36 protein-coding genes and 1 pseudogene are annotated in these 47,240 nt (G+C 70.2%); 23 read left to right on the plus strand and 14 right to left on the minus strand.

What is annotated here, in order from left to right:
* Positions 1-151 precede the first annotated feature (151 nt).
* Positions 152-1,603 (minus strand): murein hydrolase activator EnvC family protein, encoded by a 1,452-nt coding sequence (locus tag ACWGI6_RS23210; protein ID WP_453269285.1) that lies wholly within the window; start codon positions 1,601-1,603, stop codon positions 152-154.
* A 340-nt stretch (positions 1,604-1,943) separates the two neighbouring features.
* Between ACWGI6_RS23210 and rpsB the strand changes: the two genes are divergently transcribed.
* The 6 genes from rpsB (at position 1,944) to ACWGI6_RS23240 (ending at position 8,263) form a co-directional block, all read left to right on the plus strand.
* The gene (gene rpsB / locus ACWGI6_RS23215; protein WP_453269286.1) at positions 1,944-2,870 is read left to right on the plus strand and encodes a 30S ribosomal protein S2; all 927 of its coding nucleotides are present in this window, start codon (positions 1,944-1,946) and stop codon (positions 2,868-2,870) included.
* A gap of 100 nt (positions 2,871-2,970) precedes the next feature.
* Positions 2,971-3,807, plus strand: a complete 837-nt coding sequence (tsf, locus tag ACWGI6_RS23220) for a translation elongation factor Ts (RefSeq protein ID WP_453269287.1) — start codon at positions 2,971-2,973, stop codon at positions 3,805-3,807.
* A 162-nt stretch (positions 3,808-3,969) separates the two neighbouring features.
* On the plus strand, positions 3,970-4,740 hold the full coding sequence (gene pyrH, locus ACWGI6_RS23225; RefSeq protein ID WP_393907249.1) for a UMP kinase: 771 nt from the start codon (positions 3,970-3,972) through the stop codon (positions 4,738-4,740).
* A 174-nt stretch (positions 4,741-4,914) separates the two neighbouring features.
* Positions 4,915-5,472, plus strand: a complete 558-nt coding sequence (gene frr, locus ACWGI6_RS23230; protein ID WP_030087489.1) for a ribosome recycling factor — start codon at positions 4,915-4,917, stop codon at positions 5,470-5,472.
* Complete coding sequence (locus tag ACWGI6_RS23235) at positions 5,472-6,641, plus strand: phosphatidate cytidylyltransferase (protein ID WP_453269288.1); 1,170 nt, start codon at positions 5,472-5,474, stop codon at positions 6,639-6,641. Before frr ends, ACWGI6_RS23235 begins: the two co-directional genes overlap by 1 nt.
* A gap of 917 nt (positions 6,642-7,558) precedes the next feature.
* The gene (locus ACWGI6_RS23240; RefSeq protein WP_453269289.1) at positions 7,559-8,263 is read left to right on the plus strand and encodes a hypothetical protein; all 705 of its coding nucleotides are present in this window, start codon (positions 7,559-7,561) and stop codon (positions 8,261-8,263) included.
* A gap of 511 nt (positions 8,264-8,774) precedes the next feature.
* Here ACWGI6_RS23240 and ACWGI6_RS23245 read toward each other — a convergent pair.
* Positions 8,775-8,946, minus strand: a pseudogene (locus ACWGI6_RS23245) (FtsK/SpoIIIE domain-containing protein); the annotation flags it as partial.
* Between the two features lie 540 nt (positions 8,947-9,486).
* On the opposite strand from ACWGI6_RS23245, the gene ACWGI6_RS23250 reads away from it, so the two are divergent.
* Together ACWGI6_RS23250 and ACWGI6_RS23255 are read left to right on the plus strand one after the other, a co-directional pair.
* Positions 9,487-10,785, plus strand: a complete 1,299-nt coding sequence (locus ACWGI6_RS23250) for a PP2C family protein-serine/threonine phosphatase (protein WP_453269290.1) — start codon at positions 9,487-9,489, stop codon at positions 10,783-10,785.
* A 342-nt stretch (positions 10,786-11,127) separates the two neighbouring features.
* On the plus strand, positions 11,128-12,186 hold the full coding sequence (locus ACWGI6_RS23255; protein WP_453269291.1) for a zinc-dependent alcohol dehydrogenase family protein: 1,059 nt from the start codon (positions 11,128-11,130) through the stop codon (positions 12,184-12,186).
* Between the two features lie 278 nt (positions 12,187-12,464).
* Here the strand turns inward: ACWGI6_RS23255 and ACWGI6_RS23260 are convergent, their stop codons facing one another.
* Positions 12,465-12,686 (minus strand): hypothetical protein, encoded by a 222-nt coding sequence (locus ACWGI6_RS23260; RefSeq protein WP_393909551.1) that lies wholly within the window; start codon positions 12,684-12,686, stop codon positions 12,465-12,467.
* Between the two features lie 388 nt (positions 12,687-13,074).
* Between ACWGI6_RS23260 and rlmN the strand changes: the two genes are divergently transcribed.
* The 4 genes from rlmN to ACWGI6_RS23280 all read left to right on the plus strand — a co-directional run bounded on the left by rlmN (position 13,075) and on the right by ACWGI6_RS23280 (position 18,290).
* Positions 13,075-14,181: a 23S rRNA (adenine(2503)-C(2))-methyltransferase RlmN gene (rlmN, locus tag ACWGI6_RS23265; RefSeq protein ID WP_393909552.1), complete on the plus strand. Its 1,107-nt coding sequence runs from the start codon at positions 13,075-13,077 to the stop codon at positions 14,179-14,181.
* A 255-nt stretch (positions 14,182-14,436) separates the two neighbouring features.
* On the plus strand, positions 14,437-15,510 hold the full coding sequence (locus ACWGI6_RS23270) for a thiamine ABC transporter substrate-binding protein (RefSeq protein WP_453269292.1): 1,074 nt from the start codon (positions 14,437-14,439) through the stop codon (positions 15,508-15,510).
* 53 nt (positions 15,511-15,563) lie between these two features.
* Positions 15,564-17,216 carry an ABC transporter permease gene (locus tag ACWGI6_RS23275; protein ID WP_453269317.1) on the plus strand — a complete coding sequence of 551 codons (1,653 nt, stop codon included), beginning with the start codon at positions 15,564-15,566 and terminating at the stop codon, positions 17,214-17,216.
* Positions 17,217-18,290 (plus strand): ABC transporter ATP-binding protein, encoded by a 1,074-nt coding sequence (locus tag ACWGI6_RS23280; protein WP_453269293.1) that lies wholly within the window; start codon positions 17,217-17,219, stop codon positions 18,288-18,290. It begins immediately after the preceding gene.
* 130 nt (positions 18,291-18,420) lie between these two features.
* Here ACWGI6_RS23280 and ACWGI6_RS23285 read toward each other — a convergent pair whose 3' ends face one another.
* From ACWGI6_RS23285 to ACWGI6_RS23315, 7 genes are all read right to left on the minus strand, one after another.
* Positions 18,421-19,347 (minus strand): hypothetical protein, encoded by a 927-nt coding sequence (locus ACWGI6_RS23285; protein WP_453269294.1) that lies wholly within the window; start codon positions 19,345-19,347, stop codon positions 18,421-18,423.
* A 167-nt stretch (positions 19,348-19,514) separates the two neighbouring features.
* A complete protein-coding gene (locus ACWGI6_RS23290; RefSeq protein ID WP_453269295.1) occupies positions 19,515-20,678 on the minus strand; it encodes an LOG family protein in 1,164 nt (387 codons plus the stop codon).
* A 1-nt stretch (position 20,679) separates the two neighbouring features.
* The gene (locus tag ACWGI6_RS23295; protein WP_393909619.1) at positions 20,680-21,087 is read right to left on the minus strand and encodes a MarR family winged helix-turn-helix transcriptional regulator; all 408 of its coding nucleotides are present in this window, start codon (positions 21,085-21,087) and stop codon (positions 20,680-20,682) included.
* A 291-nt stretch (positions 21,088-21,378) separates the two neighbouring features.
* Positions 21,379-22,545, minus strand: a complete 1,167-nt coding sequence (locus ACWGI6_RS23300; protein WP_453269296.1) for a hypothetical protein — start codon at positions 22,543-22,545, stop codon at positions 21,379-21,381.
* Positions 22,527-23,267, minus strand: a complete 741-nt coding sequence (locus tag ACWGI6_RS23305) for an ABC transporter ATP-binding protein (RefSeq protein WP_393909558.1) — start codon at positions 23,265-23,267, stop codon at positions 22,527-22,529. Before ACWGI6_RS23305 ends, ACWGI6_RS23300 begins: the two co-directional genes overlap by 19 nt.
* A 214-nt stretch (positions 23,268-23,481) precedes the next feature.
* Positions 23,482-24,843, minus strand: a complete 1,362-nt coding sequence (locus ACWGI6_RS23310) for an aspartate aminotransferase family protein (protein WP_453269297.1) — start codon at positions 24,841-24,843, stop codon at positions 23,482-23,484.
* Positions 24,844-24,845: 2 nt separating this feature from the next.
* On the minus strand, positions 24,846-25,319 hold the full coding sequence (locus ACWGI6_RS23315; RefSeq protein WP_052860613.1) for an Lrp/AsnC family transcriptional regulator: 474 nt from the start codon (positions 25,317-25,319) through the stop codon (positions 24,846-24,848).
* Positions 25,320-25,500: 181 nt separating this feature from the next.
* Here ACWGI6_RS23315 and ACWGI6_RS23320 point away from each other — a divergent pair, with 181 nt between their 5' ends.
* Positions 25,501-26,955: a gamma-aminobutyraldehyde dehydrogenase gene (locus ACWGI6_RS23320; RefSeq protein ID WP_453269298.1), complete on the plus strand. Its 1,455-nt coding sequence runs from the start codon at positions 25,501-25,503 to the stop codon at positions 26,953-26,955.
* A 142-nt stretch (positions 26,956-27,097) separates the two neighbouring features.
* Positions 27,098-28,279, plus strand: a complete 1,182-nt coding sequence (locus ACWGI6_RS23325; protein ID WP_453269299.1) for an ABC transporter substrate-binding protein — start codon at positions 27,098-27,100, stop codon at positions 28,277-28,279.
* A gap of 117 nt (positions 28,280-28,396) precedes the next feature.
* Here the strand turns inward: ACWGI6_RS23325 and ACWGI6_RS23330 are convergent, their stop codons facing one another.
* Both ACWGI6_RS23330 and ACWGI6_RS23335 read right to left on the minus strand, forming a co-directional pair.
* Positions 28,397-29,422 (minus strand): adenosine deaminase, encoded by a 1,026-nt coding sequence (locus tag ACWGI6_RS23330; RefSeq protein WP_453269300.1) that lies wholly within the window; start codon positions 29,420-29,422, stop codon positions 28,397-28,399.
* 114 nt (positions 29,423-29,536) lie between these two features.
* Entirely contained in the window at positions 29,537-30,148 is a 612-nt protein-coding gene (locus tag ACWGI6_RS23335) for an NADAR family protein (RefSeq protein WP_453269301.1), read from the minus strand.
* A 201-nt stretch (positions 30,149-30,349) separates the two neighbouring features.
* Here ACWGI6_RS23335 and ACWGI6_RS23340 point away from each other — a divergent pair, with 201 nt between their 5' ends.
* The 6 genes from ACWGI6_RS23340 (at position 30,350) to ACWGI6_RS23365 (ending at position 37,651) form a co-directional block, all read left to right on the plus strand.
* A complete protein-coding gene (locus ACWGI6_RS23340; protein WP_453269302.1) occupies positions 30,350-31,867 on the plus strand; it encodes a gamma-aminobutyraldehyde dehydrogenase in 1,518 nt (505 codons plus the stop codon).
* 106 nt (positions 31,868-31,973) lie between these two features.
* The gene (locus ACWGI6_RS23345) at positions 31,974-33,221 is read left to right on the plus strand and encodes an ABC transporter substrate-binding protein (RefSeq protein ID WP_453269303.1); all 1,248 of its coding nucleotides are present in this window, start codon (positions 31,974-31,976) and stop codon (positions 33,219-33,221) included.
* Between the two features lie 59 nt (positions 33,222-33,280).
* Positions 33,281-34,444, plus strand: a complete 1,164-nt coding sequence (locus ACWGI6_RS23350) for an ABC transporter ATP-binding protein (RefSeq protein WP_453269304.1) — start codon at positions 33,281-33,283, stop codon at positions 34,442-34,444.
* A gap of 2 nt (positions 34,445-34,446) precedes the next feature.
* Complete coding sequence (locus ACWGI6_RS23355; RefSeq protein ID WP_453269318.1) at positions 34,447-35,379, plus strand: ABC transporter permease; 933 nt, start codon at positions 34,447-34,449, stop codon at positions 35,377-35,379.
* Entirely contained in the window at positions 35,379-36,227 is an 849-nt protein-coding gene (locus tag ACWGI6_RS23360) for an ABC transporter permease (protein ID WP_453269305.1), read from the plus strand. Before ACWGI6_RS23355 ends, ACWGI6_RS23360 begins: the two co-directional genes overlap by 1 nt.
* Positions 36,228-36,232: 5 nt before the next feature.
* Positions 36,233-37,651, plus strand: coding sequence for an NAD(P)/FAD-dependent oxidoreductase (locus ACWGI6_RS23365; RefSeq protein WP_453269306.1), 1,419 nt, complete (start codon positions 36,233-36,235; stop codon positions 37,649-37,651).
* Between the two features lie 71 nt (positions 37,652-37,722).
* On the opposite strand, the gene ACWGI6_RS23370 is transcribed toward ACWGI6_RS23365, so the two are convergent.
* Both ACWGI6_RS23370 and gabT read right to left on the minus strand, forming a co-directional pair.
* Positions 37,723-38,475 carry a phosphatase PAP2 family protein gene (locus ACWGI6_RS23370; protein ID WP_453269307.1) on the minus strand — a complete coding sequence of 251 codons (753 nt, stop codon included), beginning with the start codon at positions 38,473-38,475 and terminating at the stop codon, positions 37,723-37,725.
* A gap of 734 nt (positions 38,476-39,209) precedes the next feature.
* On the minus strand, positions 39,210-40,559 hold the full coding sequence (gene gabT / locus ACWGI6_RS23375) for a 4-aminobutyrate--2-oxoglutarate transaminase (RefSeq protein WP_453269308.1): 1,350 nt from the start codon (positions 40,557-40,559) through the stop codon (positions 39,210-39,212).
* A gap of 278 nt (positions 40,560-40,837) precedes the next feature.
* Between gabT and ACWGI6_RS23380 the strand changes: the two genes are divergently transcribed.
* The 3 genes from ACWGI6_RS23380 (at position 40,838) to ACWGI6_RS23390 (ending at position 47,107) form a co-directional block, all read left to right on the plus strand.
* Positions 40,838-43,330 carry an ATP/GTP-binding protein gene (locus ACWGI6_RS23380; protein ID WP_453269309.1) on the plus strand — a complete coding sequence of 831 codons (2,493 nt, stop codon included), beginning with the start codon at positions 40,838-40,840 and terminating at the stop codon, positions 43,328-43,330.
* A gap of 252 nt (positions 43,331-43,582) precedes the next feature.
* The gene (locus tag ACWGI6_RS23385) at positions 43,583-45,229 is read left to right on the plus strand and encodes a PucR family transcriptional regulator (protein WP_453269310.1); all 1,647 of its coding nucleotides are present in this window, start codon (positions 43,583-43,585) and stop codon (positions 45,227-45,229) included.
* 417 nt (positions 45,230-45,646) lie between these two features.
* Complete coding sequence (locus ACWGI6_RS23390; RefSeq protein ID WP_453269311.1) at positions 45,647-47,107, plus strand: aldehyde dehydrogenase family protein; 1,461 nt, start codon at positions 45,647-45,649, stop codon at positions 47,105-47,107.
* Positions 47,108-47,240 lie beyond the last annotated feature (133 nt).

The raw sequence follows: 47,240 nt of genomic DNA on the forward strand, positions 1-47,240 counted from the left end.
CCGCAGGTCAGCCGTCGGCTCGTGGCGCAGTGACGTCGAGCCTCGCCGTGCAGGGCTGCCTGCCTCCGCGGTGGGCCGATGCCCGTGCGCGGCGCCCCCGCCCCCTTGCCTTGGCCCGTCTCACGCCCCGGCGGTCACGGCTGCCGGGTGATCACCCGCCACCCCGCCGCAGTCCGTGCCAGTGTCCATCCCGCCGCCGTTGCGCGTCCTCCTCGGTCCCAGGCGGCCGTGCCCGGTGGAGCCGGCCGAGTGCCCAGAGCGCCGCGGCCGCGAGCCCGGCTGCTGCCAAGAGGGCAGTTCCTGTTGGCGCCGACCTTCCCACCTGGCCTGCTGGTTTTGTCGATACCGCTGAATTCGATGGTTCTGATGATCCCGAATGCGGGGGAACCGTGTGGCCGCCCGCCGGCACGGGAACGCCGAAGATCGGCAGAAGTCGCGAGGGTCCGCCGCGGAGCATGCTGCGGGGCAGCAAGGACAACGGATCCTGGTAGCTCTTGCCGCGGCGCAGGCCCCAGTGGAGGCATGGCGCCCGGCAGTGGAACGGGCCGCGCTGCAGGACGGCGACCGGCTGGCCTGCGGTGACGCGCTGGCCTTTACGGGCGGTAGGGCGCACGGGCTCGTAGGTGGTGCGTAAGGGGGGTCGGCCCGAGCGGAACACCTCGATCGTCAGGACGCCACGGCCGGCGACGGTCCCGGCGTACACAACCCGGCCAGGTGCAGCTGCCCGTACCAGCGCACCGGTGGGCGCGGCCAGGTCCACGCCTCGGTGCCCGGCCGCCCAGGGCGACGGAGGCGGCTTCCAGCCGCGTACCACCGTGGGCCCTATGCCTGCGGGACCCGCCACCGGCCACGCCCTGTCCACACCCGGTGGGTCGGCCCGTGCCGCAACCTCGGCCCGTGCCGCAACCTCGGAACTCGCCCCGACCCCGGGACGCGCGCCGACCCCGGGACGTGCCGTGACCCCGCCACGTGCCGTGACCCCACGGTGTGCCGCGCCCCCGGGACGCGTCGCGAGTCTGAGGCGTGTCACCGCCTCGCCACGTGTCACCCCCTGGGCAGGTGTCCTGCCCTCCGGGTGTCCCAGCCCCTCGGCACGTGCCGCACCCGCAGGCCGGTCGGCCGCCCGTGCCACCCCGCGCTCCGCCGTCGCGGCCGAGGGCGGAGCGGCGGCAGCGCTCGCGGGCGCGGGGGACAGAAGGGTGAGCACCGCAGTTACGGCGGGGGCCAGCACTACACCCACTGCGCGGGCCGGGAAGAAGCAGCTGTGCCCATACCTGGTCAGCCCTCCGTGTGGTGCCGGCGGTAAGGACGCCGACGGCCGGAAGCGTGACCGGGGAGGGAGGGCCGGGGGAGGGAGAGGACGGCGATAGGGAGAGGGACGGGGAGAGGGACCGGGAACGAGATGCGGCGGTCGCCGCCGCGGCTGGCTGCGGGGCGTCCCGAGTTGCCCGCTGTCGGCCGGTTTCCGGAAGCGTCCGCGGAAGCCGCTGACGGTATCGAGGATCCTGGGCGAGCCGGAGTGTCGTCGAGGGCTTCGCCGGGCGGCCCGTCGCGGGCTCTGGCGCGGGGGTCGTTGTGGGTTCGGTTGCGTGTTCCGTCGCATGTCCCGACGGTGGCGCAGTCCGCCGCGGCGTGGGGATCTTGGTCCGAAGCTGTGGATCGGAGGGCGGTTGTGGACAACGGTGTCACCCGCCCGGGGCTCGAAATGGTGTGTGTCGCCCGGTGCATCGCCAGTCCCGTACACTTCTGATGGCGATCCGGGTCACCGGGTCGACTTCGCACGCCCCGCCGTCAGCGCACCAGTCCCTTTCGGGCAGCACGACGGCCGCGCTCCTCGGTCCTCGGACGGCTCCGCAAGGTGCCTTCCCCGGCAGGCGCGTCGGGGCGTCAGGCACCGCGGCCGACCGGCCGCAGTGGAACCGAGAAAAACAAGGAGTACGGCCATGGCCGTCGTCACGATGCGGGAGCTGCTGGAGAGCGGCGTCCACTTCGGGCACCAGACCCGTCGCTGGAACCCGAAGATGAAGCGCTTCATCTTCACCGAGCGCAACGGCATCTACATCATTGACCTGCTCCAGTCGCTGTCGTACATCGACCGCGCCTACGAGTTCGTCAAGGAGACCGTCGCCCACGGCGGCTCCGTCATGTTCGTCGGCACGAAGAAGCAGGCCCAGGAGGCCATTGCCGAGCAGGCGACCCGCGTGGGCATGCCCTACGTGAACCAGCGCTGGCTCGGCGGCATGCTGACCAACTTCTCGACCGTCTACAAGCGCCTGCAGCGCCTGAAGGAGCTCGAGCAGATCGACTTCGAGGATGTGGCCGCCTCCGGCCTCACCAAGAAGGAGCTCCTGGTTCTCTCCCGCGAGAAGGCCAAGCTGGAGAAGACCCTCGGCGGTATCCGCGAGATGCAGAAGGTGCCCAGCGCCGTCTGGATCGTGGACACCAAGAAGGAGCACATTGCCGTCGGTGAGGCGCGCAAGCTCAACATCCCGGTCGTCGCGATCCTCGACACCAACTGCGACCCGGACGAGGTCGACTACAAGATCCCGGGCAACGACGACGCCATCCGCTCCGTCACCCTGCTCACCCGCGTGATCGCCGACGCCGTCGCCGAGGGCCTCATCGCCCGCTCCGGTGCCGCCACCGGCGACCAGAAGCCCGGCGAGAAGGCTGCTGCCGCCGAGCCGCTGGCCGAGTGGGAGCGCGACCTGCTCGAGGGCGAGAAGAAGGCGGACTCCGACGAGGCTGCCGAGAAGCCCGCCGAGGCCCCGGCCGCCGAGGCCGAGAAGCCGGCTGAGGCCGCTGCCGAGACCCCCGTCGCCGAGGCCCCCGAGGCCGAGAAGCCGGCCGCGGACGCCGAGCAGGCCTGACCCGCAGTATCCGGCTGATGACGGCGGGGGAGGGCGCCACAAGCGCCGCCCCCGCCGTCCACCCGTAGATCTTTCGACTTCGAGAAGAGATTCACAGACCATGGCGAACTACACCGCCGCTGACGTCAAGAAGCTCCGCGAGCTCACCGGCGCCGGCATGATGGACTGCAAGAAGGCCCTGGACGAGGCCGACGGCAACGTCGACAAGGCCGTGGAGATCCTGCGCGTCAAGGGTCAGAAGGGCGTCGCCAAGCGCGAGAGCCGTTCGGCCGAGAACGGTGCCGTCGTCTCCCTCATCGCCGACGACAAGTCCGCGGGCGTGCTGCTCGAGCTGAAGTGCGAGACGGACTTCGTCGCCAAGGGTGACAAGTTCCAGGCCGTCGCCAACACGCTCGCCGCCCACGTCGCCGCCACCAAGCCGGCCGACCTGGAGTCCCTGCTCGGCTCCGAGATCGAGGCCGGCAAGACCGTCCAGGCGTACGTGGACGAGGCCAACGCCACCCTCGGCGAGAAGATCGTCCTGGACCGCTTCGCGCAGTTCACCGACGGCTTCGTGGCCGCGTACATGCACCGCACCATGCCCGACCTCCCGCCGCAGGTCGGCGTCCTGGTCGAGCTGGACAAGGAGAACGCCGAGGTCGCCAAGGACGTCGCGCAGCACATTGCCGCGTTCGCGCCGAAGTTCCTCTCCAAGGACGACATCCCGGCCGACGTCGTCGAGAACGAGCGTCGTGTCGCCGAGGCCACCGCGAAGGAGGAGGGCAAGCCCGAGGCTGCTCTTCCGAAGATCGTCGAGGGTCGCGTCAACGGTTTCTTCAAGGAGAACACGCTGCTCGCGCAGCCGTTCGCCAAGGACAACAAGAAGACCGTCCAGAAGGTTCTGGACGAGGCCGGTGTCACGCTGAAGCGCTTCGCGCGCATCCGCGTCGGCGCCTGAGCCTGTCGCGAAGGCAGCGAATGACCTGCGACCCCGCTAGGGTCGTACGCAGTCGGCCGCTCAACGGCCGGCCGCAGATGTGACGAGGAGGCCATTGCCGCACAGGGATCTGAACCAGACCCACGGCAATGGCCTTCTTCGTATGTGCACGAGGAGAGCTCAATGATTCACGGTGCCGACGGCGCGCACACAGAACATGCCGGTCACGGCGGCAGGCGACGCTTCCTGCTGAAGCTGTCGGGCGAAGCGTTCGCCGGCGGCGGCGGACTGGGCGTCGACCCCGACGTCGTGCACGCGATGGCCCGCGAGATCGCCGCAGTGGTGCGCGAAGGCTACGAGATCGCCATCGTGATCGGCGGCGGAAACTTCTTCCGCGGCGCCGAACTCCAGCAGCGCGGCATGGACCGGGCACGCTCCGACTACATGGGCATGCTCGGCACGGTCATGAACTGTCTGGCCCTCCAGGACTTCCTGGAGAAGGAGGGCATCGACTCCCGCGTCCAGACGGCCATCACCATGGGACAGGTTGCGGAGCCGTACATTCCGCTGCGCGCGGTGCGCCACCTGGAGAAGGGCCGGGTCGTCATCTTCGGCGCCGGCATGGGCATGCCGTACTTCTCCACCGACACCACCGCCGCGCAGCGCGCCCTGGAGATCGATGCCGAGGCCATGCTGATGGGCAAGAACGGGGTGGACGGGGTCTACGACTCCGACCCCAAGAAGAACCCCGACGCGGTGAAGTTCGACGCCCTCGAATACGGCGAGGTCATCACCCGGGACCTGAAGATCGCCGATGCCACCGCCATCACGCTGTGCCGGGACAACAAGCTCCCGATCCTCGTGTTCGAGCTGCTCGCCGAGGGCAACATCGCGCGCGCGGTGAAGGGTGAGAAGATCGGCACGCTCGTCAGCGATCAGGGCACCCGGGCCTGACGGCCCCAACTGCCGTGATCCCGTGCGGGCATCGGCCTGTACGGGCGGCAGCCTCCGGCCGGGGCAAGACCCGGTACGGGGATGGACAACGGCCTGCCGGTCGGACACCGTGCAGGTGAAGACGCGCGGCAGGGGCGAGGCTCTGCTTCTTACCGAACAGACCAGGAGCAAGTGGTGATCGAAGAGATCCTCCTCGAGGCCGAGGAGAAGATGGAGAAGGCCGTCGTGGTCGCCAAGGAGGACTTCGCCGCGATTCGCACCGGACGTGCGCATCCGGCGATGTTCAACAAGATCGTGGCGGACTACTACGGTGCGATGACGCCGATCAACCAGCTGGCGTCGTTCTCGGTTCCCGAACCGCGGATGGCCGTGGTGACCCCGTTCGACAAGAGCGCACTGCGCAACATCGAGCAGGCCATCCGCGACTCCGACCTTGGCGTCAACCCGAGCAACGACGGCAACATCATCCGGGTGACGTTCCCCGAGCTGACCGAGGAGCGCCGCAAGGAGTTCATCAAGGTCGCCAAGAACAAGGGCGAGGACGCGAAGATCTCGATCCGCAGCGTGCGCCGCAAGGCCAAGGAGACCCTCGACAAGCTCGTCAAGGACAAGGAAACCGGCGAGGACGAGGTGCGCCGCGCCGAGAAGGAGCTCGACGACACCACCGCGAAGTACGTCGCGCAGGTGGACGAGCTGCTCAAGCACAAGGAATCCGAGCTCCTCGAGGTCTGATGAACGAGTCTTCCTGGGGGGCCGCCCCGCCCGGCGCCGGTCAATGGGGTCCGCCCGACCACGGACCGGCCTCCTCGCTTCGCGGGGTGGCGCCCCCCGCCCCGGCGGGTCCCGTGCACGACTGGGGCGACGCGGCGCAGACTCGGCCCATGCCGTTCGTGCCCGGGCCAGGCGGACACCAGGACGATGACCGGGAACAACGGGACATCCGGGATAGCCGGGACCACCCGGACGACCGGGGGGCGGCTCGACTGAGCGGCCCCCTGTTCCGCGACGAAAAGCCGCAGGAGCCCATGCCCACCTCTCTTTCCGGGTCCGACAGCTCGCCGGACTCAGAGAAGCCGAAGAAGAAGAGCGCGGGCCGCAACCTGCGCGCCGCGATAGGGGTCGGCATCGGCCTCGGCGTGATCATCGTTGCGTCGCTCTTCGTCTACAAGCCTGTCTTCATCGGCGTGATAGCGATCGCCGTCGTGGTGGGCCTGTGGGAGCTGACCTCGCGGCTGGCGGAGCGCAAGGACATCAAGGTGCCGCTGGTGCCGCTCGCGGTCGGTGGCACCGCCATGGTGGCCGCCGGGTATATCCGCGGTGCCGAGGGCGCCTGGGTGGCGATGGCGCTCACCGCGCTGGCCATCCTCGTCTGGCGGATGACCGAGGCGCCCGAGAACTATCTGCGGGATGTCACCGCCGGTGTCTTCGCGGCCTTCTACGTGCCCTTCCTCGCGACGTTCGTGGCGCTGATGCTCGCGGCCGAGCCCGACGGGCCGGAGCGGGTGCTGACCTTCCTGCTGCTGACGGTCGTCAGCGACACCGGCGCGTACGCGGTCGGCTGGCGGTTCGGCAGGCACAAGCTCGCACCGCGCATCAGCCCCGGCAAGACCCGCGAGGGACTCGTCGGCGCGGTGCTCTTCGCGATGGTGGCCGGCGCGCTGTGCATGGAATTCCTGATCCAGCACGGCGCCTGGTGGCAGGGCCTGCTGCTCGGCCTCGCGGTCGCGGCGAGCGCCACCCTTGGCGACCTCGGCGAATCCATGATCAAGCGCGATCTCGGCATCAAGGACATGGGCACCCTGCTCCCCGGTCACGGCGGCATCATGGACCGCCTCGACTCCCTGCTGCCGACCGCCCCGGTCGTCTGGCTGCTGTTCGTGATCTTTGTGGGGTCCGGCTGATCCCAGGGTTTTGGTTGTCGCAGGGAGGAGCGGGGGACCGGATTTCGTCCCGCTGACCGGCTCCTCACCTACGACGGGTCTCCCGATGTCCGAAGAGGGGCCTGCCGCACCATGCGGCAGGCCCCTCTTCGCGCGTCTGCGGCGCAGCGATGGCCCAGGCTGAACTTGATCGGCCAGCTCACCTCCGCCGGTCTCCGCCCCGCACCCGAGGCGCCTTCTGATGACGATTCCCGTCGGGCTCGCCGCAGGCGCGTACGAGCGGAGCTACTGGCGTAGCCCATTGGTGCCGACAAGGTTGCGCCATCCACATCGGTGGCAACGGCACCTGCCAGTGATCCATCAGTCCTGACGGATGCCATCGTGGAGCCTGGTCCGGCGAACCGGTTGCCGCGGGTTCGCCTTCGAAGGCGCCCACGACAGAGCCGCGACGGGGCATGCCCTGGAACCGGTCGTTCAACTCGCCCAGGAACGCTGTCAGTCCGGCGCTCCGCTCATGATCTCCGCTTTGGTGGACTACTTGGGGGCGTTCATGACGCGGGTCCGAGGTCTACGACCTTGCCTATCGGTGCCGGCGGTGGGCCGTAGTGGTTTCACCCGCGGAGATTTTTGGTTCCTTGTGGATCCGTGGGCGCTCGCCGGCGACGGCCACTCCGTTGGGGAGCGTCTCGTTCAGGGCGCCAACGTCGACGTCAACGATGCAGGTCATCGTGCCTCTCGGGCCGGGCGCAATGAGGGCCGACGACGGGAAGAGGCAGGGCACGGACGGGCTTCTCGTGGATGGTTCGTGGCCCCCCCGTGCTGGGCCCGCGCGGTCCGGCGCAGGCCCAGGCAGCAGCTCCCTCGTCTGCTGGTCTCGACGTCATTTGCCGTCTCACATGCCGCCGGCTCCCGTAGCTCCGCCGCCTGTGCCGCCACCCGTGGTGGTGGGCGGTGCGGTGGTGGTGGGAGGCGCAGTGGTGGTGGGCGGTGCGGTGGTGGTCGGCGGAGCGGTTGTGGTGGGCGGTGCGGTAGTGGTCGGCGGTGCTGTTGTGGTGGGCGGTGCAGTGGTCGTGGGAGGTGCGGTGGTAGTGGGCGGAGCGGTTGTGGTGGGAGGTGCGGTGGTCGTGGGCGGAGCGGTGGTCGTGGGGGGTGCGGTGCCGCCGCCCGGAGTGGTGCCGCCGGAGGTGGTGCTGGCGCCGGTGGTGTTGGCGCCGGTGGTGGTGCTGGCGCCGGTCGTGGTCGTGGTGGCGCCCGTGGTCGTGGATCCGGTGGTACTGCTGGCGCCGGTGGTGGTCGTGGTGGCGCCCGTGGTGGTGGCACCGGTCGTGACCCCGCCGGTCGAGCCGCCCCCGCCGCCGCCCCCGCCCCCGCCACCGCCGAAGCTGCAGAGCCGCGGGTTTGTGACGAGCCTGCCGGTCCTGACGTTCACCAGGACGAACCTGCCGTTGTTGTCGCGGACGAACTTGCAGAGCAAGTTTGGTCGCGCGCTCGACGAGGCTGACGCGGTCTTCGCCGTCTGCGGTGCCGCCTCCACGGTCATCACGCCCGCCGATCCGGCAAGTGCCACGGCCATGCAGGACGCGCCGATCAGACGGGGAAGGTGCAAGTGCTTTCGGATGCGCGACGCCATGATGCCTCCTTGAGGGATGGGCTAGGTACCTCCTCAGCCTGGGAAACCAGCCATGACCGCGGCGTTGATCCGGCGTGACCCCGGCGTGATGCGCCTCAGGGCCGGCCGCGGGAGCCGAGATCGTCGGCGTACGCCCGTGTGCTCCAGCCCGAATCAGCTCGCGCTTCACTTCGGGGAGGCGGGGCCACGGTGCCTGGAGCTCTGGGGGCCGAGCAACGACGCCGAGGGGGAGACGAAATGGCGGAGTGTGGCGGGCCGAAAAGACAGGCGGTCGGTATCAGGGGAAGGTAGAGGGAGGTACCTCTCGGCGCTCGATCCGTCAGTGCCCTGGTCGGCGTACGGGGAGGGCCGGCGCAAGGAGAAGGAAGCCAAGGCGAGGAAGCCAAGGGGTAAGGAAGCGGGGGCGAGAAAAGCGGAGAGAAGAAGCCAAGGAGAAGGCAGCCGGGGCGAGGAAACCGGGGAGAAGAAGCGCAAGGCCCGCGAGGGGAGCTGGGGCAAGCGGACACCCCCAGGGGGCGTCAGCGGCGCCTCGGGGGTACCGGACGGATCTCCCGACGCGTGGTCGCTCGTACGGCCAGGGCCCCGCAGCCGGGACGGCTCGACGATCCGCCCGCAGGCGTCCATGGTCGAGCCGTACGAGGCCATCAGGCGGACAACTGACAGAGGCAGACCTCCGGTTGACCAGTAGGCCGTCAGTCACCCCGCTCTCGGGGACAGCCACCGCGATCAGCGACGACTCTCCCTCATCGATGTAGACCAGGCTGATCTTCATCAGCGCTTCGCCGCTTACGGCATCCTTCGCGATCTCGCCCGTCTGACGGTCCTTGACCCCGGACCCCGGACCCCGGGGCCTCGGTCATCAGCATCGTGGCGGACGAGGCCTCGACACGGATTACTCGCACAGGTTTCCCCTTGGGTGAGAGCCCCCCGATGGGTCTGACAGGTTGACTTAGCAAGTTCGAAGTCAGGGAAGTCAGGGAGGTCGGGGAAGTCAGGGAAGTCAGGTTGACCTGGCAAGTGATTCAAGCTGGCGCTTTTCGGTGGTCGTGGTCGGACTGCGCTGATCGGCTTCAGGTGGCCCGCATGCGGCGGCGATACGCCTTCGCATCGCGAGGCGGATAATCGTCCTGTATAGGAATAAATGCATGCAATCAGTATTGGATGAGGTCGTCCCGAGCGGTCCTGGCCGGGAGGCCGGTCGACTGGTCGGTTGATGTCGCCGAGGAGATGCGCCGCGTGACTGATGAACGGGCATGGTTGGGCGAGTTGCTGGCATCGGTGGAGTCGGCACCCCCGGAGGTGGCCGTCGCCGTCCTGGCCCAGCTGCTGGCGAGGAGGCTTGCCGCGACCGAGGTGTCCTTTCTGATCACCGACCTCGGCGGCAAGGCCGTCGTACGGCTGACCGGGACCGCGACGGAGGGCGGTCCGGAGCAGCCGCGGCGGATCGAGTTGCGCGGCTCGGTCTACGAGCGGGTGGTCCGTTCCCAGCAAGCGCACGTGGCGAGTGGCGAGCGGGCGGGCGAGGACGGACCGGGCCCGGCCCAGGTCATTGCGCCGGTGTCCGACCGCGGGGATGCGATCGGTCTGCTGGAGCTGACCGTGCCCGTCCTCCCTGACCGTCAGGCGATGCAACTCATCGTCGAGGCCGCCCATGCGCTGGCCTACGTGGTGATCGTCAACCGGCGCTTCACCGATCTCTACGAATGGGGCCGGCGCACCACACGGCTCTCGCTGGCCGCCGAGATCCAGCACCGCCTACTCCCTGACTCCTTCACCTGTGACACCGGCCGGTTCATCGTCGCGGGAGCACTGGAGCCGGCTGCCGACATCGGCGGGGACACCTTCGACTACACGCTCGACCGTCACGCCCTGTACCTGTCCCTCACCGACGCCATGGGGCACGACGTACAGGCAGCGCTGCTGGCGACCATGGTCGTCGGAGCCCTGCGCAACGCCCGCCGGGCGGGCGGCACCCTCCTCGATCAGGCCCAGGACGCCCACCAGGCCGTCGCGGACTACGCAGACCGAGCACATCAGGCGTTCGCCGACCCATTGGACCAGGTGCGTCAGGCCGTCATCCGGCACGGTGGCCAGGTCATGGCCACCGGCCAACTGCTGCATGTCAGTCTCGACACCGGCCAGGCCACCTTCGTCAACGCCGGCCACGTCTGGCCGTTGCGTCTGCGCGACGGGCAGGTCGAGGAGGTCACTCCCCTGGTCGACCTGCCTTTCGGTGTTACCCCGAACCCGGGTTACCGCGTCCAGAGCCTCGACCTGCGTGAGGGTGACCGGCTGGTTCTGCTCACCGATGGAATGCTGGAGCCCCACGGGAACGAAGCGGGCCTGCGCGACCTGATCCGGGAGACCGGCGAGTGGCACCCACGCGACGCCGTACGTGTCTTCACCGAAGTCGTCCTGGAGCTCTCGGACCACGACCCACGCGACGACGCCACCGTTCTGTGCCTGGACTGGCCCGCGCCCAACGCCGTCTACACCGGACCTAGGACCAGCGACAAGCGGACCATGCCATCCTGAAGGCCGCTCCGGCGGCGACCAGTCGGCCCACAGCCGAAGTCAGCCCAGGCAGCCGGCCCACCCAGAACCTCGACCCGGAAGCCGTACTCCACCAGCTCGACGACTTCGAAGCCGATGCCCGGGGTCGTGAACCACCCACACCACGTTCCGCCGGTGCACCGAAGCTTTCGGGTTCAGCGGCCACCAGCTCCTGAGGCGCAGCGGGCATGCGCGCCACGCTGCATCGTCCGCCGCCGGGAATCTTTCCGGGGCCGGGCGTAGCGTGAAATGGCGGTCTTTGTCCAAAACACCCGCCGAGTTCGCCGGGCGCTGAGAGACGAAAGGTCACTCATGCCTCAACCCATGCGCGCGCTCGTAGCCGGAAAGGTCGGCGAGCCTACCGATGTCCTGCGGCTGGAATCCCGGCCCGTTCCCACGCCGGAAGCCGGTCAGGCGTTGATCCGTGTGAAGGCGACTCCGATCCACGCCAGTGATCTGCACGTGCTGCGCGGCCGCTACGGCTTCACCCCCGAGTTTCCCGCTGTCGGGGGTCACATGGAATGCGTGGGCCGTATTGAGGCCCTGGGTCCGGATACCGAGGAACTCAAGGTCGGCGAGCGTGTGGTGGTCGCTGCCGTACCGGCGGTACCCGGGCCCCATGTGGCCGGAACGTGGCAGGAATACCTTGTTGCCGATACACGAAGGCTCCTGCCGGTCCCCGACCATCTGAGCGACTCCAGCGCCTGTCAACTCGTCGTCAACCCGTTGGCCGCGCTGCTCCTCGTGACTCGCGAACTCGACGTACAGCCGGGTGAATGGTTGTTGCAGACGGCCGCGGGCTCCACCGTCGGCCGGCTCGTCATCCAGCTGTCCAGGCATCTGGGTATTCGCACGATCAATGTCGTGCGGCGACGTGGAGCCGTTGAGGAGATCAAGGCGCTCGGTGGTGACGAGGTCATCTGCACCGAGGACGAGGACCTGTTGCAGCGCGTGGCTGAGACGGCAGGACCGGCCGGCGTGCGCAAGGCCATCGACTGTGTCGCGGGACCCGTAGGTGCCCAGGTATCCCAGGCATTGGCTCCGGGGGGCGAGGTCGTGGTCTACGGCGCGCTCTCCACCCATCGGCAGACTGATCCGGCAGCGCTGACGATCCCGCTGCAGGCACGCTCGGTAATCTACGAAACCAAAGTGGTCCGTGGCTTCTGGCTGAACCGCTGGTTCGGCACTGCCTCACCTGAGGATGCGCTGCACGCGCTGTCCCAGGTCCGCAGTCTCGTCGCTGATGAAGTGCTGAGCATCCCCCAGGGCCGGCCGTTCCCGCTCGAACGCTTCACTGAAGCCATCGCGCTCGCCGAAACACCCGCACGTGACGCCAAGCCACTCTTCGTCTTCGAAGACGACCGGGACAAGGACGACAGGTAGGAAGCGGCCCCGCCGGCGCCGGCAGCGGTCCGGCTGCGGCGGGGCAAGGCCGCCAACGCCCGAAGGGCCGGCGGTGCCGGGCCGGCGTTCCGTCGCCGTCACGGAGGCAGCAGCGTGAGCGGACCGAACGCTCCGGAGAGGGCGAGCGGGAGCGGCTGCTGCCACGATGTGGCTCGGCGCAGCCGTGGGCGCTCCGCCAGCGGCGCAGCCGTGGGCGCTCCGCCAGGCACCCCGCCATCGTGGCTGAGCATGCGGCTGCCCCGAACGTCACGAGGGTCTCAGAGCTTGGCCAATTTGCTGTACGGACTCATGATCCGTGCTTGCAGCGAACCGAAGTCGACAAGTACCGCGATCTCATCCTCGACACAGATCACCCGGCCGAGGCCGTACTCATCGTGTGTGACCCGATCGCCTATCGCGAACTCCTTGGGAGGACGCGTGACCGGGGGCTTGAAGGGGCTGGACGGCAGATGGCGCCGGGCTACGGCAGGCTTTCTCATTAACAGCAGTATGCGCCTGGTGAGCGAGCTGCCCCTAAACACGCCGACTAACGCAACCAAGCCGAGATCTCCGTCGGCGGCCACTGCTCACCCAGTTCCCCTCCACGGGCCCCGCGAAGTGCGGACGCATCACCAGCTCGGCGGGCTCGGGTCGCTTCACCCGCCGCTCCGGGAGCCTCCGTCCCTGGAGCACCGCAGGCTCCGTCCGCCACTGTCCGGTCTCACGGAGCGGTCACAGTTGACCGCCAAGGCCGAGGTCAAGCCGATGGCCCGGCCGTCCCTGGGCCGTGCGAGGTGGACCGCCAATGACAGAAGGCCACAGCGGGTGACTGCCCTCTCATCGCTCCGACCTGGGCCCCCATAAACGATCTGCCACACTGGACGGACCATGCCTGCACCCGGAGAACTCACTTTCGTCGCGCCGCGCGGGGCCAAGAAGCCCCCGCGGCACCTTGCCGATCTCAGCCCCGTCGAGCGTCGCGAAGCGGTGGCCGCGATCGGGGAGAAGCCGTTTCGCGCCAAGCAGCTGTCGCAGCACTACTTCGCCCGCTATGCGCACGACCCGGCGCAGTGGACCGACATCCCGGCGGCGGCGCGCGAGAAGCTGGCGACCGAGCTGCTGCCGGATCTGATGAAGGTCGTCCGGCACATCTCGTGCGACGAGGACACCACGCGAAAGACCCTGTGGAAGCTGCACGACGGCACGCTCGTCGAGTCCGTGCTGATGCGCTACCCGGACCGGGTCACGATGTGCATCTCCTCGCAGGCCGGGTGCGGTATGAACTGCCCGTTCTGCGCCACCGGCCAGGCAGGCCTGGACCGTAACCTCTCGACCGCCGAGATCGTGCACCAGATCGTCGACGGGATGCGTGCGCTGCGCGACGGCGAGGTGCCGGGCGGGCCGGCGCGGCTGTCCAACATCGTCTTCATGGGGATGGGCGAGCCGCTGGCCAACTACAAGCGGGTGGTCGGCGCGGTCCGGCGGCTGACGGACCCCGAGCCGGACGGGCTGGGCCTGTCCCAGCGGGGCATCACCGTCTCCACGGTCGGCCTGGTGCCGGCGATGCTGCGGTTCGCCGACGAAGGCTTCAAGTGCCGGCTGGCCGTGTCGCTGCATGCGCCCGATGACGAGCTGCGCGACACCCTGGTGCCCGTCAACACGCGCTGGAAGGTGCGCGAGGTGCTGGACGCGGCGTGGGAGTACGCCGAGAAGTCCGGCCGCCGGATCTCCATCGAGTACGCCCTGATCCGGGACATCAACGACCAGGCGTGGCGCGGCGACCTGCTGGGGCGGCTGCTGAAGGGCAAGCGGGTCCATGTGAATCTGATCCCGCTGAATCCGACGCCCGGCTCGAAGTGGACCGCCTCGCGTCCCGAGGACGAGCGGGCGTTCGTCCAGGCCATCGAGGCGCACGGCGTACCCGTGACCGTCCGCGACACCCGCGGCCAGGAGATCGACGGCGCCTGCGGCCAGCTCGCGGCCTCGGAACGCTGACCGCCCGCTGGTACCGTGTGATCGAACAAATGCACATTCCGACAGGGGAGCGCCACAGCGCTGAGAGTGCGGAAGCGTCGTCACCACGGTGCCCGCAGACCCTTGAACCTCGCCCGGGTCATTCCGGGTAGGAAGTTCGGTCGTCACTCATGCTGTTGCGCCCCGCCCCGAGTCCCCTCCGTACGTCACCGGACGTCGAGAGCCGCGGACACCGGGCGGGGCCGCGTCTCTTCCTGGCCAGCCAGGAGGAAATCAGTGAGCACCACCAGCAGGATCACCGCCGCGGCGGTCGCCGCCGCGGTCGGCGTGTCCGCTCTTGCCGCATGCGGTACCTCGGGCGGGAGCGCGGATGCCAAGACCGTCACCCTCGTCAGCCATGACTCGTTCAACGTCTCCAAGTCCGTCCTGGCCGCCTTCGAGAAGGAGAGCGGCTACAAGGTCAAGATCCTCAAGGGCGGGGACGCCGGCAAGGCCGTCAACCAGGCGATCCTGTCCAAGGGCAACCCCCAGGGCGATGTGTTCTTCGGCATCGACAACACCCTGCTCTCGCGCGGTCTGCACGAGGGCCTCTTCAGCCCGTACCGGGCCAAGGGGCTGGCGGACGTTCCGGCCGGGCTGCAGCTCGACAAGGGCGAGCACCGGGTCACCCCGCTCGACTACGGCGACATCTGCGTCAACTACGACCGCGGCTACTTCGCCCGGCACAAGATCGCGCCGCCGAAGAGCTTCGACGATCTGATCAAGCCCCGGTACAAGGGGCTGCTCGTCACGGAGAACTCCGCCACCTCCTCCCCGGGGCTCGCCTTCCAGCTCGGCACCATCGCGAAGTACGGGGAGGCCGGCTGGCAGGGCTACTGGAAGAAGCTCAAGGCCAACGGCGCCGAGGTCGTCGACGGTTGGGAACAGGCCTACTACGAGCGGTTCTCGGGCTCCGCGGCCGGCAAGGGCAAGGGCGACAAGCCGCTGGTGGTCTCCTACGCCTCCAGCCCGCCGGCCGAGGTGCTGGGCAAGAAGCCCGCGCCCGAGGAGGCACCGACCGGCGTCGCGACGGGCACCTGCTTCCGCCAGATCGAATTCGGCGGCCTGCTCAAGGGCGCGAAGAACGAGAAGGGCGGTAAGGCGCTGCTGGACTTCCTGCTGAGCAAGGAGTTCCAACAGGACGTACCGCTGCAGATGTTCGTCAACCCGGCGCGCGAGGACGCCAAGGTGCCGGAGCTGTTCACCAAGTACGGCACGACGATCGACAAGCCCACGACGCTGCCTCCCGAGACGATCACCAAGAACCGCGAACAGTGGATCAAGCAGTGGTCCTCGCTCGTTCTGAAGTAACCCGCGAGCGGCGCCCCGGGCCCGCGCGGGGAACGGCGGTGCGGCTCGGCCTGATGGCGGTGCCGCTCGCCTTCTTCGCGCTGTTCTTCGCCTATCCGGTCGTGGCGATCGTCGGACGGGGCCTGAAGGACGGCGGACAGTGGCAGTTGGGCCGGTTCGGTGCCGTGCTGAGCGACCCGGACGTCGTCCATGTGCTGTGGTTCACCGTCTGGCAGGCGGCGGCCTCCACGGGGCTGACCCTGCTGGTCGCGCTGCCCGGCGCCTATGTCTTCGCGCGCTTCGACTTCCCCGGCAAACAGCTGCTGCGGGCGGTGGTGGCGGTGCCTTTCGTGCTGCCGACCGTCGTCGTCGGCTCGGCCTTCCTGGCGCTGGCCGGGCGGGGCGGGCTGCTGGACGAGCTGTGGGGCCTGCGCCTGGACACCTCGGTGTGGGCGATCCTGCTCGCCCATGTCTTCTTCAACTACGCCGTGGTCGTACGGACCGTCGGCGGGCTCTGGGCTCAGCTCGACCCGCGTCAGGAAGAGGCGGCGCGGATGCTGGGGGCCGGACGGTTCGCGGCCTGGCGGCGGGTGACGCTGCCGGCCCTGGGGCCCGCCGTCGCGGCCGCCGCGCTGATGGTCTTCCTCTTCACCTTCACCTCCTTCGGGGTGGTGCAGATTCTGGGCGGGCCCACCTTCGCGACGCTGGAGGTGGAGATCTACCGGCAGACCGCGGAGTTCCTGGATCTGCCGGCGGCCGCCGTCCTCACCATGATCCAATTCGCGGCGGTACTGGGCGTGCTGGCACTGCATGCCTGGACCGTGCGCCGCCGGGAGACCGCCCTGCGGCTCGTACCGGCCTCGCAGACCGCCCACCGGCCGCGCGGCCGCGGCCAGTGGGCGCTGCTGTGGGGGACGCTCGCCGTCATCGCCGTCCTGCTCATCGTGCCGCTCGCCGTGCTCGTGGAGCGGTCGTTCGCCGGGCCGGACGGCTACGGAGCGGTGTTCTACACCTCGCTGCGGTCCGCCGCGAACGCCGACAGCACCTTCGCCGTCGCGCCCCTCGACGCCCTGTGGAACTCCCTCGCCTACGGGGCGGCGGCCACCGCGATCGCGCTGGTGGTGGGCGGGCTGGCGGCCGCCGCGCTGACCCTCCCCCGGCTCCGCCGGGGCACGTCCGGACGCACGGCCCTGATCAGCCGGTTCGTCCGCGGCTTCGACGCACTGCTGATGCTGCCCCTCGGGGTGTCCGCGGTGACCGTCGGCTTCGGGTTTCTGATCAGTCTCGACACACCCCCGCTCGATCTGCGCGCCTCGTGGTGGCTGGTGCCGCTCGCCCAGGCGCTGGTGGGGGTGCCGTTCGTGGTCCGGACGATGCTGCCGGTCCTGCGGGCGGTCGACGGACGGCTGCGGGAGGCGGCCGCCGTGCTCGGCGCCTCGCCGTGGCGGGTGTGGCGCGAGGTCGACCTGCCCCTGGTGCGGCGCGCCCTGCTGATCGCCGCGGGCTTCGCCTTCGCCGTCTCGCTCGGCGAGTTCGGCGCGACGGTCTTCATCGCGCGGCCGGACCAGCCGACGCTGCCGGTCGCCGTGGCACGCCTGCTGGGACGTGCGGGAGAGCTCAACTACGGGCAGGCGATGGCCTTGTCGACCATCTTGATGGTGGTGTGCGCCGGCGCCTTGCTGATACTGGAGCGCCTGCGCCCCGTCGACCACTCCGGGGAGTTCTAGATGACGGCACGGGCCGGGACCACTGCGCAGGAGCTGCTGCGGCTGGGCGGGGTGACCGTCCGCTTCGGCAGTGCGGGGCACCCCGCACTGGACGCGGTGGATCTGGACGTCGCCGCGCACGAGATCGTGTGCGTCCTGGGACCGAGCGGCAGCGGCAAGTCCACCCTGCTGAGAGTGGTCGCCGGACTCCAACAGGCCGACGCGGGGCGGGTGTTGCTGGAGGGACGGAATCAGTCCGGGGTGCCCACACACCGGCGCGGCGTCGGCCTGATGTTCCAGGACCACCAGCTCTTCCCGCAGCGCGATGTCGAAGGGAATGTCGCCTTCGGGCTGCGGATGCGGCGTACCTCACGCGGCGACCGGGAGCGTACGGTCGCCGAACTGCTGGACCTCGTAGGGCTGCCGGGCGCCCAGCGCCGCGCCGTGGCCTCCCTGTCCGGCGGCGAACAGCAGCGGGTCGCGCTGGCCCGCGCGCTGGCCCCCCGCCCTCGCCTGCTGATGCTGGACGAGCCCCTCGGCCAGCTCGACCGCGGGCTGCGCGAACGGCTGGTCGTCGAACTCCGCCGCCTCTTCCGCGAATTGGGCACCACCGTGCTGGCGGTCACCCACGACCAGGGCGAGGCCTTTGCGCTCGCCGACCGGGTCGTGGTGATGCAGGACGGCCGGATCGCGCAGACCGGCACCCCGCTGGAGGTCTGGCAGCGGCCCGCCACCGAATTCGTCGCCCGCTTCCTCGGCTTCGACAATGTGGTCGGGGCGACGGTGCAGGGCGAGGCCGCCGCCACCCCCTGGGGCAAGGTGCCGGTCCCGGACGGTACGGCGGACGGGCCGTGCCGCCTGCTCGTACGCCCGGCCGGGGTACGGCTGACCGCCGCCCCGGAGGGCCTGCCCTGTACGGTCGCGTCCCGTACCTTCCGTGGCACCCATGTCGCGCTGCTGCTCCAGCCGGCCGCCGGACCGCAGGTGGAGGCCGCCTGCGCACTGCGGGACGCGCCGGAGGTGGGGGAGCGGGTGGGCATCGCCTTCGCGGCCCAGGACGTGGTGGTGCTGGACGCGCCGGATACGGCGGGCTGAGCCCGCGAAGAGGCCGGTCACCGCGGGGGCGCCGGCGCGGTCAGCGGTTTTTGGCCGCGGACCGGTCGGCCTCCCGGCGTTCCGGCCGGTCCGTCCCGGGGTCCTGCGGCCCGACGGGAGCGGGGCGCGCTCAGCGAGTGGCCACTTCCGTCTCCTGACCGGCCGTCGGCGCGTCGGACTCCGTCCCCGGCTCCGGTTCGCCGAACCAGGCGACCGCGACGGCGCCCGCCACGGCCACCACGAACCCGAGGACGGCGACCCAGGCGAAGCCCGGACGCGAGGAGTCGCCCAGCCACAGCACCCCGAGAATGCCGGGGACCACCGTCTCGCCCACCACCAGCGCCGCCGTGGCGCCGTTCACCGAGCCGATCTGCAGGGCGACGGTGTGCAGATACATCCCGCCGATTCCGGCCACGAGAATCGCGTACAGGGCGGGGTCGCCGAGGAGGGACGGCAGGTCGAAGGGCGCCACCCCGTTCAGCACGCGTACGCCGACACCGAGCGCGCCGAAGCCCAGGCCGGAGAGCAGGCCCGCGAGGATCGCGGCCCGGCCACCGAGCAGGCGCACGATCAGGGTGCCGCCGCCGATGAGCACGAGGGAGGCGGCGAGCAGCCACCAATGTGCGGCGATCGGTGTGTGGCCGCTGCCTTCCGGCCCGGCGGCCGTGGCCAGCAGCACCAACGCCGCGCACACCACCGCGATGGACGTCCATTCGGCCCGGGTGAGCCGGATGCCGAGGAGCTTGATGCTCAGTACGGCAGTGATCACGAGGTTGGCGCTGATCACGGTCTGGGAAAGGAACAGCGGCAGCAGCCGGGCGGCCAGCGCGCCGAGCCCGAACCCGATGAAGTCCAGGACGCTGCCCACCATGAACTCCCAGGTCACGGCAGCTTTCGCGGTGGACGACAGGCTGGGGCCGCCATGCTGGGTGACACCGGTGGTGGACGCCTCGGCCGCCTCCCGGCGGGCGGACTTGCGCGAGCCCACCGCCTGCAGGACCGATCCCGTGCCGTAGCAGGCCGATGCCGCTACGGCCGTCAGAAGACCGATGATCACCAAGAGCTCCGTTCGCCCGCTGTCTGTATTACCTGTTGGTTGCCCGGCCTGGCAGACGTGCATTTCCGGACGGGAGTTGCCTCAGGTGGGCAAACACACCGTGTGGCCGGCGGACGGGTGGCGGGGGCGGAGCCTTCGACGGACGTGCGGAGCGTGCCGCGACCGGGTCAGGAAGGCGTTCCGTCCTTGAGCCGGGCCAGCGCCTCCGGGGCTTCGTCGACCGAGTCGACCAGGGCGATCCGGGCCGCCATGGGACGGTCCGCCGCCAGCGCCTGGAGCAGCGGCCAGGCGGGGAGCCGCTCGGTCCAGTGCGCGCGGTCCACCAGCACCATCGGGGTCGGCTCGCCCCGCGACCCGTAGTAGTTCGGGGTCGCGTTGTCGAATATCTCCTGTACGGTCCCGGCCGCGCCCGGAAGAAAGACGACGCCGGCATTGGAGCGCGCCAGCAGGCCGTCCTCGCGCACCGCGTTGACGAAGTACTTGGCTACGTGGGACGCAAAGGCGTTCGGCGGCTCATGTCCGTAGAACCATGTGGGGATGCCGACCGAGGCGCCGCCGTCGGGCCGGCTCCGCCGTACGTCGAAGGCGGCCCGCGCCCACTCGGTGATCGAGGGGTCGAAGTGCGGTGCCTTGGCGAGGATTTCCAGCGCCGAATCGAGCATGCCGTCCTCGAAGGGCGCCGCATACGCCCCGAGGTTCGCCGCTTCCATCGCGCCCGGGCCGCCGCCCGTCGCGACGGTCAGGCCGCTGCGGGCGAGCCGGCGGCCGAGCCGGGCCGCGCCCGCGTAGGCCGCGGAGCCGCGCTCCAGGGCATGGCCGCCCATGATGCCCACCACCCGCGCACCGGCGAGGTGTTCGTCCAGGGCATCGGAGACGGCGTCGTCGTGGATGCTGCGCAGCATCGAGGCGAAGATGTCGCCGTCCTTGGTCGCCTCGAACCAGCGGTACGAGCGGGCGTCCGGGGTGGCGTCATAACCGGTTTCGGTCAGCCCCTCGAAGAGCTCGTCCGGGCCGTAGAGACTGCCCCGGTAGGGATCGAAGGGCAGGCCGGGTATCGGCGGGAAAACCAAGGCGCCCCCGGCACGGACCTTGGCGGCGGCGTCCGGTTCCATGGCGCAGCCGAGAAACAGGGACTCCGTGGTGTCCGCGCCGAGCAGCGCGAACGTACGGTCCGTCAGGTCGACCGACTGGACGCGATGTCCGGCGAGCGTGCCGACGGCGATGACCCGGTCGAACTCCTCCAGGGATTCGATCTCGTAGTCGTGGTTGTCGTCGTGGGCGCGGGGGCGGCGGGACGCTGAGGGCTGTGAATTCGACTGCACGTCCGTCATGTTAGGACCGCAGTGACTGGACCAGGGGGCCGAGGTGTCCGTCCGCGGCCGCCGCATCGAGTGCGGCGCTCAGGGCGCCGTCGTAGGTCGGGCGGGCCTGCTTCTGAACGTCCCGGCCTTCGTCCGTGATCACGGAGTACACGCCGCGCCGGTCGTCGGGGCACAGGTCACGGCGGGTCAGGCCGGTCGACTCCAGGCGCGCGGCCAGCCGGCTCACGGAACTCTGGTTGAGGCCGATGAGGTCGGCGAGCTCCTGCATGCGCAGCTCACCGTCGTCCGCCTCGGCGAGCCTGGCCAGCGCGCGGTACTCGGACAGTCCGATGCCGTGACGCCGCTGCAGGGCTCGTGCCAGCTCTTGTTCGACGCGGGTGTGCAGTGCTCCGAGCCGGTCCCAGTGCTCCGCGTCCATCGTCATCCGCTTTCTTCTGCCTTTTATCGCCGGGCTCTTGACGGCAGCGTACATGCGGAAGAAACTTATGTATGCGCATGCAAGTGATGCTTATGCAGGGGCCGGGACCGGGTCCGTGCAGGGACCGAGGGGGAGTGGTGTCGATGACGATGCCGGGGCTGCGCCGCGAAAACCGGGCGTGGGCGCAGCAGTTGTTGCCGAGGCGGTCTGCAGGGGGGCGCCCGTGGGTGGCGGAGCGCCGGAGCTTCGGGAGTCTCCGCGCTCCGCCCCGGGCGGCCCTGCACCGCTACTTCAGTGGACCAGCGGAAGCGTGGCCATCTCCGCGACCGTCCAGGTCAGGGGTGTCAGGACGATCACCAGCGCCAGGGCGCGCAGGGCTGCGGCGCGGTGGAGGACGGAGGCGGAGGCCCCCAGGCGACGGAGGGCGGCCGTGGTGTGGGCGCGGGCCGAGCGGGATTCCAGCGCGGCAGTGAGCGCGCTGGCGGTGACACAGGCGAGGACGACCGCAGCGCCGACCGCGGTGAGCGGTCCGAAGGGACGGGAGGGCGAGGCTTCGTACACCTTCATGGCGGCGTACGCGGCGGAGGCGACGGCACACAGGACACCGAGCGGGCGGCCGAGACGGTGCGACTCCTCCTGGAGTACCCGCCCGGACAGCAGACGCAGTGCGCCGGGCCGGCCGGCGCAGAGGAGGCGGCCGCACAGATGCACCAGACCGGGGCCGGCCAGCACGAGGCCGAAGGCCGACAGTGCCCAGCCGGCCAGCACGCCGGGAGGGCTGCCGATCAGCCGGCCGGGGAGCGGCAGCAGTCCGCCGTGGGCGCCGCCGGTGCCGGGGCTGGTGTACGCCTCGATCGCCAGGCCGGCCGCGGCCAGGGCGATACCCCACGGAAGACCGGAGGGCGGGGCGGTCCTGGGAAGGGTGTCGGTCTCGGGGGCGCCGGCCTCGTGGCGGGGGCGCAGGGCGACGGCGGTCGCAGCGGCGGCGGTCAGCGGCACGGTCGCCAGCAGGATGAGGGCGCCGACGAGCGGCACGGGGTGGCCGGCGCCGAGCAGGTCGGCGTCGAAGGGGACGGCGGACGGGCCGCCGAGGTCGCCGCGGAGACGGAGGAAGACCAGCAGCGAGAAGAGGACGCCGAGGACACAGGTCAGCGTGGTGGAGACCGTGGCGAGCAGGGTGAGACGGAGCGGGCCCAGACCGGCGGCGGTCATGCCGCGCTGGAGGCGGGCGGCGGGATCCGTTCGGGCCGTGGACACCGCGAACTGGGCCGTGGCGGCGAGCGGGGCGGTGCACCACAGCAGGCGTACCAGTGAGTCGTCGGCCGCGGACGGGTGGCCGGCGGCGTGGCCGACGGTGGAGAGCAGCAGGAAGCCGGTGCCGGCCGCTGCGACGGCGACGGAGAGGCGGCGCAGCAGGACGAGGGGGTGAGAGCCGCGGGCTAGACGGAGAGCGAGCACGCTGCCCTGCTTTCCTCATCGGAGGAACCGGTGGCTGCGGGCGCGGCGCTCGACTGGCGGCCGTCGAGGAGCGCGAGGGACCGGTCGGCGAGCGTGGCGACCTCGGGGTCGTGGGTCGCCAGCACGACGGTGATCTGGTGCGAGCGGGCCGCGGTGGTGAGGGTGCGCAGCACCTGGGTGCCGTCGGAGTGGTGCAGCGGCGCGGTCGGTTCGTCGGCGAACAGCACCTGGGGGCTGGTGGCGAGCGCGCGGGCGATGGCGATGCGCTGGCGCTGGGACTGGTCGAGCCGCGCGGGACGGCGGTTCACGCACATGCCGACGTCGAGGCGGTCCAGCCATTCGACGGCGGTGTGCTTGGCGGAGCGGGTGCCGGTGCCGCGGAGGAGGAGGGGGAGGGCGGCGTTCTCCCAGGCGGTGAGTTCGGGAACGAGATGCGGTTCGGTGTCGATCCAGCCGAACCGGTCCAGACGCAGCCGTTCGCGGCTGGGGGAGGAGAGCGTGTGCACCGGGGCGCTGTTGAACCAGATCTCGCCCTCGGAGGGGACGAGTTGACCGGAGAGACATTTCAGGAGGGTGGTCTTGCCGCTGCCGCGCGGGCCGGTGACGGCGAGGATCTCGCCTTCGCGGACGCCGACGGAGACTCCGGCGAGGGCCGTGGTGCCGCCGTGTGTGTGGTGCAGGCCGCGGGCCCAGAGAACGTCGTTGTCAGGCGGGGCCACCATCTGCGCACCTCTTGCTGTAGGCGTCGAGTCGTTCCCCCGGCCGGGTGAACGACCATGGAGGGTATCGGTCACTAGCACGGTAAAGACTGGTGACCCCCGGTATTCGTCGCTTGGCAGCACAACGGCCCAGATTCACTCGTATGGCTTGAAGTGAGTGAATCTGAGCCGTTGGATGTTCAGTTGTGCACGAGTGCACCCGGAGGTGACGCGAGGGTCAGAGCTTGGTCCAGGCCTCGGTGAGGACGGAGCGCAGGATCTGCTCGATCTCGTCGAAGACCGGCTGGTCGGCGATCAGCGGCGGGGCGAGCTGGATGACCGGGTCGCCACGGTCGTCGGCGCGGCAGTAGAGGCCGTTGTCGTACAGCGCCTTGGAGAGGAAGCCGTACAGGACGCGCTCGGTCTCCTCGTCGTTGAAGGACTCCTTGGTGGCCTTGTCCTTGACGAGCTCGATGCCGTAGAAGAAGCCGTTGCCGCGGACGTCGCCGACGATCGGCAGGTCGTGCAGCTTCTGCAGGGTGCTCAGGAAGTTGCCCTCGTTTTCGAGGACATGCTTGTTGAGGCCCTCACGCTCGAAGATGTCGAGGTTGGTGATACCGACGGCCGCGGAGACCGGGTGGCCGCCGAAGGTGTAGCCGTGCAGGAAGGTGTTGTCGCCCTTGTAGAACGGCTCGGACAGGCGGTCGGAGATGATGCAGGCGCCGATCGGGGAGTAGCCCGAGGTCATGCCCTTGGCGCAGGTGATCATGTCCGGGATGTAGCCGAACTTCTCGCAGCCGAACATCGTGCCGAGGCGGCCGAAGGCGCAGATGACCTCGTCGGAGACGAGCAGCACGTCGTACTGGTCGCAGATCTCGCGGACCCGCTGGAAGTAGCCGGGGGGCGGCGGGAAGCAGCCGCCGGCGTTCTGCACCGGCTCCAGGAAGACCGCGGCGACGGTCTCGGGGCCCTCGAAGAGGATCTGCTGCTCGATCTGGTCGGCGGCCCAGCGGCCGAAGGCCTCGGGGTCGTCGCCGTGGATCGGGGCGCGGTAGATGTTGGTGTTCGGGACCTTGTGCGCGCCGGGGACCAGCGGCTCGAAGGGAGCCTTCAGGCCGGGCAGGCCGGTGATGGACAGGGCGCCCTGCGGGGTGCCGTGGTAGGCCACCGCGCGGGATATCACCTTGTGCTTCATCGGCTTGCCGACGAGCTTGAAGTACTGCTTGGCCAGCTTCCAGGCGGTCTCGACGGCCTCGCCGCCACCGGTGGTGAAGAAGACCTTGTTGAGGTCGCCCGGGGCGTGGTGGGCCAGGCGCTCGGCAAGCTCCACCGCCTTGGGGTGGGCGTAGGACCACACGGGGAAGAAGGCCAGCTCCTGCGCCTGCTTGTAGGCGGTCTCGGCGAGCTCGACCCGGCCGTGGCCGGCGTTGACCACGAAGAGGCCGGCGAGGCCGTCGATGTAGCGCTTGCCCTTGTCGTCGTAGATGTTGGTGCCCTCGCCGCGCACGATCGTGGGCACGGGGGCATTCTCGTACGACGACATGCGGGTGAAGTGCATCCACAGGTGGTCGTATGCCGTCTTGGAGAGGTCGCCGCTCATTGCTATCTCGTTCCCCAGGTGTAGGTCTGCTTCCGGAGCTTGAGGTACACGAAGCTCTCGGTGGTCCGGACGCCGGGAAGCGTGCGGATCCGCTTGTTGATCATTTCCAGAAGGTGGTCGTCGTCCTCGCAGACGATCTCGATGAGGAGATCGAAGGAGCCTGCCGTCATGACGACGTACTCGACCTCTTCCATGGTCGTCAGGGCGTCGGCCACGGGGTCGAGGTCACCTTCGACGTTGATGCCGACCATTGCCTGCCGACGGAAACCGACCGTGAGGGGGTCGGTGACCGCGACGATCTGCATCACGCCTTGGTCGAGCAGTTTCTGTACGCGCTGGCGTACCGCCGCCTCGGACAGGCCGACGGCCTTGCCGATCGCGGCGTACGGACGGCGCCCGTCCTCCTGGAGCTGCTCGATGATCGCCAGGGAGACGGAGTCGATCGACGGGGTGCCGTTTCTGTCACGAGTGGCCACGCCGTTCACTGTGCACGAGCCTCGTCTGTCTTGCAACCCCGAATCGATGAAATTCGTCGTGACGGGATCGAAATTTAACTGATTCCGTTGTTCCCGGGTGGCGGGTGTGTTGAAAACGTGGGATCCATGGCTAGGGTGGATGTCCAAACCACCAGACTTCTGACTGAAGGGGGCGCACACAGTGACCACCGCACTGCGTCGTCTGCGCAACTACATCGACGGGGAGTTCCGGGACGCCGCCGACGGGCGGACCACGGAGGTGGTCAATCCCGCCACGGGTGAGGCGTACGCCACCGCTCCGCTCTCGGCCGCCACCGACGTGGACGCGGCGATGGCGGCCGCCGAAGCCGCCTTCCCCGCCTGGCGAGACCTGATCCCGGCCGAGCGCCAGAAGGTCCTGCTGAAGATCGCCGACCGCTTCGAGGAGCGGGCGGAGGAGCTGATCGCCGCCGAGTCCGAGAACTGCGGCAAGCCGATCGCGCTCGTACGGTCCGAGGAAATCCCGCCGATGGTGGACCAGATCCGCTTCTTCGCGGGTGCCGCCCGGATGCTCGAAGGCCGTGCGTCCGGCGAGTACATGGAGGGCTTCACCTCCATCATCCGCCGCGAGCCGGTCGGCGTCTGCGCCCAGGTCGCGCCGTGGAACTACCCGATGATGATGGCCGTGTGGAAGTTCGCCCCGGCGCTGGCCGCGGGCAACACCGTCGTCATCAAGCCGTCCGACACCACCCCGGCCTCCACGGTCCTGATCGCCGACATCATCGGCAGCGTGCTGGACGAACTGGGCCACTCCCGCGGCGTGTTCAACGTCATCTGCGGTGACCGCGAGACCGGCCGGCTGATGGTCGAGCACAAGGTTCCCGCGATGGCCTCGATCACCGGCTCGGTACGTGCCGGTATGCAGGTCGCTGAGTCCGCGTCCAAGGACCTCAAGCGGGTCCACCTGGAGCTGGGCGGCAAGGCGCCGGTCGTCGTCTTCGAGGACACCGACATCGCCAAGGCCGTCGAGGACATCTCGGTCGCCGGCTACTTCAACGCCGGCCAGGACTGTACGGCCGCCACCCGCGTGCTCGTCCACGAGTCCATCCACGACGAGTTCGTCGCCGCGCTGGCCAAGGCCGCCGCGGAGACCAAGACCGGCGCGGCCGACGACGAGGACGTGCTCTACGGCCCGCTCAACAACGCCAACCAGCTCAAGCAGGTCAAGGGCTTCATCGAGCGGCTGCCCGCGCACGCCAAGATCGAGGCGGGCGGCGAGCAGGTCGGCGACAAGGGCTACTTCTTCGCCCCGACCGTCGTCTCGGGCCTCAAGCAGGACGACGAGATCGTCCAGCAGGAGGTGTTCGGCCCGGTCATCACCGTCCAGCCCTTCTCCGACGAGAAGCAGGCCGTGGAGTGGGCCAACGGCGTCGAGTACGCGCTGGCGTCCTCGGTGTGGACCAAGGACCACGCCCGCGCCATGCGGATGTCCAAGACCCTGGACTTCGGCTGTGTGTGGATCAACACCCACATCCCGCTCGTCGCCGAGATGCCGCACGGCGGATTCAAGAAGTCCGGCTACGGCAAGGACCTTTCGGCCTACGGCTTCGACGACTACACCCGCATCAAGCACGTGATGACCTCGCTGGACGGCTGAGCCGACCGGCCGGCCTGACCGGCCGGCCGGGGGAATCACCGTCGAGCGCACGGAACGCTCGACACACCGTCGCGGGCGGAGGCCCGGCAATGGACGCTCTGTCTCTTGCCGCCTCCGCCCGCGGCACGTGAGAGTGCTCGCCATGGCTGATCTTTCGCGGCGTGCGGTGCTCCGGGGTATGGGCGGAATCGGTGTGACGGGGGCGCTGGCCGCCATGACCGGCTGCGGGGTGCCACCCGCGTACGTCAAGGAGGCGGACCGCGGGAGTGCGGACCGGTCGGCGCAGGACCGGAAGATCGTCTTCGCGAACTGGCCGCTCTACATCGACGTCGACGACCACCACAAGCAGCGCCGGCCCACCCTTGACGCCTTCACACGGCGCACCGGAATCTCCGTCACGTACACCGAGGAGATCAACGACAACGACGAGTTCTTCGGCAAGATCAGCCCCGCGCTGATGAACCACCAGAGCACCGGCCGGGATCTGATCGTCATCAGCGACTGGATGTGCGCCCGGTTCGTACGGCTGGGATGGGTCCAGGAGATGGACCGGGCCGCCCAGCCGCATGTCGCCGAGAACCTCGATCCGCTGCTGCGCACCCCGCACTTCGACCCGGGCCGACAGCACTCCGTGCCCTGGCAGTCCGGGATCACCGGCATCGCCTACAACCGCAAGAAACTCGGCCGGGAGATCAAGCACACCTCCGACCTGTGGAAGGACGATCTGCGCGGCCGGGTCACCCTGCTCTCCGGGCTCGACGAATCGTTCGCGCTGCTGATGCAGGGCGACGGCGTGGACATCACCCGCTGGACGGCCGATGACTTCCACCGGATGACCGACCGGGTACGCCGGCTCGTGAGCAAGGGCCACATCAGGCGGTTCACCGGCAACGACTACATCAAGGACCTGGACTCCGGGGATGTGCTCGCCGCGCAGGCCTACTCGGGCGATGTGATCCAACTCCAGGCGGACAACCCGGACATCGAGTTCGTGGTGCCGCAGGAGGGCGCCGAGCTCTGGGCGGAGAGCCTGCTGATCCCCAACCTCGCGGAGCACAAGCGCAGCGCAGAGCGGCTGATCGACTACTACTACCGGCCGGAGGTCGCCGCGGAGCTGGCCGCCTGGGTCAACTACGTCTGCCCCGTACCGGCCGCGCGCGAGGTGCTGGCCTCTTCCAAGGACAAGGAACGCGCCGCACTCGCCGAGGATCCGCTGATCTTCCCCGACGGGGCGATGCGCAAGCGGCTGGCCATCGCCCGCGACATCACCTCCAAGGAGCGGACCGAATTCGCCAAGGAGTGGAACGCGATCGTGGGGCTGTAGGGGCGGCAGGCCGGGCGCCCGCCCTGCGCCGTACACCTGCCGCGCGCCGTCGCCGCGCCGGGCCGGTGCAAGCCGGCGCGGTGACGGCGGGCGGTCAGGCCCCGGCAGCCGTCGCGGCTAGGGCGTGCGCCAGGCGGCCGTGTAGCCGTCGATCTCGGCCGTCAGCCGCGCCTTGGCGGCGGTGTCCATGAAGGAGGCGGCGACGGCATTCCTGGCGAGGCCGGCCACCCCGTCGGCGTCCAGGCCCAACAGCCGGGCGGCGACGCCGTATTCGGTGTTGAGATCGGTGCCGAACATCGGCGGGTCATCGCTGTTGATCGTGACCAGCACGCCCGCGTCGACCATCTCCTTGAGGGGGTGCTCCTCCAGGGTGCGCACCGCGCGGGTGGCGATGTTGGAGGTGGGGCAGACCTCCAGCGGGATGCGGTGCTCGGCGAGGTGGGCGAGCAGCGCCGGGTCCTGGGGGGCGCTCGTGCCGTGACCGATGCGCTCGGCGCGGAGCTCGGTGAGCGCGTCCCAGATCGTGCCGGGGCCCGTGGTCTCCCCGGCGTGCGGTACGGAGTGCAGACCGGCGGCGATGGCGCGGTCGAAGTACGGCTTGAACTGCGGGCGGGGGACGCCGATCTCGGGGCCGCCGAGCCCGAACGCGACCAGGCCCTCGGGCTGCAGGTCACAGGCGATACGGGCGGTCTCCTCTGCGGCCGCCAGACCCGCCTCACCGGGGATGTCGAAGCACCAGCGCAGCACCACGCCCAGCTCGGACTCCGCGGCCTTACGGGCGTCCTCGATGGCCTCGACGTACGCGGCGTCGGGGATGCCGCGGCTGGTCGAGCTGAAGGGGGTGACGGTCAGCTCGGCGTAGCGGATGTGCTGCCGGGCCATGTCCCGGGCGACCTCGTACGTCAGCAGCCGGACGTCCTCGGCGTCGCGGATCAGGTCCACGACGGAGAGGTAGACCTCGATGAAGTGGGCGAAGTCGCGGAAGGTGAAGTAGTCGACCAGCGCTTCGGGGTCGGTGGGGACGGCGGAGTCCGGGTGCCGCGCCGCCAGCTCGGCGACGATGCGCGGTGAGGCCGATCCGACGTGGTGGACGTGCAGCTCCGCCTTGGGCAGGCCCGCAATGAAGGCATCGAGATCGGACAACGGTTCCTCCTGGTCAATGGGTGCACAGGGGTGTGCGGAGGGGCCCCGTCATGCTAAGCGGGGCGAGTGCGGTGGTGGGGCGCAGGCCCGCACACCGGTCCTCCCCGGGCCCGCCTACGACTCCGGGCCGGCCCCTTCCCGCAGTGTCTGCCGCGCCGCCATCAGCGCGAAGCCCAGCAGATTCAGGCCCCGCCAGCGCCCCGGGTCCGCGGCCCGCTCGTCATCGGCGGCGAGGCCGATGCCCCATATCCGGTCCATCGGACTGGCCTCCACCAGCACCCGGGAGTTCGTGCCCAGCAGAAACTCCCGTAGCGCGGCATCCTGGCCGAATTTATGGACACTGCCCTCGACGACCAGGCCGAAGCGGTGCCGCTGCCAGCTCTCCTCGTCGAAGCCGCGGACCCGGCGCCCGGCGTCCTTGGCCTGCTTGGGGTGCCTCGCCGCGATCGCGCGTTGCTCCGCCTCCGCATCGTCGAACAGCCGGGCCTTGCCGGCCATCATCCAGTGCTCGGCGGTGGCGTACCGGACCCCGTCGACGGTGAAGGGGGAAGGCCACCACTGGCTGAAGCAGCTCGCCCCGAGGCTGCCGTCGCGCCGAGGGCTGTGGCCCCAGAAATGGACGTATGTGACGCGCTTCCCGGCGGCGGTCGCGCGGCGAAGTTCCTCGACCGAGCGCGGCCCGTCCGCGGCGCGCTCGCCCATGATCCCCGTGTTGTCGTGCATCATGCCGGGATTCTGTCAGCGGGCACTGACAACGTGTCGGGGCTCCTGCCGCGAGAATCACAGAATTCGTCGCGTAACCAAAAGGCAACAACGGAATCCCTTGTTGAGACCCTTCTCCTCTGTCAAGATCAGCCATCGATTCCGGAAATAGCTACGCCAGGCAGTGCCGCTGAGCGGCCTCGGTGCCCGGCGGAGGAGAGCACCATGGATCACCGATTCGATGCCACCGAGCGATTCGCCGCGGGCGCCCAATTCATCGCAGGAAGTCTCCGGAGCGGAAGTTCCGGCCGTACCCAGGCCGTCGTGGACCCGGCGACAGGCGAGACGGTGTACTCCTATGAACTCGCAGGTACGGCGGATGTGGACGCCGCCGTGGCGGCCGCGGAGCGGGCGTTCGCGGAGTGGGGCGGTGCCACGCCGGGCGAGCGCTCCGACACCCTGCACCGCTTCGCCGCAGCCCTCGCCGAGGACGCCGCCGATCTCGCCGCTGCAGAATCGCTGAACTGCGGAAAGCCGATCAAGCTCAGCGAGGAGTTCGACGTACCGGGCTCGATCGACAACGCCGCGTTCTTCGCGGGCGCCGCCCGGCATCTGGAGGGTAAAGCGGCCGGCGAATACAGCGCCGATCACACCTCCGTCATCCGCCGCGAGCCCATTGGCGTCGTCGGCTCCATCGCACCGTGGAACTATCCGCTGCAGATGGCCGCCTGGAAGGTGCTGCCGGCCATCGCCGCGGGCAACACCATCGTCCTCAAGCCCGCCGAGATCACCCCCTTCACCTCGCTGCTGTTCGCGCAGGCCGCACAGCGCGCGGGCCTGCCGGACGGCGTCATCAACATCATCTCCGGGGCGGGCAGGGACGCCGGTGAGCACCTGGTGGGCCACCGTTCCGTCGCGATGACCTCCTTCACCGGCTCGACCGGCGTCGGCAAGCGCGTCGCCGAGATCGCCACCGGCACCGTCAAGCGGCTGCATCTCGAACTCGGCGGCAAGGCCCCCTTCGTCGTCTTCGACGACGCGGACCTGGAGGCCGCCGTCCACGGAGCGGTCGCCGGATCGCTGATCAACACCGGCCAGGACTGCACCGCCGCCACCCGCGCCTACGTCCAGCGCCCGCTGTACGACGCCTTCGTCAGCGGCGTCGCCGACCTGATGGCGACCGTACGGCTCGGCGACCCCTTCGACCCGTCCACCGATCTGGGCCCGCTGATCTCGCACACCCAGCGCGACCGGGTGGCCGGCTTCGTCGACCGGGCGCGCGGTTACGCCACCGTCGTCACCGGGGGCGAGGCGCCGCAGGGCGAGCTGGCCAAGGGCGCCTACTACCGGCCGACGCTGATCGCCGGGGCCGCGCAGGACAGCGAGATCGTGCAGTCCGAGATCTTCGGCCCGGTGCTGGTCGTGCTGCCCTTCGACAGCGACGACGAGGGCATCGCGCTGGCCAACGACACCCCCTACGGGCTGGCCGCCTCCGCCTGGAGCCGGGACGTGTACCGCACCGGCCGCGCCACCCGCGAGATCAACGCGGGCTGCGTCTGGGTCAACGACCACATCCCGATCATCAGCGAGATGCCGCACGGCGGGGCCAAGGCCTCCGGCTTCGGCAAGGACATGTCGGCCTACTCCTTCGAGGAGTACACCCAGGTCAAGCACGTCATGTACGACAACACCGCGGTGGCGCGCAAGGACTGGCACCGCACGATCTTCGGGGACCGCCCGTAAGGGACGTCCCCCTCGGGCCCCGAGGGGCCCTGCCCTGCGGCCGGCGCCGCGCGGCTTCGTCAACACCGGCCGAGCGCCGGGCTCATCCCCTGAAAGGGCACCGCGCATGGAGCACCACGAGCAGCCCGAACCCCTGTCCTCGGCCGAACTCACCGCCATGCGCCGCAGTGCGACCCACGGCCGGCTCGCGATGACCCGCCGCTCGCTGCTGCGCGCGAGCGGCGCCCTGGCGGCCACGGTCGGCGGCCTCGGCGCCCTGGCGTCCTGCGGCATCCCGCCCGCGGGCCGTACGGACGCCGGCCGTTCCGAGGACCACTCCAAGGCGGAGAAGCGCCTCAACTTCTCCAACTGGACCGAGTACATGGACGTCAGCAAGGACGGCAAGCACCGGCCGACGCTGGACCGCTTCACCCGGCGCACCGGCATCGCCGTCAAATACACCGAGGACATCAACGACAACGACGAGTTCTTCGGCAAGATCCAGGCGCAGCTGGCGGCCGGCCAGGACACCGGCCGCGATCTGATCGTGCTCACCGACTGGATGTGCGCACGGATGATCTCCCTCGGCTGGATCCAGGAGCTGGACCCGGCCAACCTGCCGCACGCCTACGCCAATCTCTCGGCGCAGTACCGCAACCCCGCCTGGGACCCCGGCCGCGCGCACTCCTACGTCTGGCAGGGCATCCCGGCCCTCATCGCGTACAACAAGAAGGCCACCGGCGGGAAGAAGGTCGACTCCATCAGCCAGCTGCTGGAGGACCCGCAGCTCAAGGGCCGGGTCGGCTTTCTCTCCGAGATGCGCGACAGCATCGGCCTGACCCTGCTGGACATGGGCAAGCGGCCCGAGGACGTCACCGCGGACGACTACGACGCGGCCATCGCCCGGCTCCAGAAGGGCGTCGACTCCAAGCAGATACGCCGCTTCACCGGCAACGACTACACCACCGACCTGGACAAGGGCGACCTGGCCGCCTGCGTGGCCTGGGCGGGCGACATCGTCCAGCTCCAGAACGACAACCCGGACATCGCCTACGCCATCCCCAAGACCGGCTATATGACGTCCACCGACAACCTCATGGTGCCGAACAAGGCCCGCCACAAGCAGAACGCCGAACGGCTCATCGACTACTTCTACGAGCCGAAGGCGGCGGCCCGGCTCGCGGCGTACATCAACTACGCCTGCCCCGTCGACGGTGTGCGCGAGGAACTCGCCAAGCTCGACAAGAAGGCGGCGGAGAACCCGCTGATCCTGCCGGACAAGGAGATGGCCGCCCGGTCCCACTCCTTCCGCGCCCTGACCGCCAAGGAGAACAAGGAGTTCGCCCAGAAGTTCTCCGACCTCACCGGCGCCTGATCCCCCACCTTCCGGGCCCGCCCGAGCCGTTTCGCCCTCCGACCCACGGGACGACCGACATGACCCACACCGCGACCCCCCAGAGCAGTGGCGGCGACGTCCGCCTCCACGGGATAAGCAAAACCTACGGCTCCTTCACCGCCGTCCATCCGCTCGACCTGACCATCCCCGCGGGCTCCTTCTTCGCGCTGCTGGGCGCCTCGGGCTGCGGCAAGACCACCACCCTGCGCATGATCGCCGGGCTGGAGGAGCCCACCACCGGCACCGTCGAACTGTCGGGACAGGACGTCACCGTCCTGCCGCCGTACAAGCGGCAGGTCAACACCGTCTTCCAGAACTACGCGCTCTTCCCGCACCTGGACATCTACGAGAACGTCGCCTTCGGACTGCGCCGCCGCGGCATCAAGTCCGTCAAGAAGCAGGTCGAGGAGATGCTCGACCTCGTCCAGCTCGGCCCGATGGCGCGCCGCAAGCCGCAGCAGCTCTCCGGCGGCCAGCAGCAGCGCGTCGCGGTCGCCCGTGCGCTGATCAACCACCCGCAGGTGCTGCTGCTCGACGAGCCGCTCGGCGCCCTCGACCTCAAGCTGCGCCGCCAGATGCAGCTGGAACTCAAGCGCATCCAGACCGAGGTCGGCATCACCTTCGTGCACGTCACCCACGACCAGGAGGAAGCCATGACGATGGCCGACACCGTGGCCGTGATGAACGGCGGCACGGTCGAACAACTCGGCGCCCCCGCCGACCTCTACGAGAACCCCGGCAGCACCTTCGTCGCCAACTTCCTGGGCACCTCCAACCTCATCGAGGCCGAGGTCGTCGAGTCCGGCGGCGAGGAACTGCTCCTCAAGGCCGGTGACGCCAAGCTGCGGCTGCCCGCCGGCCGGTGCAGCGCCACCGCCCGCACCGGCGAGAAGGTGCTCGCCGGAGTCCGGCCCGAGAAGGTGACCCTGGCGCACGCCGACGACGCCGGGTCCATCGCCGAGGGCCGCAACCGGCTGCCCGCGCGCATCAAGGACGCCAGCTTCATCGGGGTCTCCACGCAGTACGTCATCGAAGCCCCGGGCCTGGGCGAACTCGCCGTCTACGAGCAGAACATCGAGCGCGACGGGCGCCTGGTCCCCGGCGCCGAGGTCGTACTGCACTGGAGCCCGGCGCACACCTTCGGGCTGGACGCCGGCCAGGACATCGGTGCGGGCGCGGACCTCGACGAGGAGGCCGCGTGAGTATCACCGAGACGCCCGCGCCACCGGACGGGCAGGCCGGGGCCGCCCCCCTGGAGGTGCGCAAGACCCCCGTCCGCAAACGGCTCGTCCCCTACTGGCTGCTGCTGCCCGGCATCCTGTGGCTGATCGTCTTCTTCGCCGCCCCGCTCGTCTACCAGGCGTCGACCTCGATCCAGACCGGCTCCCTCGAAGAGGGCTTCAAGGTCACCTGGCACTTCGCGACGTACTGGGACGCGCTCGGCGAATACTGGCCGCAGTTCGTCCGCTCCGTGCTCTACGCCGCGACCGCCACCGCGCTCTGTCTGCTCCTGGGCTATCCGCTGGCCTACCTCATCGCCTTCAAGGCGGGCCGCTGGCGGAATGTCGTGATGATCCTGGTCATCGCCCCGTTCTTCACCAGCTTCCTGATCCGTACGCTTGCCTGGAAGACGATCCTGGCCGACGGCGGGCCGGTCGTCGGCGTCCTGAACTCGCTGCACGTCCTGGACGTCACCAGCTGGCTGGGCCTCACCGAAGGCCAACGGGTGCTGGCCACCCCGCTCGCCGTGGTCTGCGGACTGACCTACAACTTCCTGCCGTTCATGGTCCTGCCGCTCTACACCTCACTGGAGCCCATCGACCCGCGCCTCCAGGAGGCCGCCGGCGACCTCTACGCCCGTCCGGCCACCACCTTCCGCCGGGTGACCTTCCCGCTGTCCATGCCCGGCGTCGTCGCCGGCACCCTGCTCACCTTCATCCCGGCCGCCGGTGACTACATCAACGCCGAACTGCTGGGCTCCACCGACCAGAAGATGATCGGCAACGTCATCCAGTCGCAGTTCCTGCGGGTCCTGGACTACCCGACCGCCGCCGCCCTCTCCTTCATCCTCATGGCGGCCATCCTCGCCATGGTCACGATCTATATCCGCAAGTCCGGGACGGAGGATCTGGTCTGATGGCCGTCCGCGAGACCACCGAAGCCACCGCCGTCCGCACCCCTAACCGGGGCCTGCGCTGGCTGCGCCGCAACATCATCACGATCGCGGGCCTGGGCACGCTGGGCTATCTGATCCTGCCCAACCTCGTGGTGATGGTCTTCTCCTTCAACAAGCCCAACGGCCGCTTCAACTACCAGTGGCAGCGCTTCTCCACGGACGCCTGGAGCGATCCGTGCGGCGTCGCCGACCTGTGCGGTTCGCTCGGCCTGAGCCTGCAGCTCGCGCTCTGGGCGACCATCGGCGCGACCGTCCTCGGCACCATGATCGCGTTCGCGCTGGCCCGCTACCGCTTCCGCGCCCGCTCCGGCGTCAACACCCTGATCTTCCTGCCGATGGCGATGCCCGAGGTCGTCATGGCCGCCTCGCTGGCGACCCTCTTCCTCAACATGGGCATCCAGTTCGGCTTCTGGACGATCCTCATCGCGCACATCATGTTCTGCCTGAGCTTTGTGGTCACCGCCGTCAAGGCCCGGGTGATGAGCATGGACCCGCGTCTGGAACAGGCCGCCCAGGACCTCTACGCCTCACCCGTCCAGACCTTTCTGCGGGTGACGCTGCCGATCGCCGCCCCCGGTATCGCGGCCGGCGCCCTGCTGTCCTTCGCGCTGTCCTTCGACGATTTCATCATCACCAACTTCAACGCCGGCTCCACCGTGACCTTCCCCATGTTCGTCTGGGGATCGGCACAGCGGGGCACTCCCGTTCAGATCAATGTCATCGGCACGGCGATGTTCCTGGTCGCCGTGTTGTGCGTCGTCGTGGGCCAGCTGGCCGGGGCCCGCCGCAAGAGGAGCAAGAGGAGCTGAGAACCATGGCACGAGCTGCCATGACCCCGTCCGCCGCGCATGCGCTCGCGGACGCCGAACCCACCCCCTTCTGGCTGGCCGACAAGGACCGCCCGGCCGCCCGGCCCGCCCTCGTCGGCGACGAGACCTGCGATCTGCTCGTCGTCGGCGGCGGCTACTCAGGGCTGTGGACGGCGCTGATCGCCAAGGAACGCGACCCCCAGCGCGATGTCGTCCTCATCGAGGGCGCCGAGATCGGCTGGGCGGCCTCCGGGCGCAACGGCGGCTTCTGCGCCGCCTCCCTCACCCATGGCCTCGGCAACGGCCTGGCCCGCTGGCCGGGCGAACTGGCCACCCTCGAAGAGCTCGGCATCCGCAACCTCGACGCCATCGAGGAGGCCGTCGCCCGCTACGACATCGACTGCGCCTTCGAGCGCACCGGTGAGATCGACATCGCCACCGAGCCCCACCAGATCGCCGAACTCAAGGAGTTCGCCGAGGACGCCGCGGGGCTCGGCCTCGACCGGCACACCTTCCTCGACGAGGACGAACTGCGCGCCCAGGTCGACTCGCCGACCTTCCGCGCCGGCCTGTGGGACCGCGACGGCGTCGCCATGCTCAACCCGGCCCGCCTCGCCTGGGGCCTGAAGCAGGCCTGCCTGGGCCTCGGCGTCCGCATCTACGAGCGCACCCGGGCCACCGACCTCGCCTCCGAAGGCATGGGCATGGCCGTCCGCACGCCCTACGGCCGGGTCTTCGCCCGCCATGTCGCGCTCGGCACCAACGCCTTCCCGTCGCTGGTCAAGCGGGTCCGCCCGTACATCGTCCCGGTCTACGACCATGCCCTGATGACCGAGCCGCTCTCCGACGAACAGCTCGCCGCCATCGGCTGGAAGAACCGCCAGGGCCTCTCGGACTCCAACAACCACTTCCACTACTTCCGCATCACCGCCGACAACCGCATCCTGTGGGGCGGCTACGACATCGTCTACCGCTACGGCGGCGGCGTACGTGCCGAATTCGACCACCACCCGGCCACGTACGAGAAGCTCGCCCGCCACTTCTTCCGCTGTTTCCCGCAGTTGGAGGGCCTCCGCTTCACCCACACCTGGGGCGGCGCCATCGACACCTGCTCCCGCTTCTCGGCCTTCTTCGGCACCGCACACGCCGGCCGGGTCGCCTATGCCGCCGGCTACACCGGCCTCGGTGTGGGTGCCACCCGCTTCGGCGCCGACGTGATGCTCGACCTGCTCGCCGGTGAGCGCACCGAGCGCACGGAGCTGGAGATGGTCCGCAGCAAGCCGCTGCCGTTCCCGCCCGAGCCGCTGCGCTGGGCCGGCATCGGGATCACCCAGTGGTCGATGACCCGGGCCGACACCCACGGCGGCCGCCGCAATCTGTGGCTCAAGGCCATGGACAAGGTGGGGCTTGGCTTCGACAGCTGACGCTCAACGAGGGGCGGGCGACTCGGAGTTGCGCGCCCCTCCGCGCGGCACGGCGGCCCGCCACCGCCAGGTCAGGACCCGTCCGGCCCTGACCTGCCGGATGTCCCTGTCCCCTGGCCCGCCGCCCGGCCCCCGCCACCGGACCACCGGTCACACACCACACACCACACGGCGAGCAGCACCCCGGCCAGACACCAGCTGCCGAGTACGTCCAGCGGCCAGTGATAGCCCCGGCGCACCAGGCCGAGGCCGACACCCACGTTGAGCAGGGCGACCGCGACGGTGACGGTGACCTTGACCGCCGGAGTGTGCAGACGGGCGGCCGCGCCGTCACCGATCCGCAGCCGTCCCGGGCCACGGGTCAGCAACAGCCCGGCCAGGCCGTACGCGACGGCCGCCGTGGCGCCGTGGCCCGACGGATAGAAGCCGTCGGGCGCACCGCCGGCCATCTGCGGCGGGCCCGGCCGGGCGAGCCACAGTTTGAGCGGGACGACCAGCGCGGGCACCACGGCCAGTGCGAGGCCGGCGGCGAGCGGCGGCAGCCACCAGCGCACCGGAGCGGTTCCCTCGGCTGCGTCCCCGCCGCGCCACCCCAGCCGTCCCCGCCATCCCGTCCACACCATGACGACCAACAGCACCGGCAGCGCCACGGCCGTATTGCCGAGATCGGCAAAGAACTCGGCGGCCCCGGCGGGGATGCTCCCGGCGGCAAGGGCGTGGCCGAGCCGTTCATCGAGGGTGCGCAGCGGGCCGTGGGCGGCCACCTGCCAGGTGAGCGCGGCGAAGAACAGCGCGCTGAACAGACCGGCAGACCGGGGCGACAAACGGGGGGAGCGGCGACCCGACGGGTCCGCGGGGCTCGGAAAAAGGGTCGGCCGCCTCGGAACAGGGGGGGTAGTTCCGAGGCGGCCGCGCTGACCGGTGTTCCGCGCGCCCCGGGGGGTATGGGGCGGGCGGACATCCGATCGGTGAGGATTCCCGGCTCCCCCCATTCCAGGGGTTCCGGTGTTGTGCGCGAGGGCACGGCCTGATCGGAACCGGGGAAGCGCCGATCGGGCGTCGCTCGCAGTCCCCTGCGAGCGGGGTGTTTCTCTCATCTGCTGGAACCGTACGGCACAGCGAGCGTGCCCGACAGGCGCATTACCCGGCCGCCATCGGCCCCGCACATCTTCTTCACGCCATGCCTCCAGTTACGCGCGTCCGCACGGAAATGAGTACAGAAATGGGCACAGAGCGGGGTGCGTACACGGGTACGGACAGGGGCGCGGCCCCGGCGCGCACCAGGGACACGGCCGCCACGGCGCACAACGGGGCAGGGAGGCCCCCGACGGAACCCGGACTCCGGACCCGGACGGCTACGGACGACGGACCCCGGACTAGGGACTTCGGACGACGGACGACGGGCCCAGGGCCGCCCATCCACCACCGGCTGCGGCTTCCCCTCCGCCTCAAGGGCAGGTCTTCCCCGCCGCCCGAACGGGCACGGCCCGGGACACGACATGAGCCGTGTCCCGGGCCGTGCCGGGGTTCCTTCGCGGAGCGTCCGTGCGCGCGCCGCTCAGAGCGTGGCGAAGGCGCCTTCGAGGATGTCCAGACCCTCGTTGAGCAGGTCCTCGCCGATGACCAGCGGCGGCAGGAAGCGCAGCACATTGCCGTACGTGCCGGTCGTCAGGACCAGCAGACCCTCCTGGTGGCAGGCCTTGGCGAGGGCGCCGGTGGCCTCCGGGTTCGGGTCCTTGGAGCCGGACTTGACCAGCTCGATCGCGATCATCGCGCCGCGGCCGCGGACCTCGCCGACGATGTCGTACTTCTCCGCGATGGCGTTCAGCCGCGGCTTCATGATCTCGCCGATCCGGCGGGCCTTGGCGTTCAGGTCCTGCTCACGCATGGTCTCGATCGAGCCCAGCGCCGCGGCGCAGGCCACGGGGTTACCGCCGTAGGTGCCGCCCAGGCCGCCCGCGTGCGCCGCGTCCATGATCTCGGCGCGGCCGGTGACCGCGGCCAGCGGCAGACCGCCCGCGATGCCCTTGGCGGTGGTGATCAGGTCCGGGACGATGCCCTCGTCCTCACACGCGAACCACTGGCCCGTACGGCAGAAGCCGGACTGGATCTCGTCCGCGACGAAGACGATCCCGTTCTCCTTGGCGAAGTTCGCGATCGCCGGGAGGAAGCCCTTGGCCGGCTCGATGAAGCCGCCCTCACCGAGCACCGGCTCGATGATGATCGCCGCGACGTTCTCCGCGCCGATCTGCTTGGTGATCTGCGAGATGGCCTGGTCCGCGGCCTCCTGCGCACAGTTCTCCGGGCCGGTCAGCCAGCGGTAGGGGTAGGCCACCGGGACGCGGTAGACCTCGGGCGCGAACGGTCCGAAGCCCTGCTTGTACGGCATGTTCTTGGAGGTGAGCGCCATCGTCAGGTTCGTCCGGCCGTGGTAGCCGTGGTCGAAGACGACGACCGCCTGGCGCTTGGTGTGTACGCGGGCGATCTTGACGGCGTTCTCGACCGCCTCCGCACCGGAGTTGAACAGCGCCGACTTCTTCGCGTGGTCGCCCGGCGTCAGCTCGGCCAGCAGCTCACAGACCTCGATGTACGGCTCGTACGGCGCCACCATGGCGCAGGTGTGGGTGAAAGCCTGGAGCTGCGCGGTGGCCCGGCGGACGACCGCCTCCGCGCTGTTGCCGACCGAGGTCACCGCGATGCCGGAGCCGAAGTCGATCAGGGAGTTCCCGTCCACGTCCTCCAGGACGCCCCCGCCGGCGCGCTTGACGAAGACGGGCAGCACGGCGCCGACGCCGGCGGCCACCGTGGCCTGCTTACGGGCCCACAGCTCCTGCGACTTCGGGCCGGGGATCGCGGTGACGACGCGACGCTCCTGGGGGAGGGACGGGCCTCCGGACAGTTCGGTCATGGCAGTCTCCTGGAGTGGAACGGGGGGACGTACAAACGTGTTGTTCTCGCAGGCTAGGGGCGGCCGGGCGGGTCTGGCATGTTCCGTTCGGGAGAAGTGCGCGTGTTGCGTTGTCCGCACCGGACATAGCGACGGCCCACGGCCAGTAGATTGAGCGGCGGCGTGCCCGGCAGTGGCGGACATCAGCGCGGGCATGACAATGACACCGCGGTCGCACGACGCGGCCGCCGGCGCCACGACGCAGCAGGCCACGGCTCAAGGGGGACAAGGGGCACCGGATGGACACCGAGGGCACGCACGACGCACGCAACACCCGCTCCGACCAGGTCCCGGGGCCGGCGGCACCCCCGGATATGCCACCGCGGCCCAGTGCGCCGCCGCGCTTCGCGGATCCGTCCGCCGCGGGCGGCCGGGCCGCGGGACCCGGCCCCTCTGCGCGACCCGACGGTCTGCCGCAGTCCCCCTTCATGGCCTGGCTGAGCACTCCGCGCGTACTGGCGGGTCCGGGTATCTGGGCCTTCGGGCACAAGCCCAAACCGAAGGACGAGCCGCGCGAGATCGCGGTGCCGCAGCTCATCGCCGGGGCGGTTGTCTCATTCCTGTGCGCATGGCTGATCTGGTCGCTGCTGATGAACGATTACCTCGGCCCCTACTGGAAATGGCCGCGCGAGGTGATGCTGCCCGATTCGTGGAAGACGGGCAATGCCAACATCGTCTCGTCGTTCGTGTATATGGCTCTCATTCTCGGCGCGATCGTCATCGTCTTCGGCCGGGTGGGGCGATGGCCTACGCTGTTCCGCCGGCTGCTCGCTCCGTCGGCGAATCGCGTATGGGACAGGCTTCCTTCGTGGCTGGCACCCAAGGACCCCGGCTCGCTCCCGGGGGGCCAGCTGGTCGCACGTGCGGCCCTGACCCTGGTGCTCGTGTGGTTTCTCTGGCAGTGGTGCATCGACAAGACAACCGATTCGTCCATCCTGATGTTGCAGTTGGAGAATCTGACGCCGGTATCGGGGCAGCAGGAATCGTATTTCTACTACGCCACCAGCTATTCGCTTTTCGATCTCGGTGTGCTGCTGGTGGTCTTCAGCAGATTCGCATGCCTGTCGGAACTGCGGCGTCGGTACGGCTCGCCGGGCAGGCGCGGCACATCCGGTGCCGGGAAGACGGCGGAGGCAACTGCCCGGGTGCTTGAGGTGGACCAAGGCGAATGGGCAGACCTTCGTGCTGCCGGCGCTCCGGCCGCGGCCGACCGCCTGGCGCACGAGGCGCGTTCCGGGCTCATGAACGACGTCGATCATGCACGGATCAGCCGTGCCTGGCAGTCCGTACGCGTGCAGCCGAGTCGGCTCCAGGCATTCGTCGACAGCGTTCAGAAGAGTGGCGCCGCCGCATGTCTGCACCCCTCCGGGGCACGCGATCTGATGACGCGCACCGCACGGCATGACCTTCTCACCTCGCAGGTACGCATCGGCACGGCATCCGAGGACGCGCGCAACCCTTATGCCCGGCGTGGCACGGGTTTTGCGCTCGAACCGGACGTCCTCGGCACCTCGCTGCTGGCGGTCGGTCCGCCCGGTTCGGGAAAGACAACTCGCCTGGTGCGCCCGCTGGTTGAGACCTTGTGCCTGCAGGCGCTCGCCGGGCGTGCCGCCGTCGTGTCCGTCGGGACGGCTGCAACGGTGCCCGCGCCCGATGATGCCTTTGACGCCGTGATCAGGGTCGGTCACCGCGATGCGGACTGTGACCTGGACCTGTACGGCGGCACGACCGACCCGGATGAGGCGGCCGGGATTCTGGCTGAGGCGCTGGTGGGAGACGTGGCGGCGACGTTGCCCGGGGGCAACGGGCGGCGGGCGGCCACCGTGCTGGGGCAGTTGCTGGGACCGTTCCGGGCGGCGCACGGGCGGTTTCCCGGGGTGGCGGAGCTACGGGAGTTGCTGGACGGGTCGCGGGAGACGGTGGCGGGGCTGCGGACCGCACTCGAGGCGGCCGGTGAGCACAGCGCGCTGCGGGAGCTGGACGCGCGGGAGCGGCAGGCGGAGCGGTCCGGGGATGTCGGGGTGCTGCTTGCGGACCGGATCGCCCTGTTGGACCGGCCGGCGTTCGCGGGGTTCTTCGACCCGACCGGTCGCTCACGCCAGGTGTCACTGCGCTCCCTGGACCATCCGCTGCGGGTGCGGATCGATCTGCCCGAGCGCGGTCACGCGGATGCATCGCGGATTCTGACGCGGTTGGTGCTTGCGCAGTTCACGGAGTGCGCGGTGGCGCGGTCGGACCGATCGGTCTTCGCCTGTCTGGTACTTGACGATGCGTCGCATGTGATCACGCAGGAGGCGTTGCGCGGACTGCAGCGCCTGCGGTCGGCGAACGCGGGGGCGGTGCTGACCCTGCGGGCGCTGGACGACGTACCGGAGTCGTTGCGGGGTGCGCTGCTCGGTGCGGTCGGCTGCCGGATGGCGTTCGCGGGCGTGACGACCTGGGACGGAGCGCGGTTCGCGGAGGTGTGGGGCAAGGCATGGGTGGAGACGCGGGACGTCACTGACCGGCAGATCGTCTCCGACGAGCCGTTCACCAAGGTCATGCACTCCATCCGGCGGCTGGTCACGGGAAAGAATGTGACCGCCAAGGCCGTCACCGTGCGCACCGTCGAGCGGGAACGCTGGTCCGCCTCCGATCTGGCCAACTCCGTTCCGCCCGGCCACGCCGTGCTCTCCGTGACCTCGGTGGCGGGGGAGCATGCGCCGCCGGTGCTGGTGGATCTGCGGTCCTGAGGGCGGCTCGCGGGGGCGCTCCCGGTTGTCCCGTCGGGGGCTCGTGCTCCGTGGCCGGGCGGATTTGTCCGGACCGGAGCTCCCCCCGATTCCTCCGCTGAGGCAGAATCGACACTGGCCGTTCATACGAGGCGGCGCAAACAATCGGTCATCGACCGGTCGTCGGCAGTCATCGACCGGTCGCTGACCGACAGGTCAGTGACCGGTTGTCGATCGGTCGTCCCTCGCAGTCGTCGACGTCATGAAGGTCCCATGCCGCACACCCTCGCTTCCCTGGTCAACCACACCGCGCTCAAGCTGACCGTGCTCGCGGGCGAGGAGCGGCTGGACGTGCCGGTGCGCTGGGCGCACGCCAGTGAGCTGATCGATCCGGTGCCGTACATGGAGGGCGGGGAGCTGCTGCTGATCACCGCGCTCAAGCTGGACGCGGAGGATGCGGAGGCGACCCGCAGGTATGTGCGGCGGGTCGCGGAGGCAGGGGTCGTCGGGCTGGGCTTCGCGGTCGGGGTCAATTACGAGGGCGTTCCGCAGGCGCTGGTCGAGGCGGCCAGGGAGCAGGGGCTGCCGCTGCTCGGGGTGCCCCGCAGGACGCCGTTCATCGCGATCAGCAAGGCGGTCTCGGCCGCCGTCGCCGCCGACCAGTACCGGGCGGTGACCGCGGGGTTCGAGGCGCAGCGGGAGCTGACCCGGGCGGCGCTCAGCGCCGAGGGGCCGGCCGAGCTGCTGGCCCGGCTCGCGGCGCATCTGGACGGCTGGGCCGCGCTCTACGACGCGTCGGGTGCGGTAGTGGCCGCCGCCCCCGACTGGGCGGCCCGCCGTGCGGCCCGGCTCGCCGATGACGTCGGGCGGCTGCGCGAGCGGCCCGCTCCCGCCAGCTCGGTCGTCAGCGACACGGACGGCGACGACCGGGTCGAGCTGCAGTCGCTGGGCACCGGCCGCCGGGCCCGCGGTGTGCTCGCGGTCGGGACCGGTGCGCCGCTCGGCACGGCCGAGCGCTATGCCGTGCACTCCGCGGTCGCGCTGCTCACCCTGACCACCGAGCGGTCCCGGGCGCTGCAGGACGCCGAGCAGCGGCTCGGCGCCGCGGTGCTCAAGATGCTGCTCGCGGGCGAGCCGGACCATGCGCGGGCGGTGGCGGGCCGGCTCTACGGCGGGCTGCTGGACGCCCCGTTCCGGATGGTGGTCGCGGAGGGGGTGGCCGCGGAGGAACAGGCGTCCGCGGTGTCCGCCGGCGCCGGGGCTCAGGGCGGCCTCGACGGGCTGGCCGATGTGATGGATTCCGCGGCCGCGCGGACCGGTGAGGCGGTGCTCGCCGTACCGGACGGCGGCCGGCTGATCGTGCTGGTCGCGGACGGCGGTGCGGCCGCCGATGCCTGTGCCGCGTACGCCGCCGAGGCCGAGGCCCGCGCCGGTGCGCAGCCGCGTGCGCGCGGCCGGGCGGGACGGGCCGAGACCGACCACGGCGAGGGGGTGGCCGTCGGGCTGTCGGCGCCGACCGGGCCGATGGCCGCCGCGAACGCCTACCGCCAGGCCGAACAGGCGCTGTCGGTGGCCCGCCGGCGCGGCCGTGCGCTGGTCGAGCACGAGGACGTGGCGGCCGGGTCCGTGCTGCCGCTGCTCGCCGACGACGCCGTCCGCGCCTTCGCGGACGGGCTGCTGCGGGCGCTGCGCGAGCACGATGCGCGGGGCCGCGGTGATCTGGTGGCCTCGCTGCGCGCCTGGCTCGCCCGGCACGGCCAGTGGGACGCGGCCGCCGCCGACCTGGGCGTACACCGCCACACCCTGCGCTACCGGATGCGGCGGGTGGAGGAGATCCTGGGCCGCTCGCTGGACGATGCGGATGTCCGGATGGAGCTGTGGCTGGCGCTCAAGGCGACGTCGGTGGCCCCGGGGGAGTAGGCCGGGGGACCCGGGGAGCAGACCGTATTGCCGGGGAGGGGGCCGGGGACCCTCGGATGAGGGGGCCTGGGGGTGCGATGGCGCGGGCGGCCCCTTCGGGATGCCGTCGCTGCCCATGGGGGTGCCCGAGCGGCGGCGGCATTCGCGACGCGGTTCCCCACGGAGGCGGCCCGGGGGAGCGCGGACGGCCGGCCCGGAGCCCTGCCCCGGCACCCGCCCCGGATCCACTCCGTACGCCCGCTCCCTCACGGAGACGTACGCCCCCTCCACCACGGAGAGACGGCCGTGCTGATTACTACGCTTCGGACAAACGCCACGGCGCCGCCGCACCCCTACCGTGGGTCCAGAGTCAAAACCGCAGAGCCGCTCCCTGAGCCATGCGCATCACCCACCACTTCTGAAGGGCCGGGTTCCACTGTGCCGATCCCCACTGATGCAGCCCCCACCGCCTTTTGGCTCGCCGGCCGTCAGGCCACCGGCGAGGCCACCTTCGATGTCACCTCTCCCTGGGACGGACGCCTCGTCGGCATGGTGAGCGTCCCGACCGAGGCCCAGGTCGAGGAGGCCATTGCCGCCTCCGTCGCGGTCCAGGACGAGCTCGCCGCCACCCCGGCGCACGTGCGTGCCGCCGCGCTGGACCATGTGCACCGCCGGCTGGTGGAGCGTACGGAGGAGATCGCCCGGCTGATCTCCGGGGAGAACGGCAAGCCCATGAAGTGGGCGCGCGGCGAGGTCGGCCGGGCCATCTCCGTGTTCCGCTTCGCCGCCGAGGAGGCCCGCCGCTTCAACGGCGGCGAGGCGCAGCGCCTGGACACCGACGCGGGCGGTGCCGGCCGGCTCGCCCTGACCCGCCGCTTCCCGCGCGGCACGGTCCTGGGCATCGCCCCGTTCAACTTCCCGCTGAACCTCTGCGCCCACAAGATCGCCCCGGCCATCGCGGCCGGCGCCCCGATCATCCTCAAGCCGGCGCCGGCCACCCCGCTCTCCGGCCTGATCCTCGGCGAGCTGCTGGCCGAGACCGAGCTGCCGGCCGGTTCCTGGTCGATCCTCCCGGTGCCCAACGACCGGATGCCGGCGCTGGTCCAGGACGAGCGGCTGCCGGTCGTCTCCTTCACCGGCTCCGAGAAGGTCGGCTACGCGATCCTCGACTCGGTGCCGCGCAAGCACTGCACCCTGGAGCTCGGCGGCAACGGCGCGGCCGTCGTCCTGCCGGACTTCTCCTCCGAGGCGGACCTGGACTGGGCGGCACAGCGCATCGCCACCTTCTCCAACTACCAGGGCGGCCAGTCCTGCATCTCGGTGCAGCGGGTGATCGCCGACGCCTCCGTCTACGACCGTCTGGTGCCCAAGATCGTGGCGGCCGTCGAGGCGCAGGTCACCGGCGACCCGTCGGACGACGCGACCGAGGTCGGCCCGCTGGTGAACGAGGACGCCGCCAAGCGCGTCGAGAGCTGGGTCGACGAGGCCGTGGAGCGCGGCGCGAAGCTGCTCGCGGGCGGCAAGCGCGACGGCGCCTCCTACGCGCCGACCGTGCTGGAGAACGTGTCCGCCGACGCCACCCTCGCCTGCGAGGAGGTCTTCGGCCCGGTGCTCACCCTCAAGAAGGTCGACGGGGAGGGCGAGGCGTTCGCAGCCGTCAACGACTCCAAGTTCGGCCTCCAGGCGGGCGTGTTCACGCACGACGTACAGACCGCCTTCCGCGCCCACCGCGCGCTGGAGGTCGGCGGCGTGATCGTCGGCGATGTGCCGTCCTACCGCGCCGACCAGATGCCGTACGGCGGCGTCAAGCAGTCCGGTGTGGGCCGCGAGGGCGTGCGTTTCGCGATGGACGACTACACCTACGAGCGGGTACTGGTCCTCACGGGCCTCGCGCTGTAACCTCCGCCCGACCCGGTCCGGACCGGTGGACAGCGACGGCCGTCCCTTGGGCCGTATCACCAACCGGACCCGGCCGGCGCACCCACCGGCGCCGGCCCTCGACGCGGCGCGCACCCGGCCCCAGTTCCGGGGC

This window comes from Streptomyces sp. NPDC054786, from assembly GCF_053611685.1.

What these genes read in the sequence shown, in the direction of transcription:
- ACWGI6_RS23210 (WP_453269285.1), bottom strand. Translation starts at nt 1,603, where the DNA reads ATGCGACGGAACACGCAACCGAACCCACAACGACCCCCGCGCCAGAGC.
- rpsB (WP_453269286.1), top strand. Translation starts at nt 1,944, where the DNA reads ATGGCCGTCGTCACGATGCGGGAGCTGCTGGAGAGCGGCGTCCACTTC.
- tsf (WP_453269287.1), top strand. Translation starts at nt 2,971, where the DNA reads ATGGCGAACTACACCGCCGCTGACGTCAAGAAGCTCCGCGAGCTCACC.
- pyrH (WP_393907249.1), top strand. Translation starts at nt 3,970, where the DNA reads ATGATTCACGGTGCCGACGGCGCGCACACAGAACATGCCGGTCACGGC.
- ACWGI6_RS23235 (WP_453269288.1), top strand. Translation starts at nt 5,472, where the DNA reads ATGAACGAGTCTTCCTGGGGGGCCGCCCCGCCCGGCGCCGGTCAATGG.
- ACWGI6_RS23255 (WP_453269291.1), top strand. Translation starts at nt 11,128, where the DNA reads ATGCGCGCGCTCGTAGCCGGAAAGGTCGGCGAGCCTACCGATGTCCTG.
- ACWGI6_RS23260 (WP_393909551.1), bottom strand. Translation starts at nt 12,686, where the DNA reads ATGAGAAAGCCTGCCGTAGCCCGGCGCCATCTGCCGTCCAGCCCCTTC.
- rlmN (WP_393909552.1), top strand. Translation starts at nt 13,075, where the DNA reads ATGCCTGCACCCGGAGAACTCACTTTCGTCGCGCCGCGCGGGGCCAAG.
- ACWGI6_RS23275 (WP_453269317.1), top strand. Translation starts at nt 15,564, where the DNA reads ATGGCGGTGCCGCTCGCCTTCTTCGCGCTGTTCTTCGCCTATCCGGTC.
- ACWGI6_RS23280 (WP_453269293.1), top strand. Translation starts at nt 17,217, where the DNA reads ATGACGGCACGGGCCGGGACCACTGCGCAGGAGCTGCTGCGGCTGGGC.
- ACWGI6_RS23290 (WP_453269295.1), bottom strand. Translation starts at nt 20,678, where the DNA reads ATGACGGACGTGCAGTCGAATTCACAGCCCTCAGCGTCCCGCCGCCCC.
- ACWGI6_RS23295 (WP_393909619.1), bottom strand. Translation starts at nt 21,087, where the DNA reads ATGGACGCGGAGCACTGGGACCGGCTCGGAGCACTGCACACCCGCGTC.
- ACWGI6_RS23305 (WP_393909558.1), bottom strand. Translation starts at nt 23,267, where the DNA reads ATGGTGGCCCCGCCTGACAACGACGTTCTCTGGGCCCGCGGCCTGCAC.
- ACWGI6_RS23310 (WP_453269297.1), bottom strand. Translation starts at nt 24,843, where the DNA reads ATGAGCGGCGACCTCTCCAAGACGGCATACGACCACCTGTGGATGCAC.
- ACWGI6_RS23325 (WP_453269299.1), top strand. Translation starts at nt 27,098, where the DNA reads ATGGCTGATCTTTCGCGGCGTGCGGTGCTCCGGGGTATGGGCGGAATC.
- ACWGI6_RS23335 (WP_453269301.1), bottom strand. Translation starts at nt 30,148, where the DNA reads ATGATGCACGACAACACGGGGATCATGGGCGAGCGCGCCGCGGACGGG.
- ACWGI6_RS23340 (WP_453269302.1), top strand. Translation starts at nt 30,350, where the DNA reads ATGGATCACCGATTCGATGCCACCGAGCGATTCGCCGCGGGCGCCCAA.
- ACWGI6_RS23345 (WP_453269303.1), top strand. Translation starts at nt 31,974, where the DNA reads ATGGAGCACCACGAGCAGCCCGAACCCCTGTCCTCGGCCGAACTCACC.
- ACWGI6_RS23350 (WP_453269304.1), top strand. Translation starts at nt 33,281, where the DNA reads ATGACCCACACCGCGACCCCCCAGAGCAGTGGCGGCGACGTCCGCCTC.
- ACWGI6_RS23360 (WP_453269305.1), top strand. Translation starts at nt 35,379, where the DNA reads ATGGCCGTCCGCGAGACCACCGAAGCCACCGCCGTCCGCACCCCTAAC.
- ACWGI6_RS23365 (WP_453269306.1), top strand. Translation starts at nt 36,233, where the DNA reads ATGGCACGAGCTGCCATGACCCCGTCCGCCGCGCATGCGCTCGCGGAC.
- gabT (WP_453269308.1), bottom strand. Translation starts at nt 40,559, where the DNA reads ATGACCGAACTGTCCGGAGGCCCGTCCCTCCCCCAGGAGCGTCGCGTC.
- ACWGI6_RS23380 (WP_453269309.1), top strand. Translation starts at nt 40,838, where the DNA reads ATGGACACCGAGGGCACGCACGACGCACGCAACACCCGCTCCGACCAG.
- ACWGI6_RS23385 (WP_453269310.1), top strand. Translation starts at nt 43,583, where the DNA reads ATGCCGCACACCCTCGCTTCCCTGGTCAACCACACCGCGCTCAAGCTG.